This window comes from Streptomyces sp. NPDC107498, assembly GCF_055582805.1.
In genome coordinates this window covers 226,270-280,999 of the sequence record NZ_JBVJPE010000006.1, presented here as the reverse complement: position 1 = coordinate 280,999, position 54,730 = coordinate 226,270, and the positions used below count along the sequence as shown (strand labels likewise).

At 72.3% G+C, this 54,730-nt stretch carries 55 protein-coding genes, 1 tRNA gene, 2 pseudogenes and 1 riboswitch; of the genes and pseudogenes, 29 read left to right on the top strand and 29 right to left on the bottom strand.

Going from position 1 to position 54,730, the window contains the following annotated elements:
- Positions 1-69: 69 nt before the first annotated feature.
- On the bottom strand, positions 70-144 hold the full coding sequence (locus ACZ66Z_RS13900; RefSeq protein WP_099895366.1) for a 50S ribosomal protein bL37: 75 nt from the start codon (positions 142-144) through the stop codon (positions 70-72).
- Between the two features lie 99 nt (positions 145-243).
- Between ACZ66Z_RS13900 and ACZ66Z_RS13895 the strand changes: the two genes are divergently transcribed.
- On the top strand, positions 244-918 hold the full coding sequence (locus ACZ66Z_RS13895; protein WP_469934180.1) for a hypothetical protein: 675 nt from the start codon (positions 244-246) through the stop codon (positions 916-918).
- A 27-nt stretch (positions 919-945) separates the two neighbouring features.
- Here the strand turns inward: ACZ66Z_RS13895 and ACZ66Z_RS13890 are convergent, their stop codons facing one another.
- Entirely contained in the window at positions 946-2,064 is a 1,119-nt protein-coding gene (locus ACZ66Z_RS13890; protein ID WP_469934179.1) for a cobalt-precorrin-5B (C(1))-methyltransferase, read from the bottom strand.
- A 12-nt stretch (positions 2,065-2,076) separates the two neighbouring features.
- Here ACZ66Z_RS13890 and ACZ66Z_RS13885 point away from each other — a divergent pair, with 12 nt between their 5' ends.
- Entirely contained in the window at positions 2,077-2,802 is a 726-nt protein-coding gene (locus tag ACZ66Z_RS13885) for a cobalt-precorrin-6A reductase (protein WP_469934178.1), read from the top strand.
- Here ACZ66Z_RS13885 and ACZ66Z_RS13880 read toward each other — a convergent pair.
- The 4 genes from ACZ66Z_RS13880 to ACZ66Z_RS13865 form a co-directional block, all read right to left on the bottom strand.
- Positions 2,792-3,229 (bottom strand): hypothetical protein, encoded by a 438-nt coding sequence (locus ACZ66Z_RS13880; RefSeq protein WP_469934177.1) that lies wholly within the window; start codon positions 3,227-3,229, stop codon positions 2,792-2,794. The two genes, ACZ66Z_RS13885 and ACZ66Z_RS13880, sit on opposite strands and share 11 nt — an antisense overlap.
- A gap of 82 nt (positions 3,230-3,311) precedes the next feature.
- Positions 3,312-4,745: a precorrin-3B C(17)-methyltransferase gene (gene cobJ, locus ACZ66Z_RS13875; RefSeq protein ID WP_469934271.1), complete on the bottom strand. Its 1,434-nt coding sequence runs from the start codon at positions 4,743-4,745 to the stop codon at positions 3,312-3,314.
- Between the two features lie 47 nt (positions 4,746-4,792).
- Positions 4,793-5,446, bottom strand: coding sequence for a precorrin-8X methylmutase (locus ACZ66Z_RS13870; protein ID WP_469934176.1), 654 nt, complete (start codon positions 5,444-5,446; stop codon positions 4,793-4,795).
- Positions 5,443-6,783 (bottom strand): cobalamin biosynthesis protein CobG, encoded by a 1,341-nt coding sequence (locus tag ACZ66Z_RS13865; RefSeq protein WP_469934270.1) that lies wholly within the window; start codon positions 6,781-6,783, stop codon positions 5,443-5,445. Before ACZ66Z_RS13865 ends, ACZ66Z_RS13870 begins: the two co-directional genes overlap by 4 nt.
- A 115-nt stretch (positions 6,784-6,898) precedes the next feature.
- Positions 6,899-6,979: riboswitch (cobalamin riboswitch) on the top strand.
- 59 nt (positions 6,980-7,038) lie between these two features.
- On the opposite strand from ACZ66Z_RS13865, the gene cobN reads away from it, so the two are divergent.
- The gene (gene cobN, locus ACZ66Z_RS13860) at positions 7,039-10,638 is read left to right on the top strand and encodes a cobaltochelatase subunit CobN (RefSeq protein ID WP_469934175.1); all 3,600 of its coding nucleotides are present in this window, start codon (positions 7,039-7,041) and stop codon (positions 10,636-10,638) included.
- A 134-nt stretch (positions 10,639-10,772) separates the two neighbouring features.
- Here cobN and ACZ66Z_RS13855 read toward each other — a convergent pair whose 3' ends face one another.
- Positions 10,773-12,527: an ABC-F family ATP-binding cassette domain-containing protein gene (locus ACZ66Z_RS13855; RefSeq protein WP_469934174.1), complete on the bottom strand. Its 1,755-nt coding sequence runs from the start codon at positions 12,525-12,527 to the stop codon at positions 10,773-10,775.
- A 187-nt stretch (positions 12,528-12,714) separates the two neighbouring features.
- Between ACZ66Z_RS13855 and ACZ66Z_RS13850 the strand changes: the two genes are divergently transcribed.
- The 3 genes from ACZ66Z_RS13850 (at position 12,715) to ACZ66Z_RS13840 (ending at position 15,097) form a co-directional block, all read left to right on the top strand.
- Positions 12,715-13,590 (top strand): alpha/beta fold hydrolase, encoded by an 876-nt coding sequence (locus ACZ66Z_RS13850; protein ID WP_469934173.1) that lies wholly within the window; start codon positions 12,715-12,717, stop codon positions 13,588-13,590.
- Positions 13,591-13,778: 188 nt separating this feature from the next.
- Entirely contained in the window at positions 13,779-14,738 is a 960-nt protein-coding gene (locus ACZ66Z_RS13845; RefSeq protein ID WP_469934172.1) for a DUF1648 domain-containing protein, read from the top strand.
- Between the two features lie 2 nt (positions 14,739-14,740).
- A complete protein-coding gene (locus ACZ66Z_RS13840) occupies positions 14,741-15,097 on the top strand; it encodes a GntR family transcriptional regulator (RefSeq protein WP_469934171.1) in 357 nt (118 codons plus the stop codon).
- Between the two features lie 96 nt (positions 15,098-15,193).
- Here ACZ66Z_RS13840 and ACZ66Z_RS13835 read toward each other — a convergent pair whose 3' ends face one another.
- Positions 15,194-16,102, bottom strand: a complete 909-nt coding sequence (locus ACZ66Z_RS13835; RefSeq protein WP_469934269.1) for a GlxA family transcriptional regulator — start codon at positions 16,100-16,102, stop codon at positions 15,194-15,196.
- Positions 16,103-16,240: 138 nt separating this feature from the next.
- On the opposite strand from ACZ66Z_RS13835, the gene ACZ66Z_RS13830 reads away from it, so the two are divergent.
- Together ACZ66Z_RS13830 and ACZ66Z_RS13825 are read left to right on the top strand one after the other, a co-directional pair.
- A complete protein-coding gene (locus ACZ66Z_RS13830) occupies positions 16,241-16,855 on the top strand; it encodes an MBL fold metallo-hydrolase (protein WP_469934170.1) in 615 nt (204 codons plus the stop codon).
- 138 nt (positions 16,856-16,993) lie between these two features.
- Positions 16,994-17,365, top strand: a complete 372-nt coding sequence (locus ACZ66Z_RS13825) for a hypothetical protein (protein ID WP_469934169.1) — start codon at positions 16,994-16,996, stop codon at positions 17,363-17,365.
- Between the two features lie 9 nt (positions 17,366-17,374).
- Here the strand turns inward: ACZ66Z_RS13825 and ACZ66Z_RS13820 are convergent, their stop codons facing one another.
- Positions 17,375-18,178, bottom strand: coding sequence for a class I SAM-dependent methyltransferase (locus ACZ66Z_RS13820; protein WP_469934168.1), 804 nt, complete (start codon positions 18,176-18,178; stop codon positions 17,375-17,377).
- A gap of 184 nt (positions 18,179-18,362) precedes the next feature.
- Here ACZ66Z_RS13820 and ACZ66Z_RS13815 point away from each other — a divergent pair, with 184 nt between their 5' ends.
- From ACZ66Z_RS13815 to ACZ66Z_RS13805, 3 genes are all read left to right on the top strand, one after another.
- Positions 18,363-19,760, top strand: a complete 1,398-nt coding sequence (locus ACZ66Z_RS13815; protein WP_469934167.1) for a glutamate decarboxylase — start codon at positions 18,363-18,365, stop codon at positions 19,758-19,760.
- 76 nt (positions 19,761-19,836) lie between these two features.
- Positions 19,837-20,247, top strand: coding sequence for a VOC family protein (locus ACZ66Z_RS13810; protein WP_469934166.1), 411 nt, complete (start codon positions 19,837-19,839; stop codon positions 20,245-20,247).
- A 26-nt stretch (positions 20,248-20,273) separates the two neighbouring features.
- A complete protein-coding gene (locus tag ACZ66Z_RS13805) occupies positions 20,274-20,552 on the top strand; it encodes a hypothetical protein (RefSeq protein ID WP_469934165.1) in 279 nt (92 codons plus the stop codon).
- Positions 20,553-20,657: 105 nt separating this feature from the next.
- On the opposite strand, the gene ACZ66Z_RS13800 is transcribed toward ACZ66Z_RS13805, so the two are convergent.
- Positions 20,658-21,761, bottom strand: coding sequence for an alkene reductase (locus ACZ66Z_RS13800; RefSeq protein WP_469934164.1), 1,104 nt, complete (start codon positions 21,759-21,761; stop codon positions 20,658-20,660).
- A gap of 165 nt (positions 21,762-21,926) precedes the next feature.
- On the opposite strand from ACZ66Z_RS13800, the gene ACZ66Z_RS13795 reads away from it, so the two are divergent.
- Positions 21,927-22,832, top strand: coding sequence for a LysR family transcriptional regulator (locus ACZ66Z_RS13795; protein ID WP_469934163.1), 906 nt, complete (start codon positions 21,927-21,929; stop codon positions 22,830-22,832).
- Here the strand turns inward: ACZ66Z_RS13795 and ACZ66Z_RS13790 are convergent.
- Positions 22,816-23,490 carry a glyoxalase gene (locus tag ACZ66Z_RS13790; protein ID WP_469934162.1) on the bottom strand — a complete coding sequence of 225 codons (675 nt, stop codon included), beginning with the start codon at positions 23,488-23,490 and terminating at the stop codon, positions 22,816-22,818. The genes ACZ66Z_RS13795 and ACZ66Z_RS13790 overlap by 17 nt on opposite strands.
- A gap of 174 nt (positions 23,491-23,664) precedes the next feature.
- Here ACZ66Z_RS13790 and ACZ66Z_RS13785 point away from each other — a divergent pair, with 174 nt between their 5' ends.
- From ACZ66Z_RS13785 to ACZ66Z_RS13775, 3 genes are all read left to right on the top strand, one after another.
- On the top strand, positions 23,665-24,333 hold the full coding sequence (locus ACZ66Z_RS13785) for a DUF998 domain-containing protein (RefSeq protein WP_469934161.1): 669 nt from the start codon (positions 23,665-23,667) through the stop codon (positions 24,331-24,333).
- Positions 24,334-24,426: 93 nt separating this feature from the next.
- The gene (locus ACZ66Z_RS13780) at positions 24,427-24,639 is read left to right on the top strand and encodes a DUF4287 domain-containing protein (protein ID WP_469934160.1); all 213 of its coding nucleotides are present in this window, start codon (positions 24,427-24,429) and stop codon (positions 24,637-24,639) included.
- A 128-nt stretch (positions 24,640-24,767) separates the two neighbouring features.
- On the top strand, positions 24,768-25,535 hold the full coding sequence (locus ACZ66Z_RS13775) for a GNAT family N-acetyltransferase (protein ID WP_469934159.1): 768 nt from the start codon (positions 24,768-24,770) through the stop codon (positions 25,533-25,535).
- A gap of 120 nt (positions 25,536-25,655) precedes the next feature.
- On the opposite strand, the gene ACZ66Z_RS13770 is transcribed toward ACZ66Z_RS13775, so the two are convergent.
- The 6 genes from ACZ66Z_RS13770 to ACZ66Z_RS13745 form a co-directional block, all read right to left on the bottom strand.
- Positions 25,656-25,997, bottom strand: coding sequence for a helix-turn-helix domain-containing protein (locus ACZ66Z_RS13770; RefSeq protein ID WP_469934158.1), 342 nt, complete (start codon positions 25,995-25,997; stop codon positions 25,656-25,658).
- Positions 25,998-26,690: 693 nt separating this feature from the next.
- Positions 26,691-27,002 (bottom strand): SCO5918 family protein, encoded by a 312-nt coding sequence (locus ACZ66Z_RS13765; protein WP_469934157.1) that lies wholly within the window; start codon positions 27,000-27,002, stop codon positions 26,691-26,693.
- Between the two features lie 45 nt (positions 27,003-27,047).
- Entirely contained in the window at positions 27,048-28,535 is a 1,488-nt protein-coding gene (locus ACZ66Z_RS13760) for a DEAD/DEAH box helicase (protein WP_469934156.1), read from the bottom strand.
- A 252-nt stretch (positions 28,536-28,787) separates the two neighbouring features.
- Positions 28,788-28,991 (bottom strand): cold-shock protein, encoded by a 204-nt coding sequence (locus ACZ66Z_RS13755; RefSeq protein ID WP_376627045.1) that lies wholly within the window; start codon positions 28,989-28,991, stop codon positions 28,788-28,790.
- Positions 28,992-29,365: 374 nt separating this feature from the next.
- A complete protein-coding gene (locus ACZ66Z_RS13750) occupies positions 29,366-29,896 on the bottom strand; it encodes an anthrone oxygenase family protein (protein WP_469934155.1) in 531 nt (176 codons plus the stop codon).
- A 5-nt stretch (positions 29,897-29,901) separates the two neighbouring features.
- The gene (locus tag ACZ66Z_RS13745; RefSeq protein WP_469934154.1) at positions 29,902-30,555 is read right to left on the bottom strand and encodes a maleylpyruvate isomerase family mycothiol-dependent enzyme; all 654 of its coding nucleotides are present in this window, start codon (positions 30,553-30,555) and stop codon (positions 29,902-29,904) included.
- A 71-nt stretch (positions 30,556-30,626) separates the two neighbouring features.
- On the opposite strand from ACZ66Z_RS13745, the gene ACZ66Z_RS13740 reads away from it, so the two are divergent.
- The 3 genes and pseudogenes from ACZ66Z_RS13740 to ACZ66Z_RS13730 all read left to right on the top strand — a co-directional run.
- On the top strand, positions 30,627-31,547 hold the full coding sequence (locus tag ACZ66Z_RS13740) for a LysR family transcriptional regulator (protein WP_469934153.1): 921 nt from the start codon (positions 30,627-30,629) through the stop codon (positions 31,545-31,547).
- Positions 31,548-31,714: 167 nt separating this feature from the next.
- Entirely contained in the window at positions 31,715-31,930 is a 216-nt protein-coding gene (locus ACZ66Z_RS13735) for a DUF6243 family protein (RefSeq protein ID WP_469934152.1), read from the top strand.
- A 290-nt stretch (positions 31,931-32,220) separates the two neighbouring features.
- Positions 32,221-32,445: pseudogene (locus ACZ66Z_RS13730) on the top strand (MOSC domain-containing protein); the annotation flags it as partial.
- Here ACZ66Z_RS13730 and ACZ66Z_RS13725 read toward each other — a convergent pair.
- Positions 32,438-33,382 (bottom strand): PaaX family transcriptional regulator C-terminal domain-containing protein, encoded by a 945-nt coding sequence (locus ACZ66Z_RS13725; RefSeq protein WP_469934151.1) that lies wholly within the window; start codon positions 33,380-33,382, stop codon positions 32,438-32,440. The pseudogene ACZ66Z_RS13730 and the gene ACZ66Z_RS13725 overlap by 8 nt on opposite strands.
- The gene (locus ACZ66Z_RS13720; RefSeq protein WP_469934150.1) at positions 33,379-34,020 is read right to left on the bottom strand and encodes a GNAT family N-acetyltransferase; all 642 of its coding nucleotides are present in this window, start codon (positions 34,018-34,020) and stop codon (positions 33,379-33,381) included. The genes ACZ66Z_RS13725 and ACZ66Z_RS13720 overlap by 4 nt, the downstream gene beginning before the upstream one ends.
- Before the next feature lie 163 nt (positions 34,021-34,183).
- Here ACZ66Z_RS13720 and ACZ66Z_RS13715 point away from each other — a divergent pair, with 163 nt between their 5' ends.
- Positions 34,184-35,200 (top strand): alpha/beta hydrolase family protein, encoded by a 1,017-nt coding sequence (locus ACZ66Z_RS13715; RefSeq protein WP_469934149.1) that lies wholly within the window; start codon positions 34,184-34,186, stop codon positions 35,198-35,200.
- Between the two features lie 380 nt (positions 35,201-35,580).
- Entirely contained in the window at positions 35,581-37,779 is a 2,199-nt protein-coding gene (locus ACZ66Z_RS13710; RefSeq protein WP_469934148.1) for an FG-GAP repeat domain-containing protein, read from the top strand.
- Positions 37,780-38,135: 356 nt separating this feature from the next.
- Here ACZ66Z_RS13710 and ACZ66Z_RS13705 read toward each other — a convergent pair whose 3' ends face one another.
- From ACZ66Z_RS13705 to ACZ66Z_RS13690, 4 genes are all read right to left on the bottom strand, one after another.
- Positions 38,136-38,714 carry a hypothetical protein gene (locus ACZ66Z_RS13705; RefSeq protein ID WP_469934147.1) on the bottom strand — a complete coding sequence of 193 codons (579 nt, stop codon included), beginning with the start codon at positions 38,712-38,714 and terminating at the stop codon, positions 38,136-38,138.
- Positions 38,711-39,964 (bottom strand): DUF7224 domain-containing protein, encoded by a 1,254-nt coding sequence (locus tag ACZ66Z_RS13700; protein WP_469934146.1) that lies wholly within the window; start codon positions 39,962-39,964, stop codon positions 38,711-38,713. Before ACZ66Z_RS13700 ends, ACZ66Z_RS13705 begins: the two co-directional genes overlap by 4 nt.
- Positions 39,961-40,707 carry an ABC transporter ATP-binding protein gene (locus ACZ66Z_RS13695; protein ID WP_469934145.1) on the bottom strand — a complete coding sequence of 249 codons (747 nt, stop codon included), beginning with the start codon at positions 40,705-40,707 and terminating at the stop codon, positions 39,961-39,963. Before ACZ66Z_RS13695 ends, ACZ66Z_RS13700 begins: the two co-directional genes overlap by 4 nt.
- A 77-nt stretch (positions 40,708-40,784) precedes the next feature.
- Positions 40,785-41,135: a hypothetical protein gene (locus ACZ66Z_RS13690; RefSeq protein ID WP_469934144.1), complete on the bottom strand. Its 351-nt coding sequence runs from the start codon at positions 41,133-41,135 to the stop codon at positions 40,785-40,787.
- A 528-nt stretch (positions 41,136-41,663) separates the two neighbouring features.
- Here ACZ66Z_RS13690 and ACZ66Z_RS13685 point away from each other — a divergent pair.
- Both ACZ66Z_RS13685 and ACZ66Z_RS13680 read left to right on the top strand, forming a co-directional pair.
- Entirely contained in the window at positions 41,664-41,789 is a 126-nt protein-coding gene (locus tag ACZ66Z_RS13685) for a hypothetical protein (RefSeq protein ID WP_469934143.1), read from the top strand.
- Entirely contained in the window at positions 41,786-42,097 is a 312-nt protein-coding gene (locus ACZ66Z_RS13680) for a hypothetical protein (protein WP_469934142.1), read from the top strand. Before ACZ66Z_RS13685 ends, ACZ66Z_RS13680 begins: the two co-directional genes overlap by 4 nt.
- Here ACZ66Z_RS13680 and ACZ66Z_RS13675 read toward each other — a convergent pair.
- Both ACZ66Z_RS13675 and ACZ66Z_RS13670 read right to left on the bottom strand, forming a co-directional pair.
- Positions 42,048-43,032, bottom strand: a pseudogene (locus ACZ66Z_RS13675) (IS5 family transposase). The gene ACZ66Z_RS13680 and the pseudogene ACZ66Z_RS13675 overlap by 50 nt on opposite strands.
- Before the next feature lie 266 nt (positions 43,033-43,298).
- Positions 43,299-43,369 (bottom strand) — tRNA-Gly (locus ACZ66Z_RS13670).
- Between the two features lie 419 nt (positions 43,370-43,788).
- Between ACZ66Z_RS13670 and dcd the strand changes: the two genes are divergently transcribed.
- Together dcd and ACZ66Z_RS13660 are read left to right on the top strand one after the other, a co-directional pair.
- Positions 43,789-44,364 carry a dCTP deaminase gene (gene dcd, locus ACZ66Z_RS13665; RefSeq protein ID WP_469934141.1) on the top strand — a complete coding sequence of 192 codons (576 nt, stop codon included), beginning with the start codon at positions 43,789-43,791 and terminating at the stop codon, positions 44,362-44,364.
- A gap of 13 nt (positions 44,365-44,377) precedes the next feature.
- Entirely contained in the window at positions 44,378-44,875 is a 498-nt protein-coding gene (locus ACZ66Z_RS13660) for a phosphoribosyltransferase (protein ID WP_469934140.1), read from the top strand.
- A 104-nt stretch (positions 44,876-44,979) separates the two neighbouring features.
- Here the strand turns inward: ACZ66Z_RS13660 and ACZ66Z_RS13655 are convergent, their stop codons facing one another.
- From ACZ66Z_RS13655 to ACZ66Z_RS13645, 3 genes are all read right to left on the bottom strand, one after another.
- Positions 44,980-45,882, bottom strand: coding sequence for a Yip1 family protein (locus ACZ66Z_RS13655; RefSeq protein ID WP_469934139.1), 903 nt, complete (start codon positions 45,880-45,882; stop codon positions 44,980-44,982).
- A gap of 186 nt (positions 45,883-46,068) precedes the next feature.
- Positions 46,069-48,327: a heterodisulfide reductase-related iron-sulfur binding cluster gene (locus tag ACZ66Z_RS13650; protein ID WP_469934138.1), complete on the bottom strand. Its 2,259-nt coding sequence runs from the start codon at positions 48,325-48,327 to the stop codon at positions 46,069-46,071.
- A 107-nt stretch (positions 48,328-48,434) separates the two neighbouring features.
- On the bottom strand, positions 48,435-48,932 hold the full coding sequence (locus ACZ66Z_RS13645; RefSeq protein WP_469934137.1) for a sugar transferase: 498 nt from the start codon (positions 48,930-48,932) through the stop codon (positions 48,435-48,437).
- 203 nt (positions 48,933-49,135) lie between these two features.
- On the opposite strand from ACZ66Z_RS13645, the gene dnaK reads away from it, so the two are divergent.
- From dnaK to ACZ66Z_RS13625, 4 genes are read left to right on the top strand one after another with little or no spacing between them, the layout of a single operon-like run.
- Entirely contained in the window at positions 49,136-50,977 is a 1,842-nt protein-coding gene (dnaK, locus tag ACZ66Z_RS13640) for a molecular chaperone DnaK (protein WP_469934136.1), read from the top strand.
- Positions 50,974-51,651, top strand: a complete 678-nt coding sequence (grpE, locus tag ACZ66Z_RS13635) for a nucleotide exchange factor GrpE (RefSeq protein WP_469934135.1) — start codon at positions 50,974-50,976, stop codon at positions 51,649-51,651. Before dnaK ends, grpE begins: the two co-directional genes overlap by 4 nt.
- A 33-nt stretch (positions 51,652-51,684) precedes the next feature.
- Positions 51,685-52,854: a molecular chaperone DnaJ gene (gene dnaJ, locus ACZ66Z_RS13630; protein ID WP_469934134.1), complete on the top strand. Its 1,170-nt coding sequence runs from the start codon at positions 51,685-51,687 to the stop codon at positions 52,852-52,854.
- Between the two features lie 4 nt (positions 52,855-52,858).
- Positions 52,859-53,320 carry a heat shock protein transcriptional repressor HspR gene (locus ACZ66Z_RS13625; protein ID WP_469934133.1) on the top strand — a complete coding sequence of 154 codons (462 nt, stop codon included), beginning with the start codon at positions 52,859-52,861 and terminating at the stop codon, positions 53,318-53,320.
- 80 nt (positions 53,321-53,400) lie between these two features.
- Here ACZ66Z_RS13625 and ACZ66Z_RS13620 read toward each other — a convergent pair whose 3' ends face one another.
- Entirely contained in the window at positions 53,401-54,381 is a 981-nt protein-coding gene (locus ACZ66Z_RS13620; RefSeq protein ID WP_469934132.1) for a helix-turn-helix transcriptional regulator, read from the bottom strand.
- 133 nt (positions 54,382-54,514) lie between these two features.
- On the opposite strand from ACZ66Z_RS13620, the gene ACZ66Z_RS13615 reads away from it, so the two are divergent.
- Positions 54,515-54,727: a hypothetical protein gene (locus ACZ66Z_RS13615; RefSeq protein WP_469934131.1), complete on the top strand. Its 213-nt coding sequence runs from the start codon at positions 54,515-54,517 to the stop codon at positions 54,725-54,727.
- The last annotated feature ends 3 nt before the right edge of the window (positions 54,728-54,730 follow it).

Sequence of the window (54,730 nt, the reverse complement as noted above, 5' to 3'; positions counted from 1 at the left end):
CGTCACGCCTGCCGACACGACGGTGGCCGGACCCCGTGCGGGGTCCGGCCACCGTCGTGTGACCACGTCTCAGGCGTTGGGCCGCTTGCCGTGGTTCGCCTTCTTCTTCTTGCGGGCCCGCTTCTTGTTGCCGCGCTTCGCCATGGGACTCCCTCTCGCTCGGGGAACGGGGAACTCTGCCGTGGACAGCCTAGGAGCGGGGCCGGAGTGCCGCACGTCGGTCCCGCGGTCTTGAATGGTCCCGTGACCGTCTACGACGTGGCCCGGGCGCTGCCGGGCATCGAGGAACTGCGCGACCGCTCCCGGGGGCTCGCGATGCTGGAGGCCGTCCTGAGCCCGGAGTGGGAGAGCCGGTACTACTCCTTCGACGCGCACTGGTCGGAGACCGAGCAGCTGGCGTCGATGAAGGACGGTTCCGGTGGCGAGTACACGATCGTCCTCTCCCCGGCGGGGGCGTACGCGCGCGTCTTCGACCACGAGTCGCCGATGAGCCCGTACGGGCCGCTCGCGGACGGGCGGACCTGGCCCGGGGTGCTCGACGGGGTCCCGGAGGCCTTCCGGGAGTACCTGACGGAGCCGGCGTTCACGGACGAGGACGGGGTGCACGTGACCACCGCCTGCCTGTGGCGCGAGACCGCGGACACGGCCTGGCACACGGGCCCGGTCGAGTTCCCCGACCTGGACGGACACGAGGACCCGGACGGCTCCGGCCGCCTGCTCCACCTGCTGACGGACCGCACGGCGGAGGCGTACGCCGCATGGGCGTCCGACTACTACGGGCAGCCGGTCGACGTCGAAGCCGTACGCCGTGTCCTGGCCCTGGAGCCGCTGACCCCGGAACTGGTGGCGCGCCTCAACCCGCAGGTGACGCTCGCCGACCTCGCCGAGGACGTCGCGGAGATCGGTTACCCCGCCTGACCCGCTCCGCCCGCCGTCCCCCGCGGATCACGGCCCCGCCGGTGCCGACCGCCCCACGACGACGCCCGCGCGGTCGATGCAGATCACGTCCACCGCGACCGGGGCGCCCCGCAGGACCGCGAGGGACTCGTCGCGGGCGCGGGCGGCGACGAGGTCGCCCAGGGGCACGCCCGCGGCCTCGCAGAGACGGAGGGCGGCGAGGCCCGTGTTGGCCTCGGCGATCTCGGCGGCGAGGGCCTCGGAGGCGCCGCCCGTGCGGGCGAGCCGGGCGAGGAAGGCCTTGTCGACCTGGGAGCGGGCCGAGTGCAGGTCCAGGTGGCCGGCGGCCAGTTTGGAGAGCTTGGCGAAGCCGCCGCAGATCGTGAGCCGGTCGACGGGGTGGCGGCGGATGTACTTGAGGACGGCGCCCGCGAAGTCGCCCATGTCGAGGAGCGCGATCTCGGGAAGGTCGTGGATCCCGGTGACGGTCCGCTCGGACGTCGATCCCGTGCAGCCCGCCACGTGGGTGAGACCGCCCGCGCGGGCCACGTCGACGCCCCGGCGGATGGAGTCGATCCAGGCGGAGCAGGAGTACGGGACGACGACGCCGGTCGTGCCGAGGATCGACAGGCCGCCGAGGATGCCGATGCGCGGGTTCCAGGTGGAGCGGGCGATCTCGGCGCCGTCGTCGACGGAGATCGTGATCTCGACGTCGCCGGGCGCGCCGTGTGCGGCGGCGACGGCGGCGACGTGCTCGCGCATCAGCCGCCGGGGCACGGGGTTGATCGCGGGCTCGCCGACCTCCAGGGGGAGGCCGGGCAGGGTGACGGTGCCGACGCCGGGACCCGCACGGAAGACGACGCCGGAGCCGGGCGGCAGGAGCCGTACCGTCGAGCGGATCACCGCCCCGTGGGTGACGTCCGGGTCGTCGCCGGCGTCCTTGACGACGGCGGCCATGGCGGCGTCCGCCGTCAGGGCCTCCGCGGTCAGCGCGAAGGACGGCGTCCGGCCCTTCGGGAGCGTGATCGTCACCGGGTCCGGGAAGTCGCCGGTCAGGAGCGCGGTGTACGCGGCGGTGGTGGCCGCGGTCGCGCAGGCACCGGTCGTCCAGCCCGGGCGGAGTCCGGTGTGCTTGAGTTGGGCCTCACGCCCGCCGCCTGACGTCACGAAGGGGCTCCTGTGCACGTACTCGTTCTCGGCGGGACCACCGAGGCCCGCGCCCTCGCCGGACTGCTGCACGGCCGGGTCCGGGTCACCAGCTCCCTCGCGGGCCGGGTGGCGAGCCCCCGGCTGCCGGCGGGCGAGGTCCGCGTCGGCGGGTTCGGGGGCGTCGACGGCCTCGTGGAGTGGATGGCGGGGCACGCCGTGGACGCGGTCATCGACGCCACCCATCCCTTCGCCGAGCGGATCAGCTTCAACGCGGCCGGGGCGGCCGCCACTGCCCATGTTCCCCTGTTGGCGCTGCGCCGTCCCGGGTGGGTCCCGGGAGAGGGCGACGACTGGCGTTCGGTGGGCTCCCTGGAGGAGGCGGCGACGGCCCTGGACGGCCTCGGCGACCGCGTCTTCCTGACGACCGGCCGGATGGGCCTCGCGGCCTTCGCGGCCTGCCCGCAGTGGTTCCTGGTCCGCTCGGTGGACGCCCCGGACGCCCCGATGCCGGCCCGCACCGAGGTCCTCCTCGACCGGGGCCCCTTCACCCTGGAGGGCGAGCGGGAGATCCTCGTCCGCCGGCGGATCGACGTGGTGGTGACGAAGGACAGCGGGGGCGCGGCGACCGCCCCGAAACTGACGGCGGCCCGCGAGGCGGGCCTCCCGGTGGTGGTGGTCCGCCGCCCGCCGGTCCCGTCCGGCGTCCCGGTGGCGGCGACCCCGGAGGAGGCCGCCGCCTGGGTGGCTACTCGGTGACGGGCGTGCCGAGCTCGGTGACCTCGACCCAGTGCAGGTCCGGGTCGTCCCAGTCGATCTGGTTGTTCGACCCGTCGATGGCGATCACGGAGGAGAGCACGTGCTCGCCGTCGGCCGCGCTCTCGTGGAGGAAGGACGAGGCCTTGTCGGTGAGGAGCGTGACGTCGTGCGCGATCCAGCCCGTGGTGCCCTCGCCGTCGTCGTGGGTGGCGGTGACGGCGGTGCGCGCCGAGGCGTTGCCGGCGGGGCCGGGGGACTCGTTGCCGGCCTTGTCGACGGCGCGGACCTCGTAGAGGTACGTCTGGCCGGTCGGCGGCGGGGAGTTCACGTACGGGGCGCCGGTGACCGGGGCGGTGGCGCTGCTGACCCTCGTCCAGGCGGTGGTGGTGCCGGGCCGCCGGTAGACGCGGTGACCGGCGAGGTCCATCTCCTTGTCGGGCTCCCACTTCAGGGTGGCCCTGTGTGACTCGCGAGCGGGAGCAGGGTTGCCCCCGCTCCCGCCCCGGATCTCAGCCGTACCGCCGCGGCGTCCACGTGATCGTGCGGCCGTCGCCCCGTTCGACCGCGCGCGTCTGCGAGGAGCCGATCAGGAGGAGGGTGCGCATGTCGACCTCCGCGGGGTCCAGGGCCTTGAGGGTGAGGACCCGGACCGACTGCTCCGGGCCGCCGACGTCGCGGGCGACGACCACCGGGGTCTCGGGGGAGCGGAGTTCGAGGAGGAGGTCGCGGGCGGCGGCCACCTGGTGGGTGCGGGACCTGGAGCCCGGGTTGTAGAGGGCGATGACGAGGTCGGCGCCCGCGGCCGCGCGGAGCCGGGCCTCGATGACGTTCCAGGGCTTGAGGCGGTCGGAGAGGGAGATCGTGGCGTAGTCGTGGCCCAGGGGGGCGCCGGCCGCGGCGGCGGCCGCGTTCGCCGCGGTCACCCCCGGGAGGACCCGTACGGGCACGTCCGCGTACTCCGGTTCGCAGGCGACCTCCAGGACCGCCGTCGCCATGGCGAAGACGCCCGGGTCGCCGCCGGAGACGACCGCGACCTTCCGGCCGCGCCGGGCCAGGTCGAGGGCGAACTCGGCGCGCTCGGACTCGACCTTGTTGTCGGAGCCGTGCCGGACCTGGCCGGGGCGGAGGACGGGGACCCGGTCGAGGTACGTCGTGTAGCCGACGAGGACGTCGGCGTTGACGAGCGCGCCGCGCGACTCGGGGGTGAGCCAGGGCGCCCCGGCGGGGCCGGTGCCGACGACGGTGACCTCGCCCGTCTCCCGTGCCGGGGGCTCCTGGTCGATGCGGGAGGGCAGGACGGCCACCGAGAAGTACGGGACGGAGGACGGGTCCACGTCCGTCAGCCTCTCCGTGCGCTCGCCCGTCATGAACGCCCGTTCCACGTAACGGGCGTCGTCGAGGCGGCCCGCCTGCTCCAGGGCCCGCCGCACGGTCGGGAAGGTGCGGCCGAGCTTCATGACGACCGCCGAGTCGGTGCCCGCGAGGCGGGCCGTCAGCTCGTCCTCCGGCAGGGTGCCGGGGATGATCGTGAGGACCTCCTCCGCCTCGCACAGCGGCTCGCCGAGCCGGGCGGCGGCGGCGCTCACCGAGGTGACGCCGGGAATGACGGTCGTGTCGTAGCGGTCGGCGAGCCGCTTGTGCATGTGCTGGTACGAGCCGTAGAAGAGCGGGTCGCCCTCGGCGAGGACGGCGACGGTGCGGCCGGCGTCGAGGTGGGCGGCGAGGCGGGCCGAGGCCTCCTCGTAGAAGTCGTTCAGGGCGCCCCGGTAGCCGCCCGGGTGGTCCGTGGTCTCCACCGTGAGCGGGTACGTCAGCCGCTCCTCGACGTGGTCCTCGCGGATGTGCTCGGCGGCGATGGAGCGGGCTATGGAGCGGCCGTGGCGGGCCGAGTGGTAGGCGATGACGTCGGCCTCGGCGATGGCCTTCACGGCGGCGACGGTCATCAGGTTCGGGTCGCCGGGGCCGAGGCCGACCCCGTAGAGCTTTCCGGTCACTGCTGGATCTCCGCTTCGTGGGCGAGGGCGTTGATCGCGGCGGCCGTCATCGCGCTGCCGCCGCGCCGGCCCCGTACGACCAGGTACTCGAGGCCGAGGGTGTTCTCGGCCAGCGCGTCCTTGGACTCGGCGGCGCCGATGAAGCCGACGGGGACGCCGAGGACGGCGGCGGGCCTGCCCGCGCCCTTCGCGATCATCTCCAGGAGGTGGAAGAGGGCGGTCGGGGCGTTGCCGATGGCGACGACGGAGCCTTCGAGGCGGTCCCGCCACAGTTCGAGCGCGGCGGCGGAGCGGGTGGTGCCCAGCTCGGCGGCGAGGCCGGGCACGGCCGGGTCGGAGAGGGCGCAGAGCACCTCGTTGTCGGCGGGCAGCCGCTTGCGGGTGACGCCGCTGGCGACCATCTGCGCGTCGCAGAGGACGGGCGCGCCGGCGCGGAGGGCGGCGCGGGCGCTCGCGACGACGCCCGGCGAGTACGCGATGTCCTGCACGAGGTCGGTCATGCCGCAGGCGTGGATCATCCGGACCGCCACCTGGGCGACGTCGGCGGGCAGGCCCGCGAGGTCCGCCTCGGCGCGGATCGTGGCAAAGGACCGGCGGTAGATCTCCGTCCCGTCCTTCTCGTAGTCGAACATCCTGGTGCTCTCGCTCATCTCGTCGTGCGGGCCGTGGTCACTGCTTCGGGCAGGGAGGTGCGGGGGGTGGGGACGCCGTCCACCAGGTAGGTGTCGTCGCCGGTGGCGAGGACGTCGACCCAGGTGCCGTGCGGGTGCCCGCAGCGGCGCTCGCACCCGGAGAAGTGCACGGGCAGCGGCCCCGCGGGTGCGGCGAGGGCGTCCGTCCGCACGTCGGCGAGGGACTTGGCGCAGCCGGGCCGCCCGGTGCAGGCGCTGACCCCGACCGAGGGCAGGTCGGGCCGGGTGACCAGGCCGAGCGTCTCCAGGACGGGCAGCCGGTCGGCGGGGGCCCCGACGGCGACCGCTCCGCGCCAGGGCGTGAACCGCAGCTCCTCGGCCCCGTCGGCCAGGGCCCGCAGCTGGGCGGCGGTCAGCCGGCCGAGGGGGGCGAGGACGTGCAGGGCGCGCTCGCCGAGGGGCCCGGGCGCGGGCGGCCGGGACGCGGGAAGCGGCGGCACGGGTACGGGCTCCGCCGTGATCCCGGCCCGCGCGAGGGCCCCGGCCCAGTCGGGGGCGTGCTCGTCGGACAGCTCGTGCGGCCGCCAGGCCCCGCTTCCGGCGGCCTCGGCGGCGTCGAGGAAGGCGAGGGCGGCGGTGAGGGCGGCCCGTACGGCGTCGTCGGCGACGAGGCGGAAGTCCCCCGGGGCGTTCGGCAGGGGAGGCGTCCCCGGGGCGTTCGGCCGGGGAGGTGCCCCGGGGCCCTTCGGCAGAGGAGGTGCCCCAGGGGCCTTCGGCCGGGAAGCAGACCCCGGGGAGCCGAGCCGCAGCAGGACGGATCCGTCCTCGCCTGCGATCAAGCTCACATCGCCGCCGAGTCCGGCGACGTCCCCGCGTCCGTCGTCGAGGAGGAACAGGAACCGTCCCGAAAGGGACGCGGCCCGGGGCTCGGCGCACAGGGCGGCGTCCAGTTCACGTGCCCACAACTGCACGTCCGCGTGGCCGAGTCCGTCGAGCCCCGCGCCGGGCGAGGCCACGATGTTGCGGACGCGTTCGTGGGTGGGGGAGGGCAACAGGCCCGCCCCGGCCAGGAGCTCCGCCAGCTCCGCCCCGCAGCCCTCGCCGAGGCCGCGCAGCTCCGCGTTGCCGCGCGAGGTGATGCTGATCCGCCCGTCGCCGAGGGTCTCGGCGGCGCGGGCCAGGACCCCTGCCTGACGAGCCGTCAGTCGTCCTGCGGGCAGGCGCAGTCGGGCGAGGCGGCCGTCGCCGGCGGGGTGCAGGCGCAGCGCCCCGGGGCAGGCGTCGCCACGGTCCCGTACGCGAGCTTCGCCCGGTTCGGGCGTCGGGGGTGGGGTGGGCGGCATGGCGGCGAGCATACCCACGGGGAACCGGCTGACCACCGGGTGTGATCCGGCCGACTCCCCGGTTCCCCCCGGCCCGGAGACGGCACGATCTAGGATGCAGATCGGCATGGGGTCCCAGGACCCCGGGGAGGAAGCCCGGTGAGAATCCGGCGCGGTCCCGCCACTGTGAGCCGCCCCCGTTCGTCCGGGGGCGGTGAGTCAGGAACTCCCGCCGTCCACACGACCACCCGGGGCGCGGACAACCCCGAGGAAGGGCCTGAGCTCGCCATGCTCCTGCTGCTGTCGCACTCCGACACCGACCTGCTCAGCGCCCGTGCGGCCGGGGGGCCGGTGGAGTACCGCTTCGCCAATCCCTCCCGGCTCCCGCACGCCGACCTCCCCGCCCTCCTCGACGGCGCCGACCTGGTCGTCGTCCGCCTCCTCGGCGGCGTCCGCTCCTGGCAGGAGGGCCTGGACGCGGTCCTCGCCGCCGGGAAGCCGGTCGTCGTGCTCAGCGGCGAGCAGGCCCCCGACGCCCAGCTCATGGAGGCCTCCACCGTCCCCGTCGGCGTCGCCACCGAGGCCCACGCCTACCTGGCGCATGGCGGCCCCGGGAACCTGGAGCAGCTGGCCCGCTTCCTCTCCGACACCGTCCTGCTCACCGGCCACGGCTTCGAGGCCCCGGCCGCCGCCCCCACCTGGGGCCCGCTGGACCGGGTCGCGAAGGACGGGACCGGACCCACCGTCGCCGTGCTCTACTACCGCGCCCACCACATGAGCGGGAACACCGCCTTCGTCGACGCCCTCTGCGGGGCGATCGAGGACGCCGGCGCCCGCGCCCTCCCGCTGTACGTGGCGTCGCTGCGCGCCCCCGAGGCGGAGCTGGTCTCCGTGCTGCGGGGAGCCGACGCGATCGTCACCACCGTCCTCGCGGCCGGCGGCACCAAGCCCGCCGAGGCGCAGGCGGGCGGCGACGAGGAGGCCTGGGACGCGGGCGCGCTGGCCGCGCTCGACGTGCCGATCCTCCAGGCCCTGTGCCTGACCGGTTCGCGGTCCGCGTGGGAGGAGAACGACGAGGGACTGTCCCCGCTGGACGCCGCCAGCCAGGTCGCCGTGCCCGAGTTCGACGGCCGCCTCATCACCGTCCCCTTCTCCTTCAAGGAGATCGACGAGGACGGACTGCCCGCGTACGTCGCCGACGCCGAGCGCGCGGCCCGCGTCGCCGGGATCGCCGTCCGGCACGCCCGGCTGCGCCACATCCCGAACGCCGAGAAGAAGCTGGCGCTCGTCCTCTCCGCGTACCCGACGAAGCACTCCCGCATCGGCAACGCCGTCGGCCTCGACACCCCCGCCTCCGCCGTCGCCCTGCTCCGCCGCCTGATCGCGGAGGGGTACGACTTCGGGCCCGAGGCCGAGCTGCCCGGCGTGGTCTCCGGCGACGGCGACGAGCTGATCTACGCCCTCATCGAGGCCGGCGGCCACGACCAGGACTGGCTGACCGAGGAGCAGCTCGCGAAGAACCCGGTCCGCATCCCGGCCGCCGACTACAAGCGCTGGTACGCCACCCTGCCCGCCGAGCTCCGCGAGCAGGTGGAGGAGCACTGGGGCCCGGCGCCCGGCGAGATGTTCCTCGACCGCTCCCGCAATCCGGAGGGCGACATCGTCCTCGCCGCCCTGCGGCGCGGGAACCTCCTGGTCCTCATCCAGCCGCCCCGCGGCTTCGGCGAGAACCCGATCGCGATCTACCACGACCCCGACCTCCCGCCGTCCCACCACTACCTGGCCGCCTACCGCTGGATCGCCGCCCGCGCCGAGGACGGCGGCTTCGGCGCCGACGCCATGGTCCACCTCGGCAAGCACGGCAACCTGGAGTGGCTGCCTGGCAAGAACGCGGGCCTGTCCGCCGCCTGCGGCCCCGACGCGGCCCTCGGCGACCTCCCCCTGGTCTACCCGTTCCTCGTCAACGACCCGGGCGAGGGCACCCAGGCCAAGCGGCGCGTCCACGCCACCCTGGTCGACCACCTGGTGCCGCCGATGGCCCGCGCCGACTCGTACGGCGACATCGCGCGCCTGGAGCAGCTGCTCGACGAGTACGCGCAGATCTCCTCCATGGACCCGGCGAAGCTGCCTGCGATCCGCGCCCAGATCTGGACCCTGATCCAGGCCGCCAGGCTCGACCACGACCTGGGGCTCGAGGAGCGGCCCGAGGACGACGGCTTCGACGACTTCCTGCTGCACGTCGACGGCTGGCTGTGCGAGGTCAAGGACGCCCAGATCCGCGACGGTCTGCACGTCCTCGGCGGCGCGCCGGAGGGCGAGGCCCGGGTCAACCTGGTCCTCTCCATCCTCCGCGCCCGCCAGATCTGGGGCGGCACGCAGGCGCTGCCCGGCCTGCGCGAGGCCCTCGGCCTCGACGAGTCGGCCGCGACCCGCACCACCGCCGACGAGGCGGAGGCGAAGGCGCGCGAGCTGGTCGAGGCGATGGAGGCCGCCGGCTGGGCGGTGGACGCGATCGACGCGGTCGCCGCCGCGTACGGCCCCGACGTGCGCGCGGTGCTGGACTTCGCCGCTCGCCAGGTCGTGCCGCGCCTCGCCGCCACCACCGACGAACTGGCCCACGCCGTGCACGCCCTGAACGGCGGCTTCGTCCCGGCCGGCCCGTCCGGCTCCCCGCTCCGGGGCCTGGTCAACGTCCTGCCGACCGGCCGCAACTTCTACTCGGTCGACCCGAAGGCCGTGCCGTCCCGGCTCGCCTGGGAGACCGGCCAGGCGCTGGCCGACTCGCTCCTGGAGCGCTACCGCGCCGACAACGGCGAGTGGCCGACCTCCGTCGGTCTCTCCCTCTGGGGCACGAGTGCGATGCGCACCGCCGGCGACGACGTCGCCGAGGCGCTCGCCCTGCTCGGCGTCCGTCCGCTGTGGGACGAGGCCTCCCGCCGCGTCAACGGCCTGGAGCCGATCCCGCTCGCCGAGCTCGGCCGTCCGCGCGTCGACGTGACGCTGCGCATCTCGGGCTTCTTCCGGGACGCGTTCCCGCACGTCATCGGCCTCCTGGACGATGCCGTACGGCTGGTCGCCGGGCTCGACGAGCCCGCTGCGGACAACTACGTCCGCGCCCACGCGCAGGCCGACCTCGCCGAGCACGGCGACGAGCGGCGCGCCACCACCCGCATCTTCGGCTCCCGCCCCGGCACGTACGGCGCGGGCATCCTCCAGCTGATCGACTCGCGCGACTGGCGCACGGACGCGGACCTCGCCGAGGTGTACACGGTGTGGGGCGGGTACGCGTACGGGCGCGGGCTCGAAGGCCGCCCGGCGCGGGCCGAGATGGAGACCGCGTACAAGCGGATCGCGGTAGCCGCGAAGAACACGGACACGCGCGAGCACGACATCGCCGACTCCGACGACTACTTCCAGTACCACGGCGGCATGGTGGCGACCGTCCGCGCGCTCAAGGGCACGGCCCCCGAGGCGTACATCGGCGACTCGACCCGCCCCGAGACCGTCCGCACCCGGACCCTGGTCGAGGAGACCTCCCGGGTCTTCCGCGCCCGTGTGGTCAACCCGCGCTGGATCGAGGCGATGCGCCGCCACGGCTACAAGGGCGCGTTCGAGCTGGCGGCGACCGTCGACTACCTCTTCGGGTACGACGCGACGACGGGGGTCGTCGCGGACTGGATGTACGACAAGCTCACGCAGGAGTACGTCCTCGACCCGGAGAACCAGGCCTTCCTCAAGGAGGCCAACCCGTGGGCCCTGCACGGCATCGCGGAACGGCTCCTCGAAGCCGAGTCGCGCGGCATGTGGGAGAAGCCGGACCCGGAGACGCTGGCCGCGCTGCGGCAGGTCTTCCTGGAGACGGAGGGCGACTTGGAGAACGACGAGTAACCTCCCGCCCCCTGCCCGTGTGGGCACACGGGACGGCGCCCTGAGCGGCGCCTCCGCGTTCCGCGCCTGGACCCGCACCACATTGCGCGGTGCACCTCGGGTGCGGGTCAGGGCAACGGGAGCCTCGGGCGCCGTCAAGGGCGCCGTTCCGTTGTGCCCACCCTCCCCCAAGCTCTCGGCTCCGCTCGAGCAGGGGGGACCCCCTTCGCCCCGGCGGAACAACTGCCCACAACGGGGTGGGCGGAGGGAGGGGTGGGCGTCGCCCCGGCGGAACGACCGCCCACAACGGGGGCGGCGGGCGGGGTCAGTTCGAGGTGGGGGCCCCGGAAAGCGGCGCGCAGCCGCCGGTCGTGCGTGACGACCACCAGCGTCCCCCGGTACCCCGCCAACGCCGCCTCCAGTTCTTCCACCAGGCCCGGCGCCAGGTGGTTGGTCGGCTCGTCCAGGAGCAGCAGGTCGGCCGGCGCGGTCACGAGCCGCGCCAGTTCGAGCCTGCGCCGCTGGCCGGCCGACAGGCGGTCCACCGGGACCGTCAGGTCCCGGGCGGCGAAGAGCCCGAGGGAGAGCAACTCCTCCGTGCGCTCCTCGCCGAAGGCCTCGCTCACCGTACGGGGGTCGGTGGGCGGGGCCACGTCCTGCCGGAGCAGGCCCACCCGGGCGGGCGCCCTCACCGTGCCGGCGTCCGGGACGAGTTCGCCCGCGAGCACCTTCAGGAGGGTGGACTTCCCGGCGCCGTTGGGACCGGTCACGAGGAGCCGCCCGCCCGGCTCCAGGTGCAGGGCGTCCAGGCGGAGCCGGCCGTCGACCCGTACGCCGGTCAGGTCGACCGCCGCGCCCTCGCCCACCGGCTCCGCGCGGAAGCGGAGCGGTTCGGGCGGAGCCGGCACGGGGTGCTCGGTGAGCCGGGCGAGCCGCTCGCGGGCGGCTCGGATCCTGCTCATCGCGCCGTGCGCCCGTGACCGGGCCCGGAAGGCACCCGCCCCGCTGAACGCCGCCGGGGCCTTGCGGGGGATCGCCGAGAACCGGTCGACGTGCGTGTCGGCCAGGGCCCGGTACCGGGCGAGCTCCTCCTTCCACTCCTCGTGCTCCCGCTGTCTGCGGGCCCGTTCGGCGGCGCGACCGGTGAGGTAGCCGCGGTAGCCGTCGCCGTACCGCCGCACGGTGTGGCGGTCCTCGTCGACCTCCAGGACGGCGGTGGTGACGCCGTCGAGGAAGGCGCGGTCGTGCGAGACGGCCACGACCGTGCCCCGGTGGGTGCGCAGCCGCTCCTCCAGCCAGGCCACGGCCTCGTCGTCGAGGTCGTTGGTCGGCTCGTCGAGCAGCAGCAGTTCGGGGTCGGCGGCGAGGACTCCGGCGAGGGCCAGGCGGGACCGCTGCCCGCCGGAGAGCGTGCCGAGCGGCCGGTCCCGGTCGAGCGGGCCGGACTCGCCGAGCCGCCGCAGGACGGTCTCGACGCGCCGGTCGGCCCCGGCGCCGCCCCGGGCCTCGTGGGCGGCGAGCAGTTCCGCGTACGAGGCGAGGGCGACGTCCGGATCGGTGCCCGTGGCGGACAGCTCCGCCTCCGCCGTGCGGATCGCCCGCTCCAGCTGCCGTATCTCCGCGAGCGCGTGGTCGACGGCGTCGCCGACGGTCGCGTCCGGGGGCAGGTCGAGGGTCTGGGCGAGGTGGCCGAGTCCGCCGGGGGCCTCGACGGTCACCGTGCCGTTGTCCGGGGCCTCCAGGCCGGCGAGGAGCCGGAGGAGGGTGGACTTCCCCGAGCCGTTGTCGCCGACGACGCCGAGGCGTTCGCCGGGTCGGACGGTGAACGAGACGCGGTCGAGGACGGTCCGGTGGTGGACGCGCCGGTCGTCGTACCGCCGGGTGACGTCGATGAATCGGGCACGGAACAAGGGCGACCTCCTGCCGTCGGGGACACGGTCACGAGACGTTGCGTCTCGTTTCGACGACGGTATGGCAGGTCGGGAGATATGGCAAGACGATACGTCTCGTATCGCAGAAAGGGCGGTCGTCGCGTCGATGAGTTCCGGAGGGGCCGACGGTCTACCCCCCGACCGTCCCACCACGGAGGAGAGAACCATGGCCGAGACCGACACCCGCACCCTGGAGACCGTCGGTGCGACCCTGCGCTACGACGTGCGTCCCGGCACCGGGCCCGAGGGGCGCCCCCTGCTGCTGATCGGCTCCCCCATGGACGCGAGCGGCTTCACCACGCTCGCCTCCCACTTCGCCGACCGGACCGTCGTGACGTACGACCCGCGCGGGGTGGGCCGCAGCGAGCGCACCGACGGCGCGGCGGAGACCCTCCCCGAGGAGCACGCCGACGACCTGGCCCGGCTGATCGAGGCGCTCGGCGCCGGCCCCGTGGACGTCTTCGCCAGCAGTGGCGGCGCCGTCAACGCCCTCGCCCTGGTGGCCCGTCGCGGCGACCTCGTGCACGCCCTCGTCGCGCACGAGCCGCCGACCGCCCAGGTCGTCCCGGACCGGGAAGCGGCCCTCGGAGCCTGCGCCGACGTCCACGCGACCTATCTGCGGGAAGGCTGGGGCCCGGCGATGGCCAAGTTCCTCGCGCTGACGATGCGGACGGGCGAGATCCCGGCGGACTGGGCCGAGGAGCCCGCCCCCGCGCCGGCCGCGTTCGGCCTGCCGGCCGAGGACGACGGCTCGCGCGGCGACCCGCTGCTCGGGCAGAACATGCGCGGCTGCACCTCCTACCGCCCCGACTTCACCGCCCTGCGCGCCGCGCCGACCCGGATCGTGATCGCCGCGGGCAAGGAGTCCGAGGGGACGTTCGCCGCGCGCGCGGCGGTCGCCGTCGCCGAGGGGCTCGGCACCCCGCTCGCCGTCTTCCCGAGCCACCACGGCGGCTTCCTGGGCGGCGAGTTCGGGCAGCACGGCGCCCCGGCGGAGTTCGCCGAGGCCCTGCGCGCCGCCCTGGAGGGCGACCGGGCCTGACGTGCCGCTTCCCGCACGGGGGCGAGGGGGCGAGAGGGGCGAGGGGGCGAGGGGGCGAGGGGGCGAGGGGATGAGGGGAGTGAGCGAGGCGGGGGAGGCGAGGGGGGTGGCGCATCGAGCGTATTGTTCTAGCGAAGTGCAAACAATTTGTTCTATGGTGAGGCGAACAAGGTGATCAGGGAGGTCCCATGAACCGCGCCGCACCCCGTCTCCGCGCGCTCGCCGCGCTCCCCTTCGTCCTCACCCTCGCCGCCTATCTGGCGCTCCTCGCCCTCCGGTACGACCGGCTGCCCGACACCCTCGCCACCCACTTCGGCCCCGACGGCGACCGTGCCGACGGCTTCACCGGACGCGCCGCCTTCACCGCCGTCAGCACCGGTCTGCTCCTCGCGCTCGGAGCCGGCTGGACCCTCCTGGCCCGCCGCGCCTCCCTCTGGGGCGCCTGGGCGACCGCCGGCTTCACCGGCGTCCTGCTCGTCCTCCTCGTACGGGACAACCTGGACGCCACCGACCCGGCGCGGGTCGAGTCCCCCCTCACCAACCTCCTGTGCGCGGCGGCGACCGCCGTCCTGCTCGCCCTCGCGGGCCTGGGGCTGACCCGGCTCGTCCCCCGCGACGAACCGGCCGTCGCCCCCGGCCCGCCCGACGCCCCCCGGCTCCCGCTCGGTGCGGGCGAGGTCGCCGGCTGGACCCGCGCCACCGCCTCCCGGCCGCTCACCGCCCTCGCGGTGCCCGCCCTCGTCGCCGCTCCGGTCGTCCTGCTCCTCGCGCCCCGGCCGGCCGCCCTGCTCGGCCTCCTCGGTCTCGTCATCGGCCTCCCCGGGCTCGCCCTCGCCCGGGTCAGGGTCACCGTCGACCGGCGCGGCGTCACCGTGCGCTCCGCGCTGGTCCCCCGGCCCCGCGCCAGGATCCCGCTCGACGACGTCGAGGGCGCGAACGCCCGGGACCTCGACACGGCGGCCGTCCTCGCCGAGTTCGGCGGCTGGGGCTACCGGGTCCGGGCCCACCGCACGGGCGTGATCGTCCGGAGCGGCGAGGCCCTCGTCGTGCGGCGGTCCGACGGCCGCGAGTTCGCGGTCACCGTGCCCGACGCGCGGACCGCCGCCGCCCTCCTCAACACGCTCGCCGAGCGGCATGGGAAGGTCTGACCGTGCTCTTCCGTGTCGACCCGGCCTCCGCCGTGCCCCTCGGCGACCAGATCGCCGCCTGTGTCCGGGGCGCCCTCGCCGACGGCTCCGCGGCCCCCGGCGAGCGCCTCCCGGCCGCCCGGGAACTGGCCGACTCCCTCGGCGTCAACGTCCACACCGTCCTCCGCGGCTACCAGCGGCTCCGCGAGGAGGGCCTGATCGAACTCCGCCGGGGCCGGGGCGCCCTGATCGTCCCCGGCGCCACCGCCCCCGACCGCGCCCGCCTGGTCTCCCGGCTCCGCGAGGCGGCGACGGAGGCCCGCGGACTCGGCCTCACGGACGAGGAGTTCATGAACCTGGCCCGTACGAGCCTCGGCTGACGGCCGCGCGGCCGGACCGGCCCGGGACGGCTCCCGGACCGGCGCCCCCGCCAGGGGGACGCCCCCCGGGGAAGCGGCCCCGGTGGAGCGCCCCCGTCAGCCCGTGCGGCTGAAGGAGCGGCGGTACGCGCGCGGGGGCACGCCCCGGCGGCGGACGAACTGGGCGCGGAGCACCGCCGCGCTGCCGAAGCCGACCGCGCGGGCGATCTCCTCGACCGGGAGCTCCGTCGTCTCCAGGAGCTCCTCGGCGCGGCTGAGGCGCAGCCCGAGCAGCCAGGCGTGCGGGGTGGTGCCGGTCGAGGCGGTGAACCGGCGGGCGAAGGAGCGGCGGCTCATCAGGGCCCGGCGGGCCAGCTCGGCGACGGGCAGCGGTTGGTGGAGGTTCTCCCGGGCCCAGGCGAGGACGTCGGTGAGCCGTTCGTCCCGGCTGTCCTCGGGCACGGGCGTCGCCAGGTACTGGGCCTGGCCGCCGTCGCGGTGGGACGGCAGCACCAGGTCCCGCGCGACGGCGTTGGCCGTGGTCGCGCCGTACTCCCGTCGCAGCAGGTGCAGGCACAGGTCGAAGCCGGCGGCGGCGCCCGCGCCGGTGACGACCGTGCCCTGGTCGACGTAGAGGGCGTCGGGTTCGACGGCGACCTCCGGGTGCCGTTCGGCCAGGAGTCCGGCGAACCGCCAGTGAGTGGTGGCCCGCCGCCCGTCGAGCAGCCCGGCCGCGGCGAGCGCGAAGGCCCCGACGCAGTGGGCCGCGACCAGCGCCCCGCGCGCGTGCGCCGCGGCCAGCGCGTCGAGGACGGCGGGCGCCGGAGGCGTGCGGAAGTCGGCCCACGGCAGGGCGATCACCAGATCGGCGGCGGCCAGCCGGTCCAGGCCGTGGTCGACCACCAACGGCAGCCCGACGTCGGTGCGGACCCGGCCGGGCCGGTCGGTGCAGAGCGCGAAGTCGAAGGCGGGCAGGCCCTGTCCGCGCGCGTCGAACACCTCGGAGACGATTCCGGCGCCGAGCATGCCGACGCCGTGCGGGGCGTAGGCGGCGACGGTCGGGAAGGGCGGCACGGGAGGAGTGTGGCACGCGTGGCACGATTCCCGCGATCAGTGGCAGCACGGCCACTCGTGAAGGGCCTCGCGGCACAGGAGACTCGGGGCATGACGACGACGAAGCACACCGCCGGCGACGCCCCCCTCGCCCGCACCGCCACCTACACGATCCTGACCACCGGCTACACCCTCTCGACCGGGCCCGGGGTCGCGGCCACCGTCTCGTACGTCCGCGACGGCGACCGGCACGTGATCGTCGACCCCGGGATGGTGGCCGACCGCGACCGCATCCTGGGCCCGCTCGCCGCGCTGGGACTCGGCCCCGACGACATCACCGACGTCGTGCTGAGCCACCACCACCCCGACAACACCATGAACGTCGGCCTCTTCGGGCAGGCCCGCGTCCACGACCACAAGGCGATCTACGAGCGGGACCGGTGGACCGACCGCGACGCCGAGGGCCACGAACTCGCCCCGTCGCTGCGGCTGATCCGTACCCCCGGCCACAGCCCCGAGGACATCACCCTCCTCGCGGGCACCGACGAGGGCGTCGTCGCCTTCGTGGGCGACCTCTGGTGGCGGCCGAACGGCCCCGTCGAGGACCCGGTCTCCCCGGACCGGGCGCTGCTGCGCTCCTCGCGCCTCCGCGTCCTCGCCGCCGCCGAGGTCATCGTCCCCGGCCACGGCCCCGCCTTCCCCGCGGACGAGACCGCGCCGCACTGACACCGCGCCGCACCCGCGTCGTGCCGCACCCGCACCCCGCCGCACCCCCGCCGCACCACACGCACATCGCGCCACACTGACATCGGACCGCACAGGGGGCCTCCGCCCCACGGGCCCGCGCCTCTAGAATCGGCTTCCATGTCGATTCCTGACGAGTTGCTCGTCGACGTGGCCGCCACCGTGGAAGCCGGACGGAGCAACCAGATGTCCCTGACCGTGGTCGCGGGGGGAGTGGTCATCACCGGGCGGCTCGCGCCCGAAGCCCTGTGGAGACAGCGCGTGTCGGAAGTCCTGACGGACTCGACGCGGCTGTCCGAGTTCTCCGGCGTCTTCGCCCGCGGCGCGGGGGAGAAGGCGGAGGACGGGGAGCCCCCCACCCACCTCCACTTCCACCTCGCCCGCATCCTCCAGGGGACCGTGGGCATGCCCGAGACCGGCGGGATGTACCGCGTCGCGATCGCGGACGTCAGCGCCTGGACCGTGGGGGACTTCAGCTACTCCGACAGCTGACCGCCCCGGCTACTGCTTGACCCCCGACACCACGAGGAACGGCGGGTGCCCCGCCTCCGCCGGATCGTGGCCGAGGAGCGCCGACCGGTGGGTGAGGACGGGCTCGTGGACGTCGAGGTCGGTGAACCCGGCCTTGCCGAGCACGTCGAGGTACGTCTGGCACGGCCAGTGGTGGTCGACCGGCTCCAGCGGGGCCCCGCCGTCCGGACGCTCCAGGCGCGACCGGCGCCGCTCGCCCTTGGTGTAGACGCGGCCCGGTTCGCCGCGGCGGAAGGTGGAGAACCGGATGCCCGTGGTGCGGGGGTTGGCGTCCAGCACGGCGAACCGGCCGCCGGGCCGCAGCACCCGGTGCGTCTCGGCGGCGATGTCGTGCAGGTCGGCGATGTCCCCGGTGGTGACGAAGACGAAGCAGGCCATGGCGGCGTCGACGGAGCCGTCGGCGAGGAAGCCGAGCCCGCCGTCGTCGGTGAGCCGGTAGTCGATCCGCGGGTGCGGGCGCCGCGCGCGGGCGATCTCCAGCACGGTGGGCGAGACGTCGACCGCCACCACGCGCGCGTCGGAGGCCTCGACGACGCGGGTGGCGACCTTGCCCGGCCCGCAGCCGTAGTCCAGGACCGTACGGACGGCACAGGAGCCGATGCCGAGGGCGTGGAAGACGGCGGGGTAGCCGATGAGGCGCTCGGGGAGGTCGTCGTAGGAGTCGAAGGCTTCGGCGTCGCGCCGGTCCGTGTCACCGGCGTCGCGCCGGTCCGCGTCACCGGCGTCGAGCCGGTCCGCGTCGCCGAGCGGGTGCGTGGTCGTACGAGGGGTCATGTGGGGGCCTTCCGGTGATGATCCACTTCGTCCGGAACGTACTGGTCGGGGGAGCCGCGGGACAGGGCCTGGGCGCTCCGCTCACCCGGGTGGGTCAACGGCCCCGTCCACGGCCGGGCGCCCCGCCCGGCCCCGTGGGTTGATGAGAGGACTGTCGACGAGTCCGCTGATCGAAGGGGAAACTGTGGCGCTCCACGAGATGAAGGGCCCGAAGAGGGTCGCCGACGCGGCGACCGACGTGTTCGCCTCGGCCCTCAGCGAGCGGGTTCTGCCGAAGCACCGGATGCCGGAGGAGCCGAACCTTCCCGCGGTCGTCTACGCGATGCTCCACGACGAGCTGCTGCTCGACGGCAACTCGGCGCAGAACCTGGCGACGTTCTGCACGACGTGGACGGACGACGAGGTCCGTCGGCTGATGAACGAGTGCCTCGACAAGAACATGATCGACAAGGACGAGTACCCGCAGACCGCCGAGATCGAGTCGCGGTGCGTGAACATCCTCGCCGATCTGTGGAACGCCCCCGGGAGCGCGACCGGCGAGGGCACGGCGATCGGCTGTTCCACCACCGGCTCCAGCGAGGCCGCCATGCTCGGCGGCCTCGCCCTGAAGTGGCGGTGGCGGGAGCGGCGCCGGGCCGAGGGCAAGCCGACCGACCGGCCGAACATCGTCGCCGGGCCCGTGCAGATCTGCTGGGACAAGTTCGCCCGCTACTTCGACGTGGAGCTGCGCCAGGTCCCGCTGGAGCCGGGCGCCACGGGGCTGCGTCCGCACCAGCTGAGGGAGTACGTCGACGAGAACACCATCGGCGTCGTCGCGATCCTCGGCGTCACCTACACCTGCGACTACGAGCCGGTCGCCGAGCTCGCCGCCGCACTCGACCGGATCCAGCAGGAGACGGGCCTCGACGTCCCGATCCACGTCGACGCGGCGAGCGGCGGCTTCGTCGCGCCCTTCCTCCACGAGGACTTCGTCTGGGACTTCCGGCTGCCGAGGGTGTCCTCCATCAACGCCTCCGGCCACAAGTTCGGCCTCGCGCCCCTCGGCGTGGGCTGGGCGGTCTGGCGCACCGCCGACCTCCTGCCGGAGGACCTCGTCTTCCGGGTGACCTACCTGGGCGGCGACATGCCGACGTTCGCCCTGAACTTCTCCCGGCCCGGCGGCGAGATCGTCGCCCAGTACTACAACTTCCTGCGTCTGGGGCGGGCCGGCTACCGACGGGTCCAGGAGGCCTGCGCGCTGACCGCCCAGTACCTCGCCGAGCAGATCGCGGAGATGGGCCCGTTCACCCTGCTCTACGACGGGCGGGGCGCGCTGCCCGCCGTCTCGTACACCCTCGCCGATCCGGCGGGCGCGGGCTTCAGCCTGTACGACCTCTCCGACCAGCTCCGGATGCGCGGCTGGCAGGTCCCCTCCTACCCGCTTCCCCCCGACCGGCAGGAGACCGTCATCCAGCGCGTCCTGATCCGGCACGGCATCGGCCGCGACGAGATCGACCTGCTGGCCCAGGACATCCGCCGCTCGCTGGAGCGCCTGACGAGGGGCGCGCCGGCGGACGCCGACCGCGCCGGCTTCCACCACTGAGGCGGTCCCGCGGTCCCGCGGACACGGATCAGGATCGGAGAAGCGCCGCGCCGGGGGCCGCCACTAGCGTGGGGCCATGGACATCAGCATTCACACCAGCTCCCTTCCGCACGACGACCCGGACGCCTCCCTGGCGTTCTACCGGGACGCCCTCGGCTTCGAAGTCCGCAGCGACGTCGGCCAGGGCAGGACGCGCTGGATCACGGTCGGTCCCGCGGGGCAGCCGGACACGTCCATCCTCCTGGCGCCGCCCGCCGTCGACCCCGGCATCACCGAGGACGAGCGCCGCACCATCACCGAGATGATGGCCAAGGGCACGTACGGCTGGATCCTCCTGGCCACCCGGGACCTCGACGCCGTCTTCGAGAAGGTGCGGGCCGCCGACGCCGAGGTCGTCCAGGAGCCGACGGAACAGCCGTACGGCATCCGCGACTGCGCGTTCCGCGACCCCGCGGGCAATCTGATCCGCATCCAGGAACTCCGCTAGCGCCGACCGGGTCGAGAGGAGTTCCCATGTGCCACCCCGCCTGGGCACGCGCGCGCGTCGCCGCGCGGCGCCTGGACGACTTCGCCCGTCTGCGGCGCGTCCGCGATCGGATCGACCGCGAGTACGCGCGCCCCCTGGACGTCCTGGAGCTCGCCCGGGGCGCGAGCATGCCGGCCGGCTTGCTGAGCCGCCGGTTCCGGCTCGCGTACGGAGCCTCGCCGTACGACTACCTGCTCGAACGCCGGGCGGAGCGCGCCCGGACCCTGCGGCTGCACGGCGCCCGGGCGGAGCGGCAGCCGGCCTGATCGCCTGGACGCCCGACCGCCCGACCGCCCGACCGATCCGTACGCCCGGGGCGGGGACGGCGGGGTCGTCTGCTTCTTCCGGAGCGCCCGGAAGCCCGCGTCCCGCTACGCCACGCCCGCTCCGGTGTCGGCGAGTGCGGGATAGTCGGTGTAGCCCTCCGCCCCGCCCACGTACATCAGGCCCTTGTCCCGCAGCGGATTGAGCGGGGCGCCGCGCCGGAGCCGTTCGACCAGGTCGGGGTTGGCGAGGAAGGCGCGGCCGAGGGAGACGAGGTCCGCCCCCGCCGCGAGGAGCCGCTCGCCCTCCTGCCGGCCGCCGTCGGCGGGGAGGGGGCCGGGCCAGGGCAGCAGGGGGTTGGCGATCAGGGTGCCCGCCCAGTGCTTGCGGACGTGCTGGAAGAGGGGCTGGTCCGGGTCGGCGAAGACGACGTGCAGGTAGGCGGGGCCGGTGTCGGAGAGGGCGTCGACGAGCGCGGGGTAGACGCTCTCGGCGTCGTCCTCGTGCATGCCGTTGGCGGTGACGCCGGGCGCGATCCGCAGGCCGACCCGCTCGGGCCCGACGGCCTCCGCGACGGCCCGCACGACCTCCACCACGAACCGGATGCGGCCGTCCGCCGAGCCGCCGTAGGCGTCGGTGCGACGGTTGGTGCCGGAGGCCAGGAACTGGTGGAGGAGATAGCCGTTCCCGCCGTGCACCTCCACCCCGGCGAATCCGGCGTCGACGGCCCGGCGCGCGGCGGCGGCGAAGTCGGCGACGGTGGCGCGGATGTCGTCGGGGGTCATCTCGACGGGCACGACGGCGGGCCGGTGCCCGTGCGGCGTGAAGATCGTGTCCGGGAGCGGCACCGGCGAGGGCGCGAGGGGGTGGAGGCCGCCGCTGTTGTCGGGGTGCCCGATCCGCCCGCCGTGCTGGAGCTGGAGGAACATCCGGCCGCCCGCGGCGCGCACGGCGTCGGTGACGCGCCGCCAGCCGGCGACGTGCGCGTCGGTGTGGACGGCGGTGATGTGCGGATACGTCTGCCCGACCGCGTTCGGCGTCGAGGCCTCGGCGATGATCAGGCCGGCGGAGGCGCGCTGCGCGTAGTACGTGGCCATGAGCGGGGTCGGAACGCCGTCGGCGTCGGCGCGGTTGCGGGTCATCGGCGCCATCACCAGGCGGTTGGGCAGGTCGAGGTCGCCGAGACGGGCGGGGTCGAAGACGGTGGTCATGGTGAACGTCCCATGCGTGTAGGCGGGTTGGGGACCGGGGGGTGTGTCACCACTCTCGGACGGGCGCTCCGGCCGAACAAGATCGATCTCGTCTACGATCGGTGAGCGGGACTCACCGGTGTCGGTGAGCCGGACTCACCGACGAAGGCATGGGGGCTCGCCGCGGTGGAGCGACACGAGATCGAGGTCTTCCTGGCGCTGGCCGAGGAACTGCACTTCCGGCGCACCTCGGAGCGGCTCGGCCTGGCCCAGGGGAGGGTCAGCCAGACCATCAGGAAGCTCGAACGCCGCTTCGGGGTGCCGCTGTTCGAGCGCACCAGCCGGCACGTCGCCCTGACCCCGGTCGGGCGTCAGCTGCGGGCGGACCTGCTCCCGGTCCAGGAACAGCTGCTGCGCGCCGTCGACCGCGCGATGGCGATGGGCCGGGGCATGACGGGCCTGCTCCGGGTCGGCTACTCGGGCTCGATGATCGCCGAGGTCCTGCTGGAGGCCGCCGACGCGTTCCGCCGGCGCCACCCGGACTGCGAGGTCGAGATCCGGGAGGTGCAGCTGTACGACCCCTTCGGGCCGATCAGGTCCGGCCGGCTCGACGTCCAGGTCACCGAGCTCCCGGTGGACGAACCCGACCTCACCGTCGGCCCCCTCGTCCTGTCCTCGCCCCGGGCCCTGATGGTCCCGGCCGGACACCCCTTCGCCCGCCGCGCGTCCGTGTCGCTGGAGGACCTGGCGGAGGCGACGCTCATCCCCGTGGCCGGGGACGCCGTGCCGCGGCACTGGCTCGACCACCACTACCCGCGACGGACCCCGGGCGGCGCACCCGTCGCGCACGGCCCGGCCCCCACGTACTGGACGGAGGTCCTGAACCTCGTCGGTCTCGGCCGGGGCGTCTCACCGGCCTGCGTGGACGCCGAGCGCTACCACGCCCGCCCCGACGTGGTCTGGGTCCCCTTCGACGACGCCCCGCCCATCGAGTACGGCTTCCTCTGGCCGACGACCGGGGAGTGCGCCCGCGTCCGTGCCTTCGTGGACGCCTTCCGCACGCTGGGGCGGGGGGTCAGCGGGGGGTCGTGAGCGCCGCGGGCTCCCAGACGAATCCGTCGGGGTCGGTGAAGGAGCCGTCGCCGCTGCCGCCGAGCGCGATCCGGTGCGCACCGCTGCCGTCGGCGGGGACGCCGAGGTCCTTGGCGAGCCCGCGGTGGGGGTACAGGGCGAGCGTGACGCCGCCCTCGGAGCTCCCGGGGCCTTCGGGGCCCGCGGGACCTTCAGAGCCTTCGGGACCGGCGAACTCGACGTACTTGCGGCCGAAGCTCTTCGCCACGGTGAGGCCCTGTCCGACGTAGAACTCCCTGGTGGCGGCCATGTCCGTCGCGCCCAGGAGGAGCACGACCCGGTCGACCCGCCCGGTGGCGGCCCCGGTGTCCTTCTTCTCCGAGGAGGCGACCTTCCAGATCGTCCCGTCCGGGGCCCGCACGACGCCGCCGTAACCCCAGAAGGACTTGGCGGCCGGCTTCAGGACGGTGGCCCCGGCGTCGGCGGCGGCCCCGACGAGGGCGCGGACGTCGGCCGGCTGTCCCACCGTGAGGGACACGGCGAACCCGCGGAACCCGTCCGAGGGCTCGTCCGCGGCGGCGCGCAGGCGCACGTGGGCGCCGAGGCCGGACGCGGCGTAGAAGGACTCGGCGGCCGTCAGGTCGGCGACTTCGAGGGTGAGGAGCGTGAGTGAGGTCATGTCGTCGACGCTAGTTCCGGCGGTCCGACCGGTGCTTCTCGAATCCTGACCGATGCCCCGGGGCCTTCGCCCTGCCGACCGGTGTGTGATCCAGCCCACACGCATGGGGGCGATGACTTCGCTCCTGGTCGTCGGTCATGTGAGCGACACCGTCGAAGCGAGGAAGGCCCTGCCATGACCGACACGCTCACCGCACCCCGCCCCGTCCTCTCCACCGCTCCGGCGTCGCGGTCCGCCGCGCGGTGGGCCGTGGTCGGTGGCACGGCGGCGGGCCCGCTGTTCCTGGCGGCCGGTCTCGCCCAGGGGCTCGCGCGCGACGGCTTCGCCTTCACGCGGAACGCGATCAGCCAGCTCGCCCTCGGCGAGTGGGGCTGGATCCAGACGGTGAGCTTCGTGCTCGTCGGCGCGCTGCTGCTCGCCGGCGCGACCGGCCTGCGGCGGACGCTGCGCGGCGGCCCCGGCGGGACGTGGGGGCCGGCCCTGGTCGGTGTCTTCGGGGCCTCCTTCTGGGTCGCCGCGGCCTTCCCGGCCGACGCCGGTGCGGGCTTCCCCGAAGGCTCCCCGGACACGACGGTGATGAGCGGGCACGGTGCCGTCCACATGGCCGGCGGAATGATCGGTTACCTCGCCCTGTGCGCCGCGTTCCTCGTGCTGGCCCGCCCGCTCGCCACCCGGGGCCCCCGGAGCTGGGCCGTCGCGTCCCGCGTCGTGCCCGTCTTCGTCCTCGCCGGGTTCACGGCCTCGGCCGCCTCGGTCCTGGCGTTCACCGCGGGCGCCGGTCTCGGCCTGCTGTGGCTGAGCGCGGTGACGGCCCGGCTGGCCGCCGCCCCGGCCGACCGCTAGCCCGCGCCGCCCCGGCCGACCGCTGTCCCCCCGCCGCCGCGCCGGGCATCATCGACACGACCAAGATCGACACGATGTGAAACGGAGACACCCATGAGCGACGCCGTGAAGGGTCCTGCCAGCTACTTCCCGTCCATCGAGAAGAAGTACGGCCGTCCGATCGCCGAGTGGAAGGACCTCATCCGCTCCTCCCCGCTGACCAGGCACATGGAGCTGGTCGGCTGGCTCAAGTCCGAGCACGGCCTCGGCCACGGTCACGCCAACGCCCTCGTCGCCCACACCCTCGCCGAGGACAGCGGCGCGTGACCGGGCGGGGCCGCCGGGGCCGGTCCCTCCGCGCGTGCTCCCCGGGCGGTCCGCCCGCGCGGGTGGCCCAGTCCCCCCGTACGGAATTGGCCCCTGTGGCGGGCCAACTGGCCAGTACTGTAGGGGAAATGACCACACGATCCATGTCGACCGACCAGCCCGCGTCCATGACCCCGGCCGAGGCGCCGATGCGTCAGGCCCGCAACTCCGCCGCCCTGTGGACCGCGACCGGCCGATCCCGGGGGCACGAGGTCGTCCGGCGCCGCGGATTCGTCGCGGTCGACGGCGACGTGCGCGCCGGCCTGCGGATCCTGATCCAGGAGCCGGCCCTCGACCCGGACGAACTGGCCGAGGTGGACGAGCTGGTGCGCCGGGCCGCGGGCCCGGTGAACGCCGAGGACCCGTTCAGCTCGACCGACCTGAGCCACCTGGGCCTGCGCAGCTGGCAGATGCCGGTCATGCTGCGCCCGCCCGCGCCCGTCGACGAACCGGCGCTGGACGTGATCCGGGTGCGGCGGCCCGAGGACCTCCAGGCGGCCGAGCGGATCGTGATCGAGGGCTTCGAGCTGTCCGGATTCAGCCCCTACCGCCCCGGCGAGCTGTTCCCGGCGGCGCTGATCGAGCAGCCGGGCGTGGACGTGTTCCTCGCCACGCACGACGGCGTGCCCGCGGGAGCCGGGGTGAGCGTCGTGGACGAGGGCGTCGGCAGCCATTACTGGATCGGCACTTCGCCGGCCTTCCGGTCGCGCGGAGTGGGGCGGGCCGTCATGCTCGGCTCCCTCGCCCACCTGGCGGACCTGCCGGTCACGCTCACCGCTTCGAAGCTGGGCAGGCCGCTGTACGAGTCGCTGGGGTACGCCGTCGCGGCGCCCTCGACCTGGTGGGCCGCTCGGTGACGCCGCCGCGCCGAAGCCCGCCGCTCTCGGGACGACGGGCCGGCGGCGAAGCCCCGGAGCCCGGTGCCGAGCGCAGGGCGCCCCGTGCGACGCCGTGCCCGTCGCTCGTCCGGAACCGCTTCAGTCGGCAGCGGGGGGACCGGACTGCCGGGTCGCGGCGCGGCGGTACTCGGCGTTGATGCGCTGGGCCTCTTCGAGCTGGTCTTCCAGGACGATGATGCGACAGGCGGCCTCGATGGGGGTCCCCTGGTCGACGAGTTCGCGGGCGCGGGCGGCGATGCGCAGCTGGTAGCGGGAGTAGCGGCGGTGGCCGCCCTCGGAGCGCAGCGGGGTGATCAGGCGCGCTTCACCGATGGCGCGGAGGAAGCTCTGGGTGGTGCCGATCATTTCGGCGGCCCGGCCCATCGTGTAGGCGGGGTAGTCGTCGTCGTCGAGACGGTCGTACGAGTCGCCAGCTGTCATTTGCACCTCTCTGCGGAACGCGTTGAGGGGCCCTGGTGCCGTACGGCACCAGGGCCCCGAAGGAACTACTACACCATCTGCCGGCCCTGATATCGCGCCGGCCTCCTGTGTCCGCCGCCCCGACTCGGCTGCTGTCGGGGGTGCGGGGATCGCGGTTGCCTGACCGGAGACCACCTCACTGTCGATGTCCTGCGGTACCCGGGCTCGTGAACTCCGCCCGGGCGATCCTGATGGCGCGGGTCCCTCCGTTCTTCCTCGGCGATCGACCACTGACCTCGGGGGGCACCGCGTACTGCCGCACCGCTCCCCTGCGTACTGCTGGTGATGCGACCGGTCGGTGGCCTGTGACAGCACCACCGCCGGGTACCGCGAACTGCGACTTCATGTCCTGCCGGCCGGCAGTCCATCCCTGCCAGGCCTCATTGCCTCTTCTGGTTACAAGAGAAAACGTACCCACAGCAGAGCCCAATGTCTACCTCGGCCGCGATAGATTTTTGATGTTCGACAGGGGAGCCATCGATCCCGGCCGACAGCCGGTCCCGCCGGGCAGCACGACGCCCCGCCGGATGACCGGCGGGGCGAGGACGAGGCCCGAAGGGGTGCGCCGACGGCGTCGGGGGTGCGCCGTTCGGGCTCTCCTGGCTGTTCGGTTGTTCGCTCACGTCCGTCCGTGTGGACGGGGTCGGGCCCCCGTCAGGCTCCCGTCGGGGCGCCGAGCATCGCGGAGGCGTGCTGGAGGGGGTCGGAGGTGCGGAGCGGCGCGGGCGGCAGGGGAAGGGCGCGGCAGGTGAAACCGAGCTTGGTCATGGCCCGGAGGACCTCGCCCGCGGTGAAGTCGCGGCGGTCCTGGCCGGTGATGACCTGGCCGACCTGCTTGACGGGGTAGGCGCGCCGACCGATGATCACGGACTCGCCGGTGATCTCCTCGGGTCTGACGCCCTTCATGGAGTCCAGGACGCCGCTCTTGGTGAGTTCGAAGGGGAAGCGGGCGATGACACAGCGCATGTTGCCTCACAGGGGAGTCGGTTCGGCTTCCGGATCACGTGGTGCTCAGGCCGCCGGAGCGGCACGGCGGCGACCGCGGGGGGCCGCGCCGCGCTTGCGCGGCGGGGCGGGCGGTCGCGGTCGGGCGGGCGGTTCGGCGATCGTCACGGGGATGCCGGAGGGGGTCCGCGCACCGGTGATCCGGGCGAGCGCCTCCTCGCCCGAGCGGACCTGGGTGGTCTCGGGCACGATGCCGGCGGTCGCCATGAGGCGGGTCATGCCGCGGCGCTGGTTGGCGGTGACCAGGGTGACGACGCTGCCGGACTCGCCGGCCCGGGCGGTACGGCCGCCGCGGTGGAGGTAGTCCTTGTGGTCGGTGGGCGGGTCCACGTTGACGACGAGGTCGAGGTGGTCGACGTGGATGCCGCGCGCGGCGACGTTCGTCGCGACCAGGACGGTTACGTGCCCGGCCTTGAACTGGGAGAGGGTGCGGGTGCGTTGGGGCTGTGACTTTCCGCCGTGCAGGGCGGCGGCCCGGACGCCGCAGCCGAGGAGGTCCTCGGTGAGGCGGTCCACGGCGTGCTTGGTGTCCAGGAACATGATCACCCGGCCGTCGCGCGCCGCGATCTCGGTCGTCAGCCGGTGCTTGTCGGCACCGTGCACATGGAGGACGTGGTGCTCCATCGTGGTGACCGCGCCCTGGGAGGGGTCCACGGAGTGGACGACGGGATCGGTGAGGTAGCGGCGGACCAGGAGGTCGACGTTGCGGTCCAGCGTCGCGGAGAACAGCATCCGCTGGCCCTCGGGGCGGACCTGGTCCAGGAGCGCGGTGACCTGCGGCATGAAGCCCATGTCGGCCATCTGGTCGGCCTCGTCCAGGACGGTGATCGAGACCCGGTCCAGCCGGCAGTCGCCGCGGTCGATGAGGTCCTTGAGGCGGCCGGGGGTGGCCACGACGACTTCGGCGCCCCCGCGCAGCGCGTTCGCCTGCCGGCGGATCGGCATGCCGCCGACGACGGTGGCCAGGCGCAGCTTCACGGCGCGGGCGTAGGGGGCGAGGGCGTCGGTGACCTGCTGCGCGAGTTCCCGGGTGGGGACCAGGACGAGCGCCAGCGGCCGGCGGGGCTCGGCGAGTTGTCCGGCGGTTCGGGCGAGCAGGGCCAGACCGAAGGCGAGGGTCTTGCCGGAGCCGGTCCGGCCGCGGCCGAGGACGTCACGGCCGGCCAGGGAGTTCGGCAGCGTCGCGCCCTGGATGGGGAACGGGACGGAGACGCCCTGCGCGGTGAGCACGGCCAGGAGGCGCCGGTCCAGGGCCAGGTCGGCGAACGTCTCGACGGCGGGCAGCGCCGGGGTGACCGTCTTCGGCGGCGCGAACTCGCCCTGCGCCGGGGCGGCACGCCGACCGCCTCCGCCGAAGCGCCCCGGAGTCCCCGATCGGCTCGGGGCGGAGGAGCCGAAGCGGCTGCTCAGGCCCGAACCGGTGGCGGAGCCGAACGCACGGCCGCCGTTGCGGCGGGTGCGGGAGGAGCGGCCGTTCGTGCGTGCGGGGTCCATTCGGAACCTTCCTTGACACGGCGCGTATCGCGGAATTCCGACCGGGGATGAACGGCGTCGGGAATCGCAGGCACGGGCCGAACGAAATGCGAACAGCGGGCGGCTTGGCTCGGGGAAAGGAACCGTCGGCACAAGCGGGCGGGAGAAAGGGGCACGAGGGGCGCGGGGGCGTGCGGGGACCCCGCGAAATGCATGCGGCTGGGGCCCGCACCCCGAGGGATGCGGGCCCCAGCCACGTGTGACGCGTCGGCGTCAGGCCGAGACGATGTTCTCGGCCGTCGGGCCCTTCTGGCCCTGCGCGATGTCGAAGGAGACCTTCTGGCCCTCCTGGAGCTCGCGGAAGCCCTGGGCGGCGATGTTCGAGAAGTGGGCGAACACGTCAGGGCCGCCACCGTCCTGCTCGATGAAGCCGAAACCCTTTTCCGAGTTGAACCACTTCACGGTGCCAGTAGCCATGTCATTTCTCCTTTGGGGCAGTGCACCGGAATCCGTACCCTACGGACGCCGTGTCGCCGCGATGATGCCCTGCCCGGAAAATGACCGGAAATACAAAGCGCTTCCGTGCGGCACGCGGCCGGCGGGAGGCACCTGGAGTCTTTGGGTACCAAAACTGCAACTGATTTCGACAGTAGCACGCCGTCGCCGCCCGTGTACGTCGGATATTTCTCCCTGCGCGTCGCCGACAAAAACTCTCCGGGCGGGGGCGGTTAAATCCTCGTGCGGCGAGCACAGGTATTCCTTCACCCCCGACGAAGCGTTTCGGAAACGGGTGGCCGACCGGCCGGGACGTCGGCGGTGACCACGGCGGCGGCCGCGATGACGGTGCCGCCTCACGGGGGCGTGAGGGCGCGGACCGCCTGTGGGTCACCGCCGCCGGCAGGACGGTCGGCGCCCGGGACCGCTCCCGCGACCGGCCTCGGGGAGAGGACGATCAGGAGGGCGAAGGCGGTGAGGGCGGTGAGCGTGCGCAGGTCGTTGAAGAGTTCCCAGCGTCGCAGGACCTCCGCGTGATCGGCCGGGGCCGAGGTGAGCGCCCATTGCTTGATCCGGCCGTTGATCGGCACGTTGCCGAGCCGGGTCGTCAGGAAGGACCCGAGGGTCAGAAGACCTGCCGAACCCGCGATCAGCCGGGCGCGGCCGCGTGTCAGGGCCGCGAGGGCGAGGGAGCTCAGCGTCGACACGGCCATCGCCGCCTGCATGGTGACGCCGTTCCTCTTCATCAGCTCGGCGTGGAACGACAGCCGCGTGTCGAGCGGTACCGCGTCGAAGGTGGGGACGAGGTCGGCCGCGCCGTAGCCGAACGCTCCCGCGAGGAGGCCGGTGGCGAGCAGGGCGAGCCCCCGGAGGAGTCGGATGCGCATGCTCGTCACCCCTGTGCGGCGGTGAAGCGGTCGCACGGTTCGCCGTGGAGGCGTCCCGGGGGGAGCCGGCGGCCGTGGGCGAGCAGGAGGAGGTCCTGCGCGGTGCCGGAGAGGGGCGTTCCGGTGCCGAAGGACCAGTCGAGGTCGGTGGCGCGGAGCGCGATGCCGCTCAGGTCGGCTCCGAAGAACCTGAGGGTCCTGGCGTCGACGCACTCCAGGAGGATGCGCACGCGGTCCTCGGGGACCCGGCGGTCGAGGCCCAGGGCGACGGTGATGTCCAGGCCGTGGACCACGTCGTGGCCCAGGGCCGCCTCGATCCCGCCGACCGGCGGCTTCCAGGGGTGAGCCGCGTTGTCGGCGAGGAACGCGACCAGCTCACGCGGCGCATGGGCGGCCGCGTCCTCGTGGGCACACCGGTCGGTCATGCGGGAGAGGCTGCCCCGCGCTCTGATCAGTTCCCGCGCCATCTTGGGGAGCGAGTACCGGAACCCCATCGTCATGTGGGCCGCGACCTCGCGCACGCGCCAACCCCCGCACAGGCTCGGAGCGTTCCACTCCTCGGCCGACAGGCCGTCCAGCACGGCCGCCAGTTCCCGGCGTTCGGCTGCGATCGCGGCTCTGACGTCCGCCGCTGGTCTCCGATGCGTCGTGTTCCCCATGGCTTCAAGGCTCTCGGCGGGCTCACCATAAGTCCAAGACTTTGCCTGTCTCGCAACGAGAAGGACCAGTTATGGACATTCGGCAGCTGCGGTACTTCGTCACGGTCGCGGAGGAAGCCAACTTCACCCGCGCCGCCGCCCGCCTGCACCTGGCGCAGCCCGGGGTGAGCGCCCAGGTCCGGCAGCTCGAAAGGGAACTCGGGCACCCGTTGCTCGACCGCTCCGGCCGGTCGGTGACCCTGACGGAGGTGGGCGAGGCCGTACTGCCGTACGCGCGGGCCGCCCTCACCGCCGTCGAAGCGGTGCGGCAGACCGCGGAGGAGTTCACCGGGCTGCTGCGCGGGCACGTCGCCCTCGGCCTCGTCTCGGGCGCGGCCGCGGCAGCCCACGCGTTCGACCTGGCCGCCGTGCTGGCCGGCTTCCACGAGGACCACCCCCAGGTCGAGATCGCCCTGACCGAGGACACGTCGGAGCGGATGCTCGCCGCACTGGGGCGCGGGGAACTCGACATCGCCGTGATCGGACTCGCGCACGAGGAACCCCCACCGGGCACCTCCGTCCAGGTCCTGGTCGACGAACCGCTGGTCGCGGCCGTCGCCCCGCACGACCCCGCCCTCACGCCCCCGGACCGCACGAGCATCCCCCTGGCCGAGCTCCGCGGCCGCCCGCTGATCAGCCTGCCCCGTGGCACAGGGCTGCGCGGGGTCCTGGACCGGGCGTGCGCGCAGGCGGCGTTCCGGCCCCGCATCGCCTTCGAGGCCGCCGCTCCGCTGTTCCTCGCACAGCTCGCCGCCCGTGGTCTCGGCGTGGCGGTGGTGCCGGCCCTCCCCGCCGCCGTGGTGTCGGCCCTCGGGCTGCGGACGCTGGAGATCACCGAGCCGCGGCTGCGCGGCCGGGTCGCTCTGGCCTGGCGGACGGACGGCCCTTCCGGTCCCGCGGCCACCGTCCTCCTGGACCTGCTGCGTACGGGCCTCACCGCGCCGGGGCGGTGAGGAGCCCGGCGCGCGGGGTCGACGGGACCGGGTAACGTCGTTGACATGTTCTTCCAGACGCCGATGGACGAGTGAGAGCGTGACGGGCCCCTGCCGACGCCCTTCGTCGCCGTGCCCGCCCCCACCGTGAATCCGTAGATCACCTCACCTCACCACCGGGAGAACCCGTGACCGACAGCAAGAACATCAACAATCCCGTGGGCCAGGGCGGCGGCCAGCGCAAGAGGCTGTCCCGCGCCGAACGGCAGAACAACGGTCCGCACCGCAACCTCGACCGTCAGGGCGCCGCCGACCGGAAGGCGGATCTGGTGCGCAAGATGCGCGAGAAGACCCGCGCGGCCGAGGCCGCGGGGCAGCCGGACGACGACACCGCACAGGACTGACGCGCACCCGCGCCACAGGCGCGGGACCACCCGGTACCGGAGTTCCGCCGGGCCCCTCGACGACCGCTGTCCACCGCCCCGAAGGGCACGGCCGGGGCGCGCGGCGCTACGGTTCCGATCCCGCACTCGCTCCGGCCGGCCGCGGGGGCAACCGGTTCTTGCCGCCGAGTTCTTCGGCCTCGTCGAAGCACGCCCGGGCGGCGGCGGTTTCGCCGAAAGCTGTTCGGCCGCCCGGGTCAGGCGGCTGACGGACACCCAGTCCTGCCGGGATCGTGCCGCCTTCGCCCCCCATCCGCTGCGCCGTCACCCTGGTCGACCAGCGGACCGGGCGCCGGAGCGGGCCGGAACCGATCCGCACCCTCGCCGCCTACCGGCGGGCCGCCGAGGGCGGCGTCGCCTTCGGCGTGAAGCCGGCCGTGGTCCGGCCCGGCCGACTGTCCGTCGGCGACGACGTGGCGGTCGGCTCGTGGGGGGTGTCCGAACTGCGCGCCGGCAACACGACGACGATCATGTGACCGGGCCGGGTTTCACGGGTGGCGCCGGAGCGGCTGTGGGGGTGTCGTGGCGAAGGGCGTCGTCGTAGAGGCGGAACAGGCTCGGTCGGCGGGGGCCTTGGTCGTCCTCGGCGGCGAGGGCCCGCCAGCACCGTGCGGCCAGGGCACGGGCGCGGGTGCCGGGCCAGGGCCGGGGGAGCAGCTCGGGGGGCAGCAGGGGGTCGGGTTCCATGGCGGTGGTGAAGGCCGCCGCCAGCTCGATCGCGTACGTCAGGCGCTCGGTGTCCGTGGGGCGGTCCGTGCCCGACAGCCGGGACAGACAGGCCGTGGCGAGCGCGGCGAGCGCCTCGTGACGGTCCGCCACCTGCTGGAGCGGCCAGAGCAGGGCGGCCAGCCGGGCCGGGACCACCTCGTCCCCGACCCGCAGGTCGCGGCTGGTGAAGCGGGTGAGGGAGGGCAGGACGCCCAGATGGCGGGCGTGGGCCTCGACGATCTCGCCGATGGCGTTGGCGCTGACGTAGAGCCCGCCCTGGAGGGGGGCCGCGCCGAGGCGGACGAGGGTGTCGCGCAGGGTGTCGCGGGCCTGTCGCGAGGTCTCGGGGACGGCGAAGGCGAACAGGTGCCAGGTCCCGTCCCAGGGGGCGAGCCCCCGGTCCTGCCGGTAGGCGTGGCGCACGTACCCCACGTCCGGTGCGACGGCGCCGGTCGCGTCGGCCGTGGCGCGCAGCACCGCCTTGCGGCCTCGCCCGTCCTGGGTGAACCGGCCCTCGGCGACGAGCCGTTTGAGGCAGAGCCGGACCTGCTGGTCGGTCATGCCGAGGGCGCCGGCGACGGCGTACAGCTCGCCTGCGTCGACGGTGCCGTCCTCGCGGACCAGGGCGAACACCAGGGTCCGGGTGCCGATCCCGGGCGTGGCGGGTTCCGCCGCGGGGGCGCCCGCGGGCCTGCTGGTCGTCACTGCTGCTCCAAGGTGTCGCCGGGCGCGCCGCCGTCCGGGCGGGCCGGGACGGCGCGATGCATCGTCGTCACGGCGCCGAAGCCCATCAGGCCGCGGAGGTACGGGGTGCGTTCGGTGCGCACGGCGCCGAATCCGTGTCGCTCGTACAGGGCGCGGGCGCGCGGGTTGACGTCGACGACGTCCAGGCGGATCCGCGAACGGCCGTGTTCGGCGGCGACGGCGGCGACCTCTGTCAGCAGGAGGCTCCCGATGCCCGTGCCGCGGTGGGCGGGGTCGACGGCGATGCCGTCCATGACGAGCTCCCCGGGCCCCGGAGTGCGTTCGAGAAGTGCCAGCACGGCGAGCCGGGGCACGCCGCGGAACAGCCCGAAGCCGGAGAGCACGTCGCGCACGCCGCCACCGGTCAGGCCGCGCCCGCCGAGCCGGTAGCCGGCCACGCCCACGACGTGCTCGCCGCCGGGGGCGAGTGCGACGACCGCGCGGTCGTGGTGGAGGTGGCGGGCGATGAAGGCGCGGCCGCGCTCGGCCGGCCCCAGGGCGGCCCCGAGCTTGCGGCCGAAGGCCTCCCAGTACAACCGGGCCACCCGCTCCTCGGCACCGCGGGGCACGCCGCGCCTGATGACGGTCGTCGCGTCCATGACTCCTCCTCCGTGTTCCCCACCCGTCCTCGCATTCTACGCACGAACCCAGTACGTTCGGATGAGGAACGATAGTTTCGAATTCGTTAGTTCTCTGGGGGGACGGATGTCGAAGAGACCGCGACGCGGGGCCTCGGCGCGCCGCCGCCGAGTGGTGCGGGGCGTGCTCGCGACCGTGGCGGCACTGGCGGTCGTGGCGGCCGGCCTGGGCGGCCTGGTGGTCTGGCAGAACACCTACGACCTGCGGGAGGAGGCGGTCACCGTGCGGTACGGCGGGCGGACCCTGCACGGTGTGCTGGCCCTGCCCGAACAGGGGGAGGGACCCTTCCCCCTGGTGGTGTTCGTCCACGGGGACGGCCCGGTGGACGCCACGCACGACGGCTTCTACCGGCCGATGTGGGAGTCCTTCGCCCGGGCCGGGTACGCCTCGCTGTCCTGGAACAAACCGGGGGTGGCCGGTGCGCCGGGCGACTGGCTCGACCAGACCATGGAGGACCGGGCGCGGGAGGCCGCCGACGCGATCGCCTGGGCTCGGCGGCGACCGGAGGTCGACGGCGGCCGGATCGGCTTGTGGGGTGCCAGCCAGGCCGGCTGGGTGCTGCCCAAGATCGCTGCCGCGGACGGACGGATCCGCTTCGCCGTCGCCGTCTCACCCGCCGTCAACTGGCACCGGCAGGGCCGCTACAACCTCTTGGCCGAACTGGGCCGGGACGGCGCCTCCGACGCCGAGGTCGCCGCTGCCCTGCGCCGCCGCGAGACCGGGCTGGAGCTGCTCGGGAGGGGTGCCGCGTACGAGGAGTACGTGCGGGCCGTCGGAGACCCGCAGGGCATGACGGCCGCCCGCTGGCGGTTCGTCTCCAAGAACCACACCGCCGACGCCGTCGCCGACCTGCCGGCCCTGCGCGGGATTCCCGTCCTGCTGGTGCTCGCGGGCCACGACGTGAACGTGGACACCGTCGACACCGAGGCCGCCTACCGCCGACTGCTTCCCGCACCGCCCCTGCGCATCGTCCACTACCCCGATGCCACCCACGGCCTGGTCAGGCACGACGTGGAGCGTTCGCCGCTGCGCCTGACCCTGACCGCGCTGTGCGCACCACGGGCCCTCTTCGCCGAGGGGTTCCTGACCGACCAGCGACGATTCCTGTCCTCCCTCGATGCCGGAGAAGCAGGACGATGACCGTCCGCCCCACGACGGGCCCGTGGCAGGAGCCGGGGCGAGCCCCACGCCCCGGCCGCCCACCGGGACGACGACCTCGTCGCACGGGTGGATCGCCAGAAGAGCGGATGACGGGAATCGAACCCGCGCCATAAGTTGGGGAATCGCCGACGCCCCTGCCTGCCCTCGCTTCACGAAGACGAGCAGGATCGCTCGTACCTGGATCAGTCGGCGAGCCGTCGGAGACCTGCCACTGGGGAGTGACGGCGGACTGACGTACGGGGTCGCGTCCAGTTGGTTCTGCCGGGTCCCGGATGTGGGCCCTGGAGGCGTACAACCATTCGGCTGCTCAGGGGTCTCAACCGGTGAGGCGCATGGTGCGCCTGATGTCTCCGGGAGGAATGCCCGTGCCTCTGGTCCGTTCGACGCGACGACGGCTCGCCGACGCCGTCACCACCGTTCTCGCCGTCACGCTCGGGGCGACCGCACTGGCCGCTCCCGCGTACGCCGCCCCGGCCTTGGGCGGGGTGTTCGCGGCGGACGCGGCGACGACCGTGGACCCGATTGCCTACCCCGAGGGCAGCAGGCTCGTCGGGGCCGGTGTGACCGGCTTCCTGACGACCTCCAACACCAGCGTCACGACTTTCCGGCGCTACTCGGACGGCACCGGGCAGGCGTATGACGGCGCCGTGTACCTGCGGTCGACGCCGACGACCGACTTCCTGGTTCTCCGGGGGTCGTACAAGATCACGCAGCGGAACCTGACGACGAACGGCTCCCTGGAGGTCCCCGTCGGTTCCCTGACGGGTGACGCGAAGTGGGCGGGCGCGGCGGGTGACGCCGTCTTCACGACCGTCGTCACCGAGGCGGGCACGGTGCTCCGCAAGCACGTCGACGAGACCCCCACCACGATGGTCACCGGCCTGCCCACCGACGCGGCCTCCGTCATGGTCACGCCCGCCACCCCCGCCCACGCCAAGGTCACCTTCACGCAGAACGGGTTGGGCAGGTGGGGCCTCCTCGACCTCGCCACCGGCGTCCTCACCCCCGGCGCCCCCGGGACCGGCGCACAGGCGGTCTCCGCGACCCACACCGCCTGGACCTCCGCCTCGGCGACGGACCAGGGCCCCCGGGTCTTCGTCGCGGACCGGGCGACCGGCGTCGTTCAGGAGGCTCCGGTGCCCCCGGTGCCGTCGCTCGGCAACCTCCAGGTCGGCCTGGTCGGCGACTGGGTCCTGTACGGGCAGAAGGGCGGGATGAACTTCGTCCAGCCGAGCGTCCACCACGCCGTCACCGCCTACAACGTCTCCACCAAGACGACGGTGAAGGTGCTCGACCACGCCTACGAGTTCACGTCCGCCCCCGACGGCAGCCTGTACGCGCGCGGCGGCCTCGTCGGCCAGGGCGAGGGCATGTACCGGATCGTGGCCACGGGCGGCGACACCCCGAAGGCCGAGCTGATCGCGGCGACCGGCGAGCCCACCGAGGTCGTCGTCAGGGATTCCACCGTGCCCCCGGCGGTCCTCGACCTCGACCGGGCCAACGGATTCACCTTCAGGTGGACGCTGTCCCGCGAGGTGCGGAACCCGAAGGTCACCGTCCGTCACGTGCGGACCGGGAAGACCCACGACCTGACCGTGGTGCCCAGCAGCAGCACGCCGGCGTTCGCCTGGGTCGACAACAACTGGGACGAGGAGGCCCCCAACGGCGACTACACCTGGGAGCTGACCGGAAAGCCGGTCAACGGCATCGGCCCGGCCGTCACCGCCGGCGGCACGTTCAAGGTCGTCCGCAAGGCGCAGCCGCACGACTTCAACGACAACGGCAGCCCCGACCTGCTCAGCCGGGACTCCGCCGGCCGCCTGTGGCGCACGGACCTCTTCTACCGTCCGATCGACGAGCGGCGCGGCATCAACGAGGCCGGGGCCAAGACCTACCTCGGTTCGGGCTGGGGCGTCTACGACCGGATCGAGGCCGCCGGGAACCTGGGCGGTACGCCGGTCGGAGACCTCCTGGCCCGCGACGAGTCCGGCGTGCTCTGGCTGTACCAGGGCAAGGGCACCGGCAACTTCGCCACCCGGGTCCAGGTCGGTGGTGGCTGGCAGGTCTACGACAAGATCACGTCCGGCAGCGACCTGACCGACGACGGCCGCGTGGACGCGCTCGCCACCGACAGGTCCGGTGTGCTCTGGCTCTACACCGGCACCGGCAACGCCACGAAGCCGTTCCTCCCCCGCAAGAAGCTCGGTACCGGCTGGGGGATTTACAACGACATCACGGCCGTCGGCAATATCGCGGGCGGTACCGCCCGCGATGTCGTCGCCCGTGACAAGGACGGCGTCCTCTGGCTCCACCTGGGCAAGGGCGACGGCTCGTTCGCGCCCCGCACGAAGATCGGCAGCGGCTGGAACGCGTTCCGCCCGCTGATCGCCACCGGTGACGCGGACGGCGACGGGCGCCCCGACCTCATGGGCCTCGGCGCGTCCTACCAGACGCCGAAGCTGTACAAGAGCACCGGCGACTGGAAGGCCCCGTTCCGGACCGGTGAGGTCATGTACCTGGAGCAGGTCGATGCGAACACGGCGGACCTCGTGTTCTGACCCCGCCGCACGTGTGGAGGGGAGGCCGCCGCACCACCCGGCCCCTCTCCACGCACGGGCGCGGCCCTCCTCCTTCGTCCGCGCCGCCACGAACTTCACCCTTCGGACAACGACGAAGCCCCAGGTCGCTGACCTGGGGCTTCGTGCGAAGAGCGGATGACGGGAATCGAACCCGCGCTATAAGCTTGGGAATCACCCGGCACTCCGGCCGTCGTGTAGCACTTGACCTGCGAAAACGTGCTGTCTGGCGGTGATCGGGAGGGGCTCGGATTGCCCTGTCGTGACCGCTGTTCACCGCCCTGACTGGCACGTAGTGGCACGCGTCATTCAGCGCGCTGCGTTCGGGAAGCGCCACCTCACGGTGAGATACCGCGGTGCTTCGTCGCCGACACCTTCAACGCGACGGCGAAGAGGGCGACCGCTACTAGCCATGCGCCCACGCTTCGGGCCGGGTAGAGAGCGAGGGCCCACCACGTGTGGGATGCGTGGCCACTGGCGTCGTAGGCGCGGCCGAGCATGAGGTTGAGGATGAGGAACAGCAGTCCGGCTGCTGCTGCGGTCGCCTCGTTGGCGAGTCGCCACGTGAGGAGGGCGAGGGCGAGGAGGAGGGTGATGTTGCGGGCGACGTCCAGTCCAACCACTAGTCCCGCTCCGTGTGCGAGCACCGCGGTAAGGATCAAGGCGCCCTGGTCGAACCGGCGGATGGAGACCACAGCTGTGCTCTCCGCCGAGGGGAGTCGCCGTTCCAAGCAGTACATGACGGCGATGACGATCACAACAGGGGTGAAGTAGGCGACGCGTGCGCCAGCCATGCCGCCTGTCAGACTCGGAACGGGAACCTCGCTGGTCCCCACCGTCCCGCTCACCACCAGGAGAAGGACGAGCGCCAAAGGCACAATCCACCAGCGACGCACGACGATCGCATATCGGTTCATGAGATGTCCCGGGGACAGTGCCCTCCGCTCACCGCGACCCTGTCGAACCAGTCGAGCTGCTCGTTGGTAGGAAGACGGCGGACCTTTTGGAGTGCGGCCCAGTCGGTTTCGAGCATCGCTTGGCGCATGGCCTGTTCGTCCACCCCGATCACCAGGGCAGCCCAGGCGGATGCGACAGCGCTGGGCTGGCGACAGTCGGGCCCGCCTGCGAGCGCAGCGGTGCCGACTACTGCCGACTGGGCCAGACTCACTGCGTACTGACCAGGGTCAGGCTGGGAGTGGACCGGAGAGAGCGACCAGTACAACGGCCATGTCCCCGGCTTGAGCGGGACCGCGTCGGAGGTGATGCGCAGCTCTTGGGGTGAAGTGAGGCCAGCAGCCTTGAGCCGAGAAAGGGGGACCAGCGCATCCCGGCGCAGTTGCTCCGCGTACTGCTTGTATTCCGGCGGCACACACACCCTAGGGGCGTCTTCCACACAGGTCATGGTGACGTTTCGGGGACTCGTCGGCCGTTGGTAGCCCCAGCCGTCAACCAGGATGCGACCGCCTGCGAACGTGATCGCCAGGACGACGCCGCCGGCGACTGCACCCCAGGCGCGTCGGCGCATATGGGCGAAGAGCCAGACGGCAAGGGCCATCCCGGCGACGACGGCCCACGGCACGGTGTACACGGCGGACGTGCGGACGTCGGTGACGGTCGAGGTCCCGTCGGTGAAGCCGCCGAGGTGGCGGACCCACGGGTTGGCCAAGGTGTGCGGTATGGAGAGCCAGGCCCAGCAGCCGATTCCGGCGATGGGCGCCGCGATACTCCTGGGCAACACCATTCCCAGGCACCAACCGATGATCAGCCAGCCGAGGGGAAGCACGATCAGATGCGCCACGGCGAGCCACCCGGCGTCACTCGGCCACACACCTGCGGCCCTACGGGCCATCACGAGCGCCCCAACAATGAGGAGGAGGTGCAGGAGCAATACGGGCGTGACAGCCCGGAAGAGCTGCTGAGCAAGGGGGCGTGCACCGACGGCTCGTACAGCGCCCAGTAGACGGTGGCGGCCCGCTTCCCATGCGGCGGCCCCGGCCACAGCCGGGGCGATGATCGCCATGCCGTAGGCCGCGAGCTCCCCGGACACCACCCCGTATTCCGACGGTGCGGTATGGGTGACGTCGTCGATGTACAGACCCGCGTAGAACATGGCGGGCAGAGCCAGCCACAGTGTGGCCGAAGAACGGAGGTTCGCCCAGATGATCACTCGGCCGCCTCCAACAGCGAGGCATAGGCGCTCTCCAGGCGTCGACCCGGCGCGCAGCCGGGTTGGGCATGCGCGGCGAATTCCTCGACTGCTCCCCTGAACCTTGACCGGCCCGACTCCAGGACGACGACCTCGTCGAATGCCTCATCGAGATCGCCGATGTCATGGGTGGAGACGATCACATTGACGGTGCCGCGCAGCGAGATCAGCAAATCGAGGAATCGACGCCGCTGGTGTGGATCAAGCCCGACAGTCGGTTCGTCGAGAAGCAACAAATCCGCTTCGTGGACGAGTGCTTGAGCAATCGCGATCCGCTGCTGCTGGCCACCGGACAGAGTCTTGACCTTGTTGTTCATCTTGTCCGTGAGGCCGACCCTCTCGATCGCCTCTGGTGCCGCGCGCCAGGCGGCACGCTCTCCCATGCCCTTGAGCCAACCCACATACGCCACGTGCTCCCTGCACGTCAGTCCCGGGAGGAATCCGGGGCGCTGCGGCAGCCAAGAAACCTTGCGCCGATACGTATGCACGGCTCGGCGGCTTGCCGGGTCGAGCCGCCCGTACCGGACGAGTCCCGACTGAGGTTGCAGGGCGCTGGCGCCGAGGGAGAGCAGAGTGCTCTTGCCCGCACCGTTGGGCCCGAGGAGAACCGTGTGACCAGGAGCGAATTCCAGGTCGAGCCGGTCGAGAATGGGTCGGGATGTGCGGGGATAACGGAAGGTACAAGACTGGTATTGCAAGGGCATGGGTGGTACCTCGGCGCCGGGAAGAGGTACCTCCGGCCCCACGCGCGCAAGGCACGGGGGGCCGGAGGAACAGGTTGTCAGTAAGTGACGGTAAGCGACCTAACCGTCAGCGAGAGGTTTACTCCCGCTTCGTTCACAGCGAAGTAGTAGTCCCCGGAGCCGTGATCGGACCAGTTGCCGGTCGAGGTGGAAGTGCTGCTGGCGAAGCACTGGGTGAACACCGCCGTCGCGTAGGCCGGGTCGGGCCCGAAGGTGTCCTTGCGGAGGCGGACCTCTGCGCCCGTGCCGTTGCTGGTGCAGCCAGTGAACTTGATCGTCGTAGCACCACCGGTGTCGGTCCAGCGCCGGGACTCGTAGCCGGGCAGAACCCCCGTCAAATAGCCGCTCCAACTCGATGCCTGAGCGGGCGGGGTGAGGATGCCCAGCACAGCGGCGGCACCAAGAACAACGGTGCCTATTCGACGGCCGGACTCACGCAAGGCAGTGAGGCGTGTAGATCTTACAGGTTCCCCCCCTTGGGAAGTTGACAAAGACGGCCATGACGGTAGGCAGCGCAATAGGGTTCGATCAACGATCAGTGGTGTTTCGGCCGTGAGTTCGTCACATCGACATGCTGGGTGGCTGAGATTTCTCCGGATTCCGCGTTGACGCGCGGTCATGGGGGCGTGGGCTTGGCGTAGTCGGTAACGCCGTCATGATGGGACAATTTCGGCCCTCCGGGGTCGGTAGCGGCGTCACTGCGGTGACTGGTCCGCCAGCGTATTCGCCAGGTCCAACGCGGTGGAGTGCTGATCCGGGCGCTCAGGGACGGCATCGCGGAGGGTCGTGAGCAGGTGTGGCCACTGAGGAGCGTCGGCGATGGGAAACTGCCCACGGGCGACGAGGCGGCGGATTTCAGATCCGGCGAGGACTTGTCCGGCCGATCATGGTTGTGGGAAGTCGGGCATGATGCCCGGGTGAGCATCATCGTGAAGTTCTTCGTGGCGCCGGACGACACGTCAGCGGCTCTGAGCCTCCAAACCGGGCCGGGACGGGCATTCGAGTCGCTCTCCTTTGGCAACTTCGATCCCGAGGGGCAGTGATCGAGTGGGAATGCCTTCTGGCCGGCGGCAGCTTCGAGGAACTCGCCGATGCCGGTGAGCCTCGCATCGTCGCCGGCCAGGACAACGACGGGTGCGTCGTCTTCGCTATCTCGTCTCGCCTGTCCACTGCACTCGCGGACGCCGGGCACTCCAGGTTGCGGGACATCGCCATTTCATGGGCTCACCTGCGCGCGGAGGATGACGAGGCCATCGACACGGAGATCGCCGAGGCGATCGTCGGTGAGCCGGCTGGTCTCGTCAGCAGCGCCCGGCGCCAGGATCACGACGTCTACTGCTGGGTCGCGTAGGAGTTCGTGTTCGGAGCCAGACGGCGACGGCCGCCGCGGTGGCGGTGCCGAGGAAGACGTAGCCGCGTTTGTCGTAGCGAGTGGCGACCGCCCGGGGCTGCTTCAGGCGGTTGGATCGCCCGCTCGACGGTGTTGCGCTTCTTGTAGCGGTCCTCATCGAAGCCGGGCGGTCGGCCACCGCGTGCGCCCTTGCGCCGGCGAGCCGCCTGGCTGTCGGTCTTCTCCGGGATCGTGTGGCGGATTCCCCGCCGTCGCCGGTACTCGCGAATGGGACCGTTGCTGTAAGCCTTGTCGGCCGCGAGGCTGTCCGGCTTCTGGCGCGGCCGTCCTCGGTCAGGTCTCGGCACTCGGATCTTCTCAAGGACCGGCTTGAACGGGGTGCAATCTGCCCGCTGACCTGGAGTGACGACCAGGGGCAGTGGCCGGCAGCGGCCGTCCGCGCTCAGGTGGAGCTTGCTGGTGAACCCGCCCCGCGAGTGGCCCAGGCCCTTACCTCCAGCACCACCTCCACCAGGCGGGCGACGAGACTCTGCCACGGCGTCTCGTCCTGGTGTTCCACCCGCGGCCCCTTTTGATCCCGGGGCCGGAGGCGCATCGGTGCGGGCGCCGGCCGCATGCTGATGCGGGCGGACGATGGTGGAGTCGACCGAGATGTCCCAGTCGATCTCGCCCGCCGCATCCGCTGCGGCCTGGACCTGCTGGAGCAGACGTTCCCAGGTTCCGTCGGCCGACCACAGGCGATGGCGTTCATAGACGGTCTTCCACGGGCCGAACCGTTCGGGCAGGTCACGCCACTGCACCCCGGTCCGCACCCGGTGCAAAATCCCGTCGATCACCTGCCGATGAGCCCGCCACCGGCCACAACGCCCGTTGCTCACCGGCAGGAACGGACGCAGCCGTTCCCACTCGGCATTCGTCAGATCACCCCGCCCCATGCCCACAGCAACGACTCGGGCACGGAGTAGTCACATGATCGGCCGGACACGTCCTAGCCACGCGGTCGGCCTCGGAGGGGGCGATTCCCGAGACAGGCGGCGATTCTCTCGGCAGGCACCCCGGCACAGGTGGTGCAAGGTGGTGCGCCGCGTGCCCTTTGGGCTGGGCATTTCCGCGAGATAGGGCACGCGGAGGGCACAGCGGCCCCCAACAGGTCTGGACAACGACGAAGCCCCAGGTCGCTGACCTGGGGCTTCGTGCGAAGAGCGGATGACGGGAATCGAACCCGCGCTATAAGCTTGGGAAGCTCATGTTCTACCATTAAACTACATCCGCGCAGCGGCCGGGTGATCCGTGCCGCATCGTTGCACACTGTACCCCATGCGCCACTTGAGGCGAAGTTCTCGCCTCCGGCTGTGCCGAGCGGCGTGCGGAGTGCCGCGTGGGAGGGCACCCCCTTCATCCCCTAATGTGGCTGATCGTCCACCACAGGTGTAGGGGAAGGGACTTGATGGCTTCGATGGAGCGCACCGTCGTCCGTTGTGCCGAAGGGCATGTTTTCAGTACCGCCTCGTTCCCGCTTCAGCAGCTCGGCGCCGGGAGGATCGGGCCCGCGCGGCTCATCCGGTGTCCGCGGTGCGCGCGGTTGCGGCACGCGGTGCAGGTGGAGGCCGGACGGCGCTGAGCCGTGAGGTGCCCGGGCGCGGTCGCCTGCCGATTGGGGCAGGTCCGCGCCCTCTGCGTATCGTGGGGGCGTGCTTCTCTCAGACAAGGACATCCGGGCCGAGATCGATGCCGGGCGGGTGCGCATCGACCCGTACGACGAATCCATGGTGCAGCCCTCGAGCATCGACGTGAGGCTTGACCGCTTCTTCCGGGTGTTCGAGAACCACCGCCATCCGCACATCGACCCCGCCGTCGAGCAGCACGACCTGACGCGCGAGGTCGAGCCGGAGGGCGACGAGGCGTTCATCCTGCACCCGGGCGAGTTCGTGCTCGCCTCGACCTACGAGGTCATCACCCTGCCGGACGACATCGCCTCGCGTCTGGAGGGGAAGAGTTCCCTGGGGCGGCTCGGGCTCGTCACGCACTCGACCGCCGGGTTCATCGACCCCGGTTTCTCGGGGCACGTGACCCTGGAGCTGTCGAACCTCGCCACCCTGCCGATCAAGCTCTGGCCGGGGATGAAGATCGGCCAGCTGTGCATGTTCCGGTTGAGCTCGCCCGCCGAGTTCCCGTACGGGAGCGAGCGGTACGGCTCGCGGTACCAGGGCCAGCGGGGGCCGACGGCCTCCCGCTCCTACATGAACTTCCATCGGACCCAGGTGTGAGGCGGTCGCAGGCATGAGTGAAGTACGCGAGAACCTGACGTACGAGGGCTTCGGCAGCGCCGTCCGCGAGCTGGCGCAGACCATCGCCGACGACGGCTACGAGCCCGACGTCGTGCTCTCCATCGCCCGCGGCGGCGTCTTCGTCGCCGGCGGTCTGGCCTACGCCCTGGACTGCAAGAACATCCACCTCGTGAACGTGGAGTTTTACACCGGCGTGGGGACGACGCTGGAGATGCCCGTCATGCTCGCGCCCGTCCCGAACGCGATCGACTTCAGCGACAAGAAGGTGCTCATCGCCGACGACGTCGCCGACACGGGCAAGACCCTCAAGCTCGTCCACGACTTCTGCGTCGACCACGTCGCCGAGGTCCGCTCCGCCGTCATCTACGAGAAGTCCCACTCCCTCGTGAAGTGCGAGTACGTGTGGAAGAAGACCGACGAGTGGATCAACTTCCCCTGGTCGGTCGAGCCGCCCGTCGTGAAGCGCGAGGGTCAGGTCCTCGACGCCTGACGGTGCCTGACGGCGACTGACGACGCCTGCCCCCCTGTCGTACGAGAAAGGCCCCCACCGCACCAGGTGGGGGCCTTTCTCGTACGTCGGTCAGGGCGTCGGCGTCACAGCGTGCCCAGTTTGATCAGGCTCAGCAGCGCCACCAGCTGGATCGCCGACGCGCCCAGTGCCTTCGGCCACGGCAGGTCGTGCGAGCGGCTCACCATCAGGGTGAGGAGCGCGCCCAGCGCCAGCCAGGTCGCCCATCCCAGGACCTGCACCAGGCCGTTCTCGCCGCCCAGGAAGAGCGCGAAGACCAGGCGCGGCGCGTCCGTGATCGACATGATCAGCATCGACAGGCCGACGGTCGGCTGCCAGGCCCCGTCGCCGCCCAGCTGGCGCGCGAGGGTGTGCGTGACCGAGCCCAGGATCAGCCCGCCGAGCACGAAGCCGAGGGCCGTCATCAGGACGTACGGGATCGTGCTGGAGATCGTCGCGTTGAGCGCCTCTTCGCGGGCCTTGTCGAAGCCGAAGATCGCGAGGAGCCCGTAGAGGAACGTGACGATCAGCGCCGGGCCCCAGACGGCGTGGTCCCGCATCCGCAGGAACGTGTCCGCCGGACGGAGCACGATGCCGCTCAGGAGCTGCTTCCAGGGGAGCCGGGGGCCGGTGGGCACGGGGGCCGCGCCCGCGTCGTACGTCGCGGCGTCGCCGTACGGGTCGTCGACGCTGAACATCTGGGTGTGGCCCGGGTTGTTCGCCGCCGCGTGCTGCTGCTGGTGGTGCTGCTGCTGCGGGTCGCCGAAGTACTCCGGCTCCCCGTAGGCCTGCCCCTGCTGCCCGTACGACTGTCCCCGCTGCCCGTACGACTGCCCGTACGGCTGCCCCTGCGGCTGCCCCTGGGAGGGTTGCCGCCACTGCTGCTGCGGGTGGGGCGGCGGGGCCGCGTTGTACCCGTACGGCGCCTGCTGCGGTCGTTGTTGCGGGGGGCGGTTGTCCCGGCCGCGTCCGTTCCTGAATCCAGCCACGCCTTGAACGTACCCGCTTCCGCCGTGCGACCGCGCCTCAGGCCCGTCCTTGCCACTGAGCTGTGACATCCCCTAGGGGAGGCACGCAGCGAAAAGGGCCGCCCCGCGTCCTCACGCGGGGCGGCCCCTTCACGTCTCCGGGATCGGATCTGCTGGATCAGATCTCCGGGATCGGATCTCCGGGGATCAGACGGCCGGCTCCGGCTCCTCGGCGGCCGGCTCCTCCTCCGGCTCGACCGGGGTCTTCACCGAGTCCAGGAGCAGCTGGGCGACGTCCACGACCGTGACGGACTCCTTGGCCTTGCCCTCGTTCTTCTTGCCGTTGACCGAGTCGGTCAGCATGACCAGGCAGAACGGGCAGGCGGTGGAGACGATGTCCGGGTTGAGGGACAGGGCCTCGTCGACGCGCTCGTTGTTGATGCGCTTGCCGATCCGCTCCTCCATCCACATCCGGGCACCGCCGGCGCCGCAGCAGAAGCCGCGCTCCTTGTGGCGGTGCATCTCCTGCTGGCGCAGGCCCGGGACGGCGGACATGATCTCGCGCGGCGGCGTGTAGACCTTGTTGTGGCGGCCCAGGTAGCAGGGGTCGTGGTAGGTGATGAGGCCGTCGACCGGGGTCACCGGGATCAGCTTGCCCTCGTCGATGAGGTGCTGGAGCAGCTGGGTGTGGTGGATGACCTCGTAGTCGCCGCCGAGCTGCGGGTACTCGTTGGCGATGGTGTTGAAGCAGTGCGGGCAGGTCGAGACGATCTTCTTCGCCGACTTCGGCTTCTTCGTCGACTCGTCCTCGTCGTCCTCGCCGAAGGCCATGTTCAGCATCGCGACGTTCTCCTGGCCGAGCTGCTGGAACAGCGGCTCGTTGCCCAGGCGGCGCGGGGAGTCACCGGTGCACTTCTCCTCGCCGCCCATGATCGCGAACTTGACGCCCGCGATGTGGAGCAGCTCGGCGAAGGCCTTGGTGGTCTTCTTGGCGCGGTCCTCCAGGGCGCCGGCGCAGCCGACCCAGTAGAGGTAGTCGACCTCGGTGAGGTCCTCGACGTCCTTGCCGACGATCGGGACCTCGAAGTCGACCTCCTTGGTCCACTCGACGCGCTGCTTCTTGGCCAGGCCCCAGGGGTTGCCCTTCTTCTCCAGGTTCTTGAGCATCGTGCCCGCCTCGGACGGGAACGCGGACTCGATCATCACCTGGTAGCGGCGCATGTCGACGATGTGGTCGATGTGCTCGATGTCGACCGGGCACTGCTCGACGCAGGCGCCGCAGGTGGTGCAGGACCACAGGACGTCGGGGTCGATGACGCCGTTCTCCTCGGCGGTGCCGATGAGGGGGCGCTCGGCCTCGGCCAGGGCGGCGGCGGGAACGTCCTTGAGCTGTTCCTCGGACGCCTTCTCGTTGCCCTCCATGTCCTTGCCGCCGCCCGCGAGCAGGTACGGCGCCTTGGCGTGCGCGTGGTCGCGCAGCGACATGATGAGGAGCTTCGGGGAGAGCGGCTTGCCGGTGTTCCAGGCGGGGCACTGCGACTGGCAGCGGCCGCACTCGGTGCAGGTGGAGAAGTCGAGGATGCCCTTCCAGGAGAACTGCTCGACCTGGGAGACGCCGAAGACGGCGTCCTCGGCCGGGTCCTCCCAGTCGATCTCCTTGCCGGCCGTCGTCATCGGCTGGAGCGCGCCCAGGGCGGTGGAGCCGTCGGCGTTGCGCTTGAACCAGATGTTCGGGAAGCCGAGGAAGCGGTGCCAGGCGACGCCCATGTTGGTGTTGAGCGAGACCGTGATCATCCAGGTGAAGGACGTGACGATCTTGAGGCACGCGAAGAAGTAGGTGAGGTACTGGATCGTGCTCAGGTCCAGGCCGTCCAGGAGCGCGATCAGCGGGTACGAGGCGAAGAAGCCCGGCTCCCAGCTCGTCACGTGGTGCTGGACGCCCTCGAGGGCGCGGAGCGTCATGATGCAGACGCCGACGATCAGGATGACGGCCTCGACGAAGTACGCCTGGCCGGTCTTGGAGCCGGCGAAGCGGGACTTGCGGCCCGCCTTGGTCGGCTTGCTCAGCTGGCGGATGACGATGAGGGTCACGATGCCCAGGACCGTCATCAGGCCGAGGAACTCGGTGAAGACCTCGTACGGCAGCCAGTCGCCGATGAACGGGATCAGCCAGTCGGCCTCGAAGAGCTGACCGAAGGCGTTCACGATGGTGAGGAGCAGCGAGAAGAAGCCCACCGCCACGAACCAGTGCGCGAAGCCGACGATGCCCCAGCGGTTCATGCGCGTGTGGCCGAGGAATTCCTTGACCAGCGTGATGGTGCGCTGCTTGGGGTCACCGGTGCGCGTGCCGGCCGGGACCGGCTGACCGAGCCGCACGAAGCGGTAGATCTGCACGGTGGCGCGGCCGAACAGCGCGACGGCCACCACCGTGATGGCGATCGACACGATGATCGCGGCGAGTTGCATGACGGGCTCCTCGGGCGGGCCTACTAAGCGGTAACTTATTGAGTTCCTGCTGAGATTACCCGGTCACGGCGCCACGCTGTAGCGGCGCTCGCGGTGATGTGTGTCGCTCAGGCAAACCTTGCCGCACGACGCCTGCGTACTGCTGGAAGCGTACGCGCAAGGACCAGCAGATCCATCCCCAGCCAGTGGTGGTCCACATAGTGGAGGTCGAGCAGCTCGCGCTCCTCCCACGGCAGGTCCGAGCGACCGCTGATCTGCCACGGTCCGGTGAGGCCGGGGCGTACGGAGAGCCGGCGTCCGCCCGCGCCCGCGCACTCCCGGTGGGCCGGGGCCAGCGGGCACGGTCCGACGAGCGACATCCGGCCCGTGACGACGTGCAGCAGCAGCGGCAGCGCGGCGAGCGGGCTCTTCGTGCGGAAGGTCAGCATGGTGAAGGGCCGCCCCTCCAGCCCGGCCACCGTCCGGCGGCGCAGCACCGTGCCGCCGCCGCCCAGGGCGACGGACAGGGCGGTGCCGACGATCAGCGGCGAGAGGGTCAGGAGCAGGAGCGTCCCGCCCGCCACGTCGAAGGCGCGCTTCGCCGTCACCACGCGCTTCGCCGTCATGCGGTCACATCCTCCGGCGGTCATCCTGGGATATGTCCGGACTCTCTCACGGCGGCCCGGGCGAAGGGCGGGAACGACGCGCCCGTTGAGCGCCGCGACCGACGAAGAGTTGAGTCGACTTGACTCAGGTCTGTTGACGTGCTTCGGTTCCTCGTGCATCCTTGAGTCAGTTCCACTCAAGTCGGTCAGCTGGAGGAATCGAAATGGCACGTGCGGTCGGCATCGACCTGGGCACGACTAACTCCGTCGTCAGCGTTCTGGAAGGCGGCGAGCCCACCGTCATCACCAACGCCGAGGGCGCCAGGACCACGCCGTCCGTCGTCGCCTTCGCGAAGAACGGCGAGGTGCTCGTCGGCGAGGTGGCCAAGCGCCAGGCCGTCACCAACGTCGACAGGACCATCCGGTCGGTCAAGCGCCACATGGGCACCGACTGGAAGATCGACATCGACGGCAAGAGCTTCAACCCGCAGCAGATGAGCGCCTTCATCCTGCAGAAGCTCAAGCGCGACGCCGAGGCGTACCTGGGCGAGAAGGTCGTCGACGCGGTCATCACCGTCCCGGCGTACTTCAACGACTCCGAGCGCCAGGCCACCAAGGAGGCCGGTGAGATCGCGGGCCTCAACGTCCTGCGCATCGTCAACGAGCCGACCGCGGCCGCCCTGGCCTACGGCCTCGACAAGGACGACCAGACGATCCTCGTCTTCGACCTCGGTGGCGGCACCTTCGACGTGTCCCTCCTGGAGATCGGCGACGGCGTCGTCGAGGTGAAGGCCACCAACGGTGACAACCACCTCGGTGGTGACGACTGGGACCAGCGCGTCGTCGACTACCTGGTGACGCAGTTCCAGAACGGCCACGGCGTGGACCTGGCCAAGGACAAGATGGCCCTCCAGCGCCTCCGCGAGGCCGCCGAGAAGGCGAAGATCGAGCTCTCGTCCTCGACCGAGACCACGATCAACCTGCCCTACATCACGGCCTCCGCCGAGGGCCCGCTGCACCTGGACGAGAAGCTCACGCGCGCCCAGTTCCAGCAGCTCACCTCCGACCTGCTCGAGCGCTGCAAGGTGCCGTTCCACAACGTCATCAAGGACGCGGGCATCCAGCTCTCCGAGATCGACCACGTCGTCCTCGTCGGCGGCTCCACCCGCATGCCGGCCGTCGCCGAGCTCGTCAAGGAGCTGACCGGCGGCCAGGAGGCCAACAAGGGCGTCAACCCGGACGAGGTCGTCGCCATCGGCGCCGCGCTCCAGGCCGGTGTCCTCAAGGGCGAGGTCAAGGACGTCCTGCTCCTCGACGTGACCCCGCTGTCCCTCGGCATCGAGACCAAGGGCGGCATCATGACCAAGCTCATCGAGCGCAACACCACGATCCCGACCAAGCGGTCCGAGATCTTCACGACGGCCGAGGACAACCAGCCGTCCGTGCAGATCCAGGTCTACCAGGGCGAGCGCGAGATCGCGGCGTACAACAAGAAGCTCGGCATGTTCGAGCTGACCGGTCTGCCGCCGGCCCCGCGTGGCGTCCCGCAGATCGAGGTCGCCTTCGACATCGACGCCAACGGCATCATGCACGTGACCGCGAAGGACCTGGGCACGGGCAAGGAGCAGAAGATGACCGTCACCGGCGGCTCCTCGCTGCCGAAGGACGAGGTCGACCGGATGCGCCAGGAGGCCGAGCAGTACGCGGAGGAGGACCACCGCCGCCGCGAGGCCGCCGAGTCCCGCAACCAGGGCGAGCAGCTCGTCTACCAGACGGAGAAGTTCCTCAAGGACAACGAGGACAAGGTCCCCGGTGACGTCAAGGCCGAGGTCGAGGCCGCGCTCGTCGAGCTGAAGGAGAAGCTCAAGGGCGAGGACACCGCCGAGATCCGCACCGCCACCGAGAAGGTCGCGGCCGTCTCGCAGAAGCTCGGCCAGGCGCTGTACGCCGACGCCCAGGCCGCCCAGGCCGCCGGCGGCGACGCCGGTCAGGCCCAGGCGCAGGACGACGACGTCGTCGACGCCGAGATCGTCGACGAGGACAAGCCGAAGGGTGGCCAGGCGTGACCGAGGAGACCCCGGGCTTCGAGGAGAAGCCCGACGTCCCCTCCGGCGCCACCCCTGACGACGCCGCCGAGGCCGTCGAGTCCGCGGAGGACGCGACGGCCCCGGCCGGGGACGCAAGCAGCCAGAAGTCGGCACAGGCCGCGGGCCTCACCGCCCAGCTGGACCAGGTGCGCTCCGCGCTCGACGAGCGCACCGCGGACCTCCAGCGGCTCCAGGCCGAGTACCAGAACTACCGCCGCCGCGTGGAGCGGGACCGGGTCACGGTCAAGGAGATCGCCGTCGCGAGCCTCCTGTCCGAGCTCCTGCCCGTGCTCGACGACGTCGGCCGGGCCCGGGACCACGGCGAGCTCGTGGGCGGGTTCAAGTCGGTGGCCGAATCGCTGGAGACCGTCGTCGCCAAGATGGGTCTGCAGCAGTTCGGCAAGGAGGGCGAGCCCTTCGACCCGACGATCCACGAGGCCCTGATGCACTCGTACGCGCCGGACGTCACCGAGACGACCTGCGTGGCGATCCTGCAGCCCGGGTACCGGATCGGCGAGCGGACCATCCGGCCCGCCCGCGTGGCCGTCGCCGAGCCCCAGCCGGGCGCGCAGGCGAAGGCGGAGGAGTCGGAGGACGCCGGCAAGGCCGGCAAGCCCGACACGTCCGACACGTCCGATCAGGACAGCGAGTAACAGCCGTACCCGCACGCGGGAGGAGGGACGTCGATGAGTACGAAGGACTTCGTCGAGAAGGACTACTACAAGGTTCTCGGCGTCCCCAAGGACGCCACCGAGGCCGAGATCAAGAAGGCGTACCGGAAGCTCGCCCGCGAGAACCATCCGGACGCCAACAAGAACGACGCGAGCGCCGAGGCGCGCTTCAAGGAGATCTCCGAGGCGAACGACGTCCTCGGCGACCCCAAGAAGCGCAAGGAGTACGACGACGCCCGCGCCCTCTTCGGGAACGGCGGCTTCCGGGCCGGCGGCCCGGGCGCCGGCGGCTCGTTCAACTTCGACCTGGGCGACCTCTTCGGAGGCGCCCAGGGCGGGGCGGGCGGCTTCGGGGGCGGCGGGATCGGTGACGTCTTCGGCGGACTGTTCAACCGCGGCGGGGGCGCCGGCCGCACCCACCCGCGGCGCGGCCAGGACATCGAGTCCGAGGTGACCCTCAGCTTCACCGAGGCCATCGAGGGCGCGACCGTGCCGCTGCGGATGTCCAGTCAGCAGCCGTGCACGGCGTGCTCGGGCACCGGCGACAAGAACGGCACGCCCCGGGTGTGCCCGACCTGCGTCGGCACCGGGCAGGTCTCGCGCGGCAGCGGCGGCGGCTTCTCGCTCACCGACCCGTGCGTGGACTGCAAGGGCCGCGGCCTCATCGCCGAGAACCCCTGCGAGGTCTGCAAGGGCAGCGGGCGGGCCAAGTCCTCCCGCACCATGCAGGTCCGCATCCCGGCGGGCGTCAGCGACAACCAGAAGATCCGTCTCCGCGGCAAGGGGGCGCCGGGCGAGCGCGGCGGGCAGAACGGCGACCTGTACGTCGTCGTGCACGTCGACGAGCACCCGGTCTTCGGCCGCAAGGACGACAACCTCACCGTCACGGTGCCGGTCTCCTTCTCGGAGGCGGCGCTCGGCGGCGAGATCAAGGTGCCGACCCTCGGCGGCCCCGCGGTCACCCTCAAGCTGCCCGCGGGCACCCCGAACGGCCGGACCATGCGCGCCCGGGGCAAGGGCGCGGTCCGCAAGGACGGCACGCGCGGCGACCTCCTGGTGACGGTCGAGGTGGCGGTGCCCAAGGAGCTGGACGACAAGGCACGAGAGGCCCTGGAGACCTTCCGGGAGGCGACCGCCTCCGAGGACCCGCGGGCCGAGCTGTTCCAGGCCGCGAAGGGAGCGTGACCCGGTGGAAGGGCGCCGACGGCAGCCAGGTTTGGGCAACAGGGCGTTCGAACTGACCGACGAGTCGCCGGTGTACGTCATCTCGGTGGCGGCCCAGCTCTCCGGTCTGCACCCGCAGACCCTGCGGCAGTACGACCGCCTGGGCCTGGTCTCCCCGGACCGCACGGCCGGACGGGGCCGCCGCTACTCGGCCCGTGACATCGAGCTGCTCCGTCAGGTGCAGCAGCTGTCGCAGGACGAGGGCATCAACCTGGCCGGAATCAAGCGGATCATCGAACTGGAGAACCAGGTCGCGGCGCTCCAGGCCCGGGTGTCCGAGCTGTCGGCGGCGGTCGAGGGCGCGGCGGCGACGCTGCGCCAGCGCGAGGCCCAGGTGCACGCCTCGTACCGCCGGGACCTGGTGCCGTACACCGACGTGCAGCAGGCGAGCGCCCTCGTGGTGTGGCGCCCGAAGCGCGGCGAGTAGCCCTTCTCTCGTACGGGCGTGACGGCCGAGGCCCCCTCCACCACCGGTGGAGGGGGCCTCGGCCGTGTCCGGGACGGTTGTCAGTCGTCCCGTTCGAGGATGCCGGACTGGGCGATCAGATAGCCGAGCTGCGCCCGGCTGCCGCTGCCGAGGGCGGCGGCGAGCTTGGCGATGTGCGCCCGGCAGGTCCGCACGTTCATCCCGAGCCGGCGGGCGATGGCCTCGTCGACGTGCCCCTCGACGAGGAGCCGGGCGATGGACCGCTGGACACCGCCGATGCCGTCGGTCTTGATGTCGTACGGGATCTCCTCCCGTATCGGCACCGCCAGCTGCCAGAACTGGTCGAAGACGCCGCCGAGGTAGGCGACCAGGCCGGGGTGGCGCAGCTCCAGGGCGACCTGGCGGTCGCTGCGGGCCGGAATGAAGGCGACCTCGCGGTCGACGATGATCAGCCGGTCGATGATCTCTTCGAGGGTGCGGACCTGGACCTCGGGGCCGACGTGCTCCAGATAGGTCAGCGTGAGCTCGGTGTGGCGCGCGGTGTGCTGGTAGAGCGTGCGCATGCTGATGCCGCGTCCCAGGAGCGGGGAGACGCGGTCGAGGGCCTCGCTGAGGGCCTGGGCGGGCCGCCCGCCGCCCGGCTGGACGGTGAGGAGTTCCCGGCGGCAGTTGGCCACGACGCGGTCGAGGGTCGAGTTGATGCGGTCGATGCCCTCGAGGACGGTGATGGCGTGCGTGGTGGGGGAGTCGTGGGCGCTGATGGCCATGAACGGCTCGAACGCGTCGGACAGGGCGACGGTGCGCCGACGGCGGTCGAGTATCTCCCGTTCGATCGGCTGGAGCAGCTGGGCGAGCGCCGCGGAGGGGGGAACCGGGCGCAGCCACTGCGCGTCGTCGGGGTCGGGGTGGAGCAGCGAGAGGTCGAGGAGGCAGGGCGTCTCGACCGCCTCTGACCGGGGTATTCGCCCGGTGCGCAGAGCGGCCGCATACAGCTCGGAGCCCGCTTCGCACAGTTCGGCGTGCGAATGAGGGTGACCTGTTTCGTCCGCTTGTTTCCGCATATGTACACCCCCAGGCTCCTGCATCTCAGGAACATGATGCCTGGGTTTGGTGGTGCAGGCGCAGAGAGTAAGCCATCGTCTTACTCGCGGGGGTTGGAAAAGAGACGTTGCCTTCAAGTGAGGTTGCTCGGTGATGATGAAGAAGCTCATACGTGCGGCGGCCGGAGTCGCCTTCATCGCGGCCGCCACAGTGGGCGCGGGAGTGGCCCTTGACCCGGGCTGGCACTCCGGGACGGCGGAGGTGCAGGCCGCTCAGCTCGACCCGGGCTGGCACCTCTCCGCCCCCACGCTCCTCGATGACCCGGGCTGGAGCGTGGCCCCCGCACAGGACCCCGGTTGGAGCTAGTCG

Coding starts and splice junctions, on each gene's coding strand:
- ACZ66Z_RS13820 (WP_469934168.1), bottom strand. CDS start 18,178: ATGACCCCTCGTACGACCACGCACCCGCTCGGCGACGCGGACCGGCTC.
- ACZ66Z_RS13765 (WP_469934157.1), bottom strand. CDS start 27,002: ATGCGCTGTGTCATCGCCCGCTTCCCCTTCGAACTCACCAAGAGCGGC.
- ACZ66Z_RS13845 (WP_469934172.1), top strand. CDS start 13,779: ATGAACCGCGCCGCACCCCGTCTCCGCGCGCTCGCCGCGCTCCCCTTC.
- ACZ66Z_RS13740 (WP_469934153.1), top strand. CDS start 30,627: ATGGACATTCGGCAGCTGCGGTACTTCGTCACGGTCGCGGAGGAAGCC.
- ACZ66Z_RS13850 (WP_469934173.1), top strand. CDS start 12,715: ATGGCCGAGACCGACACCCGCACCCTGGAGACCGTCGGTGCGACCCTG.
- ACZ66Z_RS13745 (WP_469934154.1), bottom strand. CDS start 30,555: ATGGGGAACACGACGCATCGGAGACCAGCGGCGGACGTCAGAGCCGCG.
- ACZ66Z_RS13710 (WP_469934148.1), top strand. CDS start 35,581: ATGCCCGTGCCTCTGGTCCGTTCGACGCGACGACGGCTCGCCGACGCC.
- ACZ66Z_RS13830 (WP_469934170.1), top strand. CDS start 16,241: ATGACGACGACGAAGCACACCGCCGGCGACGCCCCCCTCGCCCGCACC.
- ACZ66Z_RS13645 (WP_469934137.1), bottom strand. CDS start 48,932: ATGACGGCGAAGCGCGTGGTGACGGCGAAGCGCGCCTTCGACGTGGCG.
- dnaK (WP_469934136.1), top strand. CDS start 49,136: ATGGCACGTGCGGTCGGCATCGACCTGGGCACGACTAACTCCGTCGTC.
- ACZ66Z_RS13620 (WP_469934132.1), bottom strand. CDS start 54,381: ATGCGGAAACAAGCGGACGAAACAGGTCACCCTCATTCGCACGCCGAA.
- ACZ66Z_RS13880 (WP_469934177.1), bottom strand. CDS start 3,229: ATGGACCTCGCCGGTCACCGCGTCTACCGGCGGCCCGGCACCACCACC.
- ACZ66Z_RS13865 (WP_469934270.1), bottom strand. CDS start 6,783: ATGCTCGCCGCCATGCCGCCCACCCCACCCCCGACGCCCGAACCGGGC.
- ACZ66Z_RS13755 (WP_376627045.1), bottom strand. CDS start 28,991: ATGGCTACTGGCACCGTGAAGTGGTTCAACTCGGAAAAGGGTTTCGGC.
- ACZ66Z_RS13810 (WP_469934166.1), top strand. CDS start 19,837: ATGGACATCAGCATTCACACCAGCTCCCTTCCGCACGACGACCCGGAC.
- ACZ66Z_RS13750 (WP_469934155.1), bottom strand. CDS start 29,896: ATGCGCATCCGACTCCTCCGGGGGCTCGCCCTGCTCGCCACCGGCCTC.
- ACZ66Z_RS13660 (WP_469934140.1), top strand. CDS start 44,378: ATGAGTGAAGTACGCGAGAACCTGACGTACGAGGGCTTCGGCAGCGCC.
- ACZ66Z_RS13695 (WP_469934145.1), bottom strand. CDS start 40,707: ATGCCCTTGCAATACCAGTCTTGTACCTTCCGTTATCCCCGCACATCC.
- cobJ (WP_469934271.1), bottom strand. CDS start 4,745: ATGACCGTCGCCGCCGTGAAGGCCATCGCCGAGGCCGACGTCATCGCC.
- ACZ66Z_RS13615 (WP_469934131.1), top strand. CDS start 54,515: ATGATGAAGAAGCTCATACGTGCGGCGGCCGGAGTCGCCTTCATCGCG.
- ACZ66Z_RS13870 (WP_469934176.1), bottom strand. CDS start 5,446: ATGAGCGAGAGCACCAGGATGTTCGACTACGAGAAGGACGGGACGGAG.
- ACZ66Z_RS13770 (WP_469934158.1), bottom strand. CDS start 25,997: ATGACAGCTGGCGACTCGTACGACCGTCTCGACGACGACGACTACCCC.
- ACZ66Z_RS13775 (WP_469934159.1), top strand. CDS start 24,768: ATGACCACACGATCCATGTCGACCGACCAGCCCGCGTCCATGACCCCG.
- ACZ66Z_RS13705 (WP_469934147.1), bottom strand. CDS start 38,714: ATGAACCGATATGCGATCGTCGTGCGTCGCTGGTGGATTGTGCCTTTG.
- ACZ66Z_RS13835 (WP_469934269.1), bottom strand. CDS start 16,102: ATGCTCGGCGCCGGAATCGTCTCCGAGGTGTTCGACGCGCGCGGACAG.
- ACZ66Z_RS13800 (WP_469934164.1), bottom strand. CDS start 21,761: ATGACCACCGTCTTCGACCCCGCCCGTCTCGGCGACCTCGACCTGCCC.
- ACZ66Z_RS13805 (WP_469934165.1), top strand. CDS start 20,274: ATGTGCCACCCCGCCTGGGCACGCGCGCGCGTCGCCGCGCGGCGCCTG.
- ACZ66Z_RS13720 (WP_469934150.1), bottom strand. CDS start 34,020: ATGGACGCGACGACCGTCATCAGGCGCGGCGTGCCCCGCGGTGCCGAG.
- ACZ66Z_RS13785 (WP_469934161.1), top strand. CDS start 23,665: ATGACCGACACGCTCACCGCACCCCGCCCCGTCCTCTCCACCGCTCCG.
- ACZ66Z_RS13825 (WP_469934169.1), top strand. CDS start 16,994: ATGTCGATTCCTGACGAGTTGCTCGTCGACGTGGCCGCCACCGTGGAA.
- ACZ66Z_RS13650 (WP_469934138.1), bottom strand. CDS start 48,327: ATGCAACTCGCCGCGATCATCGTGTCGATCGCCATCACGGTGGTGGCC.
- ACZ66Z_RS13760 (WP_469934156.1), bottom strand. CDS start 28,535: ATGGACCCCGCACGCACGAACGGCCGCTCCTCCCGCACCCGCCGCAAC.
- ACZ66Z_RS13780 (WP_469934160.1), top strand. CDS start 24,427: ATGAGCGACGCCGTGAAGGGTCCTGCCAGCTACTTCCCGTCCATCGAG.
- cobN (WP_469934175.1), top strand. CDS start 7,039: ATGCTCCTGCTGCTGTCGCACTCCGACACCGACCTGCTCAGCGCCCGT.
- ACZ66Z_RS13790 (WP_469934162.1), bottom strand. CDS start 23,490: ATGACCTCACTCACGCTCCTCACCCTCGAAGTCGCCGACCTGACGGCC.
- dnaJ (WP_469934134.1), top strand. CDS start 51,685: ATGAGTACGAAGGACTTCGTCGAGAAGGACTACTACAAGGTTCTCGGC.